The organism is Bradyrhizobium sp. F1.4.3 (genome assembly GCF_040548375.1).
Classification (GTDB): domain Bacteria; phylum Pseudomonadota; class Alphaproteobacteria; order Rhizobiales; family Xanthobacteraceae; genus Bradyrhizobium.
Window position 1 is genome coordinate 390,085 of record NZ_JBEPRN010000001.1, and the last position, 55,341, is coordinate 445,425.

Annotated in this window: 56 protein-coding genes and 1 pseudogene (2 of these 57 cut by a window edge); 21 read left to right on the forward strand and 36 right to left on the reverse strand. The window is 63.9% G+C overall.

Annotated features, from left to right (window positions below):
* The 3 genes from ABIB73_RS01990 to ABIB73_RS02000 all read left to right on the forward strand — a co-directional run.
* Positions 1 to 588, forward strand: partial view of an outer membrane protein gene (locus ABIB73_RS01990; protein ID WP_354220905.1) — the 3' portion only. The gene continues 96 nt to the left of window position 1, outside the view; 588 of the gene's 684 nt are visible here — the last part of the coding sequence; its start codon lies beyond the left edge, outside the window; it ends in the stop codon at positions 586 to 588.
* A 264-nt stretch (positions 589 to 852) separates the two neighbouring features.
* Positions 853 to 3,831, forward strand: a complete 2,979-nt coding sequence (gene uvrA / locus ABIB73_RS01995) for an excinuclease ABC subunit UvrA (RefSeq protein ID WP_354220907.1) — start codon at positions 853 to 855, stop codon at positions 3,829 to 3,831.
* Between the two features lie 49 nt (positions 3,832 to 3,880).
* Positions 3,881 to 4,204 carry a hypothetical protein gene (locus ABIB73_RS02000; RefSeq protein WP_354220909.1) on the forward strand — a complete coding sequence of 108 codons (324 nt, stop codon included), beginning with the start codon at positions 3,881 to 3,883 and terminating at the stop codon, positions 4,202 to 4,204.
* Here ABIB73_RS02000 and ABIB73_RS02005 read toward each other — a convergent pair.
* The gene (locus ABIB73_RS02005) at positions 4,176 to 4,331 is read right to left on the reverse strand and encodes a DUF5615 family PIN-like protein (RefSeq protein ID WP_354220910.1); all 156 of its coding nucleotides are present in this window, start codon (positions 4,329 to 4,331) and stop codon (positions 4,176 to 4,178) included. The genes ABIB73_RS02000 and ABIB73_RS02005 overlap by 29 nt on opposite strands.
* 3 nt (positions 4,332 to 4,334) lie before the next feature.
* Positions 4,335 to 4,556: a DUF433 domain-containing protein gene (locus ABIB73_RS02010; protein ID WP_354220912.1), complete on the reverse strand. Its 222-nt coding sequence runs from the start codon at positions 4,554 to 4,556 to the stop codon at positions 4,335 to 4,337.
* A gap of 65 nt (positions 4,557 to 4,621) precedes the next feature.
* Between ABIB73_RS02010 and ABIB73_RS02015 the strand changes: the two genes are divergently transcribed.
* Both ABIB73_RS02015 and ABIB73_RS02020 read left to right on the forward strand, forming a co-directional pair.
* Entirely contained in the window at positions 4,622 to 5,263 is a 642-nt protein-coding gene (locus tag ABIB73_RS02015) for an HAD family hydrolase (RefSeq protein WP_354220914.1), read from the forward strand.
* 31 nt (positions 5,264 to 5,294) lie between these two features.
* Positions 5,295 to 6,218, forward strand: a complete 924-nt coding sequence (locus tag ABIB73_RS02020) for a nucleoside hydrolase (protein ID WP_354220916.1) — start codon at positions 5,295 to 5,297, stop codon at positions 6,216 to 6,218.
* An 824-nt stretch (positions 6,219 to 7,042) separates the two neighbouring features.
* Here ABIB73_RS02020 and ABIB73_RS02025 read toward each other — a convergent pair.
* The 3 genes from ABIB73_RS02025 to ABIB73_RS02035 all read right to left on the reverse strand — a co-directional run bounded on the left by ABIB73_RS02025 (position 7,043) and on the right by ABIB73_RS02035 (position 10,414).
* Positions 7,043 to 7,840 (reverse strand): AAA family ATPase, encoded by a 798-nt coding sequence (locus ABIB73_RS02025; protein ID WP_354220918.1) that lies wholly within the window; start codon positions 7,838 to 7,840, stop codon positions 7,043 to 7,045.
* Between the two features lie 96 nt (positions 7,841 to 7,936).
* A complete protein-coding gene (locus tag ABIB73_RS02030) occupies positions 7,937 to 8,797 on the reverse strand; it encodes a PCC domain-containing protein (RefSeq protein WP_354220920.1) in 861 nt (286 codons plus the stop codon).
* 9 nt (positions 8,798 to 8,806) lie between these two features.
* Positions 8,807 to 10,414 carry an acyl-CoA synthetase gene (locus ABIB73_RS02035; protein ID WP_354220922.1) on the reverse strand — a complete coding sequence of 536 codons (1,608 nt, stop codon included), beginning with the start codon at positions 10,412 to 10,414 and terminating at the stop codon, positions 8,807 to 8,809.
* Positions 10,415 to 10,592: 178 nt separating this feature from the next.
* Here ABIB73_RS02035 and ABIB73_RS02040 point away from each other — a divergent pair, with 178 nt between their 5' ends.
* Positions 10,593 to 10,907, forward strand: coding sequence for a hypothetical protein (locus tag ABIB73_RS02040; RefSeq protein WP_354220924.1), 315 nt, complete (start codon positions 10,593 to 10,595; stop codon positions 10,905 to 10,907).
* Between the two features lie 106 nt (positions 10,908 to 11,013).
* On the forward strand, positions 11,014 to 11,289 hold the full coding sequence (locus tag ABIB73_RS02045; protein ID WP_354220926.1) for a GNAT family N-acetyltransferase: 276 nt from the start codon (positions 11,014 to 11,016) through the stop codon (positions 11,287 to 11,289).
* A gap of 49 nt (positions 11,290 to 11,338) precedes the next feature.
* Here ABIB73_RS02045 and ABIB73_RS02050 read toward each other — a convergent pair whose 3' ends face one another.
* Positions 11,339 to 11,737 carry an SPW repeat protein gene (locus tag ABIB73_RS02050; RefSeq protein ID WP_354220928.1) on the reverse strand — a complete coding sequence of 133 codons (399 nt, stop codon included), beginning with the start codon at positions 11,735 to 11,737 and terminating at the stop codon, positions 11,339 to 11,341.
* Between the two features lie 296 nt (positions 11,738 to 12,033).
* Between ABIB73_RS02050 and ABIB73_RS02055 the strand changes: the two genes are divergently transcribed.
* Entirely contained in the window at positions 12,034 to 12,309 is a 276-nt protein-coding gene (locus ABIB73_RS02055) for a GNAT family N-acetyltransferase (protein ID WP_354220930.1), read from the forward strand.
* A gap of 128 nt (positions 12,310 to 12,437) precedes the next feature.
* A complete protein-coding gene (locus ABIB73_RS02060; RefSeq protein WP_354220932.1) occupies positions 12,438 to 13,295 on the forward strand; it encodes a C1 family peptidase in 858 nt (285 codons plus the stop codon).
* 82 nt (positions 13,296 to 13,377) lie between these two features.
* On the opposite strand, the gene ABIB73_RS02065 is transcribed toward ABIB73_RS02060, so the two are convergent.
* Positions 13,378 to 13,779, reverse strand: a complete 402-nt coding sequence (locus ABIB73_RS02065; protein WP_354220934.1) for a DUF3597 domain-containing protein — start codon at positions 13,777 to 13,779, stop codon at positions 13,378 to 13,380.
* Between the two features lie 335 nt (positions 13,780 to 14,114).
* Here ABIB73_RS02065 and ABIB73_RS02070 point away from each other — a divergent pair, with 335 nt between their 5' ends.
* Together ABIB73_RS02070 and ABIB73_RS02075 are read left to right on the forward strand one after the other, a co-directional pair.
* Positions 14,115 to 15,023, forward strand: coding sequence for a DUF2189 domain-containing protein (locus ABIB73_RS02070; RefSeq protein ID WP_354220936.1), 909 nt, complete (start codon positions 14,115 to 14,117; stop codon positions 15,021 to 15,023).
* Between the two features lie 131 nt (positions 15,024 to 15,154).
* Positions 15,155 to 15,979 (forward strand): lytic murein transglycosylase, encoded by an 825-nt coding sequence (locus ABIB73_RS02075; protein WP_354220938.1) that lies wholly within the window; start codon positions 15,155 to 15,157, stop codon positions 15,977 to 15,979.
* Between the two features lie 63 nt (positions 15,980 to 16,042).
* Here ABIB73_RS02075 and ABIB73_RS02080 read toward each other — a convergent pair whose 3' ends face one another.
* Positions 16,043 to 16,450 (reverse strand): hypothetical protein, encoded by a 408-nt coding sequence (locus ABIB73_RS02080; RefSeq protein WP_354220940.1) that lies wholly within the window; start codon positions 16,448 to 16,450, stop codon positions 16,043 to 16,045.
* Positions 16,451 to 17,008: 558 nt separating this feature from the next.
* On the opposite strand from ABIB73_RS02080, the gene ABIB73_RS02085 reads away from it, so the two are divergent.
* The 5 genes from ABIB73_RS02085 to ABIB73_RS02105 all read left to right on the forward strand — a co-directional run bounded on the left by ABIB73_RS02085 (position 17,009) and on the right by ABIB73_RS02105 (position 21,744).
* Entirely contained in the window at positions 17,009 to 17,161 is a 153-nt protein-coding gene (locus tag ABIB73_RS02085) for a DUF1127 domain-containing protein (RefSeq protein ID WP_007590701.1), read from the forward strand.
* Between the two features lie 126 nt (positions 17,162 to 17,287).
* Positions 17,288 to 18,715 (forward strand): methylenetetrahydrofolate--tRNA-(uracil(54)-C(5))-methyltransferase (FADH(2)-oxidizing) TrmFO, encoded by a 1,428-nt coding sequence (gene trmFO, locus ABIB73_RS02090; RefSeq protein WP_354220942.1) that lies wholly within the window; start codon positions 17,288 to 17,290, stop codon positions 18,713 to 18,715.
* A gap of 7 nt (positions 18,716 to 18,722) precedes the next feature.
* Positions 18,723 to 19,817 (forward strand): serine/threonine protein kinase, encoded by a 1,095-nt coding sequence (locus ABIB73_RS02095; protein WP_354220944.1) that lies wholly within the window; start codon positions 18,723 to 18,725, stop codon positions 19,815 to 19,817.
* 93 nt (positions 19,818 to 19,910) lie between these two features.
* On the forward strand, positions 19,911 to 20,468 hold the full coding sequence (locus ABIB73_RS02100) for a CAP domain-containing protein (RefSeq protein WP_502918383.1): 558 nt from the start codon (positions 19,911 to 19,913) through the stop codon (positions 20,466 to 20,468).
* 97 nt (positions 20,469 to 20,565) lie between these two features.
* Positions 20,566 to 21,744, forward strand: a complete 1,179-nt coding sequence (locus ABIB73_RS02105; protein WP_354220948.1) for an aminotransferase class V-fold PLP-dependent enzyme — start codon at positions 20,566 to 20,568, stop codon at positions 21,742 to 21,744.
* 6 nt (positions 21,745 to 21,750) lie between these two features.
* Here ABIB73_RS02105 and ABIB73_RS02110 read toward each other — a convergent pair whose 3' ends face one another.
* Genes ABIB73_RS02110 through yajC form a run of 6 tightly spaced genes read right to left on the reverse strand, consistent with a single transcriptional unit; the run spans position 21,751 to position 27,390 of the window.
* Positions 21,751 to 22,995 carry a threonine ammonia-lyase gene (locus ABIB73_RS02110; protein WP_354220950.1) on the reverse strand — a complete coding sequence of 415 codons (1,245 nt, stop codon included), beginning with the start codon at positions 22,993 to 22,995 and terminating at the stop codon, positions 21,751 to 21,753.
* Between the two features lie 45 nt (positions 22,996 to 23,040).
* On the reverse strand, positions 23,041 to 23,904 hold the full coding sequence (locus ABIB73_RS02115; RefSeq protein WP_354220952.1) for a phytoene/squalene synthase family protein: 864 nt from the start codon (positions 23,902 to 23,904) through the stop codon (positions 23,041 to 23,043).
* Positions 23,901 to 24,284: an Mth938-like domain-containing protein gene (locus ABIB73_RS02120; RefSeq protein ID WP_354220954.1), complete on the reverse strand. Its 384-nt coding sequence runs from the start codon at positions 24,282 to 24,284 to the stop codon at positions 23,901 to 23,903. The genes ABIB73_RS02115 and ABIB73_RS02120 overlap by 4 nt, the downstream gene beginning before the upstream one ends.
* Positions 24,285 to 24,344: 60 nt before the next feature.
* Positions 24,345 to 25,364 carry a protein translocase subunit SecF gene (secF, locus tag ABIB73_RS02125; protein ID WP_354220955.1) on the reverse strand — a complete coding sequence of 340 codons (1,020 nt, stop codon included), beginning with the start codon at positions 25,362 to 25,364 and terminating at the stop codon, positions 24,345 to 24,347.
* A gap of 10 nt (positions 25,365 to 25,374) precedes the next feature.
* Complete coding sequence (secD, locus tag ABIB73_RS02130; RefSeq protein WP_354220957.1) at positions 25,375 to 26,973, reverse strand: protein translocase subunit SecD; 1,599 nt, start codon at positions 26,971 to 26,973, stop codon at positions 25,375 to 25,377.
* 48 nt (positions 26,974 to 27,021) lie between these two features.
* Entirely contained in the window at positions 27,022 to 27,390 is a 369-nt protein-coding gene (yajC, locus tag ABIB73_RS02135) for a preprotein translocase subunit YajC (protein ID WP_354220959.1), read from the reverse strand.
* Between the two features lie 179 nt (positions 27,391 to 27,569).
* Here yajC and ABIB73_RS02140 point away from each other — a divergent pair, with 179 nt between their 5' ends.
* Positions 27,570 to 28,553, forward strand: coding sequence for an ATP-binding protein (locus ABIB73_RS02140; protein ID WP_354220961.1), 984 nt, complete (start codon positions 27,570 to 27,572; stop codon positions 28,551 to 28,553).
* Positions 28,554 to 28,601: 48 nt separating this feature from the next.
* Here the strand turns inward: ABIB73_RS02140 and ABIB73_RS02145 are convergent, their stop codons facing one another.
* The 7 genes and pseudogenes from ABIB73_RS02145 to ABIB73_RS02175 all read right to left on the reverse strand — a co-directional run bounded on the left by ABIB73_RS02145 (position 28,602) and on the right by ABIB73_RS02175 (position 37,121).
* Positions 28,602 to 30,074, reverse strand: a complete 1,473-nt coding sequence (locus ABIB73_RS02145) for an arylsulfatase (RefSeq protein ID WP_354220963.1) — start codon at positions 30,072 to 30,074, stop codon at positions 28,602 to 28,604.
* A 106-nt stretch (positions 30,075 to 30,180) separates the two neighbouring features.
* Positions 30,181 to 30,380 (reverse strand): annotated as a pseudogene (locus ABIB73_RS02150) (phenol degradation protein meta); the annotation flags it as partial.
* A gap of 47 nt (positions 30,381 to 30,427) precedes the next feature.
* Positions 30,428 to 31,411 (reverse strand): HAD family hydrolase, encoded by a 984-nt coding sequence (locus ABIB73_RS02155; protein ID WP_354220965.1) that lies wholly within the window; start codon positions 31,409 to 31,411, stop codon positions 30,428 to 30,430.
* A gap of 209 nt (positions 31,412 to 31,620) precedes the next feature.
* Entirely contained in the window at positions 31,621 to 33,288 is a 1,668-nt protein-coding gene (locus ABIB73_RS02160) for an arylsulfatase (protein WP_502918398.1), read from the reverse strand.
* A 117-nt stretch (positions 33,289 to 33,405) separates the two neighbouring features.
* A complete protein-coding gene (locus ABIB73_RS02165; RefSeq protein WP_354220969.1) occupies positions 33,406 to 34,401 on the reverse strand; it encodes a formylglycine-generating enzyme family protein in 996 nt (331 codons plus the stop codon).
* 559 nt (positions 34,402 to 34,960) lie between these two features.
* Positions 34,961 to 36,361, reverse strand: coding sequence for a peptidoglycan DD-metalloendopeptidase family protein (locus ABIB73_RS02170; protein ID WP_354220971.1), 1,401 nt, complete (start codon positions 36,359 to 36,361; stop codon positions 34,961 to 34,963).
* Positions 36,362 to 36,470: 109 nt separating this feature from the next.
* Positions 36,471 to 37,121: a protein-L-isoaspartate(D-aspartate) O-methyltransferase gene (locus ABIB73_RS02175; protein WP_354220972.1), complete on the reverse strand. Its 651-nt coding sequence runs from the start codon at positions 37,119 to 37,121 to the stop codon at positions 36,471 to 36,473.
* Between the two features lie 229 nt (positions 37,122 to 37,350).
* On the opposite strand from ABIB73_RS02175, the gene ABIB73_RS02180 reads away from it, so the two are divergent.
* Positions 37,351 to 37,722: a response regulator gene (locus tag ABIB73_RS02180; protein ID WP_354220973.1), complete on the forward strand. Its 372-nt coding sequence runs from the start codon at positions 37,351 to 37,353 to the stop codon at positions 37,720 to 37,722.
* Between the two features lie 20 nt (positions 37,723 to 37,742).
* Here the strand turns inward: ABIB73_RS02180 and surE are convergent, their stop codons facing one another.
* Positions 37,743 to 38,510, reverse strand: coding sequence for a 5'/3'-nucleotidase SurE (gene surE, locus ABIB73_RS02185; protein WP_354220975.1), 768 nt, complete (start codon positions 38,508 to 38,510; stop codon positions 37,743 to 37,745).
* Between the two features lie 181 nt (positions 38,511 to 38,691).
* On the opposite strand from surE, the gene ABIB73_RS02190 reads away from it, so the two are divergent.
* Positions 38,692 to 39,450 (forward strand): hypothetical protein, encoded by a 759-nt coding sequence (locus ABIB73_RS02190; protein ID WP_354220977.1) that lies wholly within the window; start codon positions 38,692 to 38,694, stop codon positions 39,448 to 39,450.
* Here ABIB73_RS02190 and ABIB73_RS02195 read toward each other — a convergent pair.
* From ABIB73_RS02195 to ABIB73_RS02245, 11 genes are all read right to left on the reverse strand, one after another.
* The gene (locus ABIB73_RS02195) at positions 39,447 to 39,809 is read right to left on the reverse strand and encodes a hypothetical protein (protein WP_354220979.1); all 363 of its coding nucleotides are present in this window, start codon (positions 39,807 to 39,809) and stop codon (positions 39,447 to 39,449) included. The genes ABIB73_RS02190 and ABIB73_RS02195 overlap by 4 nt on opposite strands.
* A 96-nt stretch (positions 39,810 to 39,905) precedes the next feature.
* Positions 39,906 to 41,237: a serine--tRNA ligase gene (gene serS / locus ABIB73_RS02200; protein WP_354220981.1), complete on the reverse strand. Its 1,332-nt coding sequence runs from the start codon at positions 41,235 to 41,237 to the stop codon at positions 39,906 to 39,908.
* Positions 41,238 to 41,435: 198 nt separating this feature from the next.
* Positions 41,436 to 42,248, reverse strand: coding sequence for a twin-arginine translocase subunit TatC (tatC, locus tag ABIB73_RS02205; RefSeq protein WP_354220983.1), 813 nt, complete (start codon positions 42,246 to 42,248; stop codon positions 41,436 to 41,438).
* Positions 42,245 to 42,805, reverse strand: a complete 561-nt coding sequence (tatB, locus tag ABIB73_RS02210) for a Sec-independent protein translocase protein TatB (RefSeq protein WP_354220985.1) — start codon at positions 42,803 to 42,805, stop codon at positions 42,245 to 42,247. Before tatB ends, tatC begins: the two co-directional genes overlap by 4 nt.
* Positions 42,806 to 42,893: 88 nt before the next feature.
* Positions 42,894 to 43,127: a twin-arginine translocase TatA/TatE family subunit gene (locus ABIB73_RS02215; RefSeq protein ID WP_354220987.1), complete on the reverse strand. Its 234-nt coding sequence runs from the start codon at positions 43,125 to 43,127 to the stop codon at positions 42,894 to 42,896.
* Between the two features lie 167 nt (positions 43,128 to 43,294).
* Positions 43,295 to 44,035: an SMC-Scp complex subunit ScpB gene (gene scpB, locus ABIB73_RS02220; RefSeq protein ID WP_354220989.1), complete on the reverse strand. Its 741-nt coding sequence runs from the start codon at positions 44,033 to 44,035 to the stop codon at positions 43,295 to 43,297.
* A gap of 21 nt (positions 44,036 to 44,056) precedes the next feature.
* On the reverse strand, positions 44,057 to 44,896 hold the full coding sequence (locus ABIB73_RS02225; RefSeq protein ID WP_354220991.1) for a segregation and condensation protein A: 840 nt from the start codon (positions 44,894 to 44,896) through the stop codon (positions 44,057 to 44,059).
* Positions 44,893 to 45,921 (reverse strand): beta-N-acetylhexosaminidase, encoded by a 1,029-nt coding sequence (gene nagZ / locus ABIB73_RS02230; RefSeq protein WP_354220992.1) that lies wholly within the window; start codon positions 45,919 to 45,921, stop codon positions 44,893 to 44,895. The genes ABIB73_RS02225 and nagZ overlap by 4 nt, the downstream gene beginning before the upstream one ends.
* 46 nt (positions 45,922 to 45,967) lie before the next feature.
* Complete coding sequence (locus tag ABIB73_RS02235) at positions 45,968 to 47,545, reverse strand: SPOR domain-containing protein (protein WP_354220994.1); 1,578 nt, start codon at positions 47,543 to 47,545, stop codon at positions 45,968 to 45,970.
* A gap of 139 nt (positions 47,546 to 47,684) precedes the next feature.
* Entirely contained in the window at positions 47,685 to 49,475 is a 1,791-nt protein-coding gene (gene argS, locus ABIB73_RS02240) for an arginine--tRNA ligase (protein WP_354220996.1), read from the reverse strand.
* A gap of 9 nt (positions 49,476 to 49,484) precedes the next feature.
* Entirely contained in the window at positions 49,485 to 50,693 is a 1,209-nt protein-coding gene (locus tag ABIB73_RS02245) for a deoxyguanosinetriphosphate triphosphohydrolase (protein ID WP_354220998.1), read from the reverse strand.
* Between the two features lie 123 nt (positions 50,694 to 50,816).
* Between ABIB73_RS02245 and erpA the strand changes: the two genes are divergently transcribed.
* Positions 50,817 to 51,146: an iron-sulfur cluster insertion protein ErpA gene (gene erpA, locus ABIB73_RS02250; RefSeq protein ID WP_354221000.1), complete on the forward strand. Its 330-nt coding sequence runs from the start codon at positions 50,817 to 50,819 to the stop codon at positions 51,144 to 51,146.
* A gap of 4 nt (positions 51,147 to 51,150) precedes the next feature.
* On the opposite strand, the gene ABIB73_RS02255 is transcribed toward erpA, so the two are convergent.
* Positions 51,151 to 53,478 (reverse strand): ATP-binding protein, encoded by a 2,328-nt coding sequence (locus ABIB73_RS02255; protein ID WP_354221002.1) that lies wholly within the window; start codon positions 53,476 to 53,478, stop codon positions 51,151 to 51,153.
* Positions 53,479 to 53,611: 133 nt separating this feature from the next.
* Between ABIB73_RS02255 and xth the strand changes: the two genes are divergently transcribed.
* A complete protein-coding gene (gene xth / locus ABIB73_RS02260; protein WP_354221004.1) occupies positions 53,612 to 54,409 on the forward strand; it encodes an exodeoxyribonuclease III in 798 nt (265 codons plus the stop codon).
* Between the two features lie 16 nt (positions 54,410 to 54,425).
* Here the strand turns inward: xth and ABIB73_RS02265 are convergent, their stop codons facing one another.
* Positions 54,426 to 55,259, reverse strand: coding sequence for a tetratricopeptide repeat protein (locus ABIB73_RS02265; RefSeq protein WP_354221006.1), 834 nt, complete (start codon positions 55,257 to 55,259; stop codon positions 54,426 to 54,428).
* A protein-coding gene (gene ilvD, locus ABIB73_RS02270; RefSeq protein ID WP_354221008.1) for a dihydroxy-acid dehydratase crosses the window boundary here: on the reverse strand, positions 55,246 to 55,341 show its end. 1,629 nt of this gene lie beyond the right edge of the window; 96 of the gene's 1,725 nt are visible here — the last part of the coding sequence; the start codon falls outside the window, past its right edge — the gene reads right to left on this strand; the stop codon is at positions 55,246 to 55,248. The genes ABIB73_RS02265 and ilvD overlap by 14 nt, the downstream gene beginning before the upstream one ends.

Genomic DNA, 55,341 nt, shown 5'->3' on the forward strand with positions numbered 1-55,341 from the left:
GTGGCTGTGGCCTCGGTCTACAACTGGACCGGGTTCTACCTCGGTATCGTCGGTGGCGGCGCCTGGGAAGACGCAAACAGCCCCAGGATGCAGGGTGGCTTCGTCGGCGGCACCGCCGGTTACAACTGGCAGACCGGCAACGTCGTGTTCGGCCTCGAGGCCGACGGCGCCTGGGCTGACGTCAGCGCCTCGGCGACGGGTCCTGTCGCTGTCCCCGGCTTCGGTGTTGTGAGCACGACGCTGAGCTCGAAGACCGATGCGATGGGCACCGTGCGCGGCCGCATCGGCTGGGCCGTCAACAACGTCCTGTTCTACGGCACCGGCGGCTACGCCTGGATCGACAACAAGGTCAGCATCAGCGCGCTCGGTGTGACCGCGTCGGACAGCAAGTGGCACTCCGGCTGGACCGTCGGCGCGGGCGTCGAGGCGTTCATTGCTCCGCAGTGGTCGATCAAGGGCGAGTACCTCTATCGCAGCCTCGGCGGCGAAACGTACTTCGGTGCCCTGCCCACCGGCACGCTCAACTTCCACACCGTGCAGGTCGGCGTAAACTATCACTTCGGGGGCCCGATCGTCGCGAAGTACTGAGCTTCGTCTCCAACGCCACAGCGTTACGGAAGGCCGGCCTCGCGCCGGCCTTTTTGTTTGGCGGCACGTTCCGCCCGTTCCTGCTGCCAAATGCCGCCAGCACGCCAACAATCCGTTGACGATTCGCAAGTCGCACTGGAAATCCGTCCCCGTTCTTCCTACGTTCGCCGGCATACCCATCGGCGCCGATCCCGGTTCCGGGCAAAGCGCGCCTTCAACCTTGGCGCGATCGCGCGCCTTTGGGATTCCTTGAGGACCACCAGGATGGATGAAGTGATCAAGGCGAAGCGCCAACAGCAGAACGCGGGAGCATACCTGCGCGCAATTACGATCCGTGGCGCGCGCGAGCACAACCTCAAGAACATCGACGTCGAGATTCCCCGCGACAAGCTCGTGGTGTTCACGGGCCTGTCCGGCTCCGGCAAATCCTCGCTCGCCTTCGACACCATCTATGCCGAAGGCCAGCGCCGTTATGTTGAATCGCTGTCGGCCTATGCCCGCCAGTTCCTGGAGATGATGCAGAAGCCGGACGTCGACCAGATCGACGGCCTGTCGCCGGCGATCTCGATCGAGCAGAAGACGACCTCGAAGAACCCGCGCTCCACTGTCGGCACGGTGACCGAGATCTACGACTACATGCGCCTGTTATGGGCCCGCGTCGGCGTACCCTATTCGCCGGCGACCGGCCTACCGATCGAGAGCCAGACCGTATCGCAGATGGTCGACCGCGTGCTGGCGCTGCCCGAGGGCACCCGCCTCTATCTGCTCGCCCCGGTCGTGCGCGGCCGCAAGGGCGAGTACAGGAAAGAGCTCGCCGAATGGCTCAAGAAGGGCTTTCAGCGCGTCAAGATCGACGGCACCTTCCATGAGCTCGCCGAAGCGCCGACGCTCGACAAGAAATTCCCGCACGACATCGACGTCGTGGTCGACCGTATCGTGGTGCGCGCAGACATCGGCCAGCGTCTCGCCGAAAGCTTTGAGACCGCGCTGAAGCTCGCCGAGGGCCTCGCCGTCGTCGAGTTCGCCGATGCGCCGGCAGCAGCGCCGGCGGAAGAGAAAAAGAAGACCGCAAAGATCCACGACAAGAGCGGGCCCGAACGCATCCTGTTCTCGGAAAAGTTCGCCTGCCCGGTCTCTGGCTTCACCATCCCCGAGATCGAGCCGAGACTCTTTTCTTTCAACAACCCCTATGGCGCGTGTCCTGCCTGCGGCGGCCTCGGCGTCGAGCAGCATGTCGACGAGGACCTCGTCATCCCCGACAAGGAGATGACGTTGCGCAAGGGCGCGATCGCGCCCTGGGCCAAATCGTCATCGCCTTATTACGTGCAGACGCTGACCGCACTCGGCAAGCACTACAAGTTCACGCTCGAGACCAAGTGGAAGGACCTCGCCAAGAAGACGAAAGACGCGATCCTCTACGGCTCCGGCGAGGACGAGATCAAGTTCTCCTATGAGGACGGCGTCCGCTCCTACGACACCAAGAAGCCGTTCGAGGGTGTCATCACCAACATCAACCGGCGTTATCGCGAGACCGAAAGCGAGTGGGCGCGCGAGGAGCTGGCAAAATATTTCCACGATGTGCCCTGCGGTGCCTGCAACGGTTTTCGGCTCAAGCCCGAGGCGCTGTGCGTCAAGATCGGCGGCAAGCATATCGGCGAGATCTCGGAGCTGTCGGTGAAGGGCGCCGGTGCGTGGTTCGAAACCGTGCCGGAGGCACTGAACACCCAGCAGAACGAGATCGCCGGCCGGATCCTCAAGGAGATCCGCGAGCGCCTGACCTTCCTGCTCGATGTCGGCCTCAACTACCTCACCCTCTCCCGTTCGTCCGGCACGCTGTCCGGCGGCGAGAGCCAGCGCATCCGCCTGGCCTCGCAGATCGGCTCCGGCCTGACCGGCGTGCTCTACGTGCTCGACGAGCCCTCGATCGGCCTGCACCAGCGCGACAACGCCCGCCTGCTCGACACGCTCAAGAGACTTCGCGACCTCGGCAACACCGTGATCGTGGTCGAACATGATGAGGATGCGATTCTCCTGGCCGACTATGTCCTTGATATCGGCCCCGGCGCCGGCATGCATGGCGGCAACATCATCGCCGAAGGCACGCCCGCCGAGATCATGCGCAATCCGAAATCGCTCACCGGCAAATATCTCACCGGCGAGCTCGAGGTCGAGGTGCCGGAACGGCGCCCGCCGAACCATCGCCGCACCATCAAGGTGGTGAACGCGCGCGGCAATAACCTCAAGAACGTCACGGCGGAGATTCCGCTCGGCTTGTTCACCTGCGTCACCGGCGTCTCCGGCGGCGGCAAGTCGACGCTGCTGATCGACACGCTCTACCGCGCCATCGCCCGCAAGCTCAACAACGCCAGCGAAGGCGCCGCGCCCCACGACCGTATCGAGGGGCTCGAGCACATCGACAAGATCATCGACATCGACCAGTCGCCGATCGGCCGTACCCCGCGCTCCAACCCTGCGACCTATACCGGCGCCTTCACGCCGATCCGCGAGTGGTTCGCCGGCCTGCCCGAATCCAAGGCGCGCGGCTACGAGCCCGGCCGCTTCTCCTTCAACGTCAAGGGCGGCCGTTGCGAGGCCTGCCAGGGCGACGGCGTCATCAAGATCGAGATGCACTTTTTGCCCGACGTCTACGTCACCTGCGACGTCTGCAAGGGCAAGCGTTACAACCGCGAGACGCTCGAAGTCCTGTTCAAGGGTAAGTCGATTGCGGACGTGCTCGACATGACCGTCGAGGAAGCCGCCGAGTTCTTCAAGGCGGTGCCGCGCGTGCGCGAAACGTTTCAGACCCTGCACCGCGTCGGCCTCGACTACATCCATGTCGGCCAGCAGGCCACCACGCTGTCCGGCGGCGAAGCCCAGCGTGTCAAGCTCGCCAAGGAGCTGTCAAAACGCGCCACTGGCCGCACGCTCTACATCCTCGACGAGCCGACCACCGGCCTGCACTTCCACGACGTCAAGAAGCTGCTGGAAGTGCTGCATGAGCTGGTCGCACAGGGCAATACGGTCGTCGTGATCGAGCACAATCTCGAGGTCATCAAGACCGCCGACTGGGTCATCGACCTCGGCCCCGAAGGCGGCGACGGCGGCGGCGAGATCGTCGCCTGGGGCCCGCCGGAAGACATCGCCAAAGCGCCAAGGAGCTATACGGGGAAGTTCCTGGCGCCGGTGCTGGCGAAGGCGCGGAAGCCAAAGCGGAGGCGCGCGGCGAGCGAGGCGGCGGAGTAATCTCCGTCGGCTTGAGCGACCGAGATCAAGCCACGGTGGAGTGATCTCCATGCCGAGCAGAACCTACACGCTCTTTCGCAACGCCATCCTCGCTGAGCAGCAGGTGACTTGTGTCTACGAGGGTCGCTATCGCGAGCTCTGCCCGCATATCATCGGCACGAACAAACGCGACGAGGAGGCTGTGCTGGCCTGGCAGTTTGCCGGCGAGAGCAGCGGCCTGCTGCCTCAATGGCGATGCCTGAAACTGGCCAATGTCAGCGACGCCCGCGCGCGCAACGGCCGCTGGCACGAGGGTGGCTCCCACCGGACCACTCAGACCTGCGTCGGCAATATCGATCTCGACATCAATGTTCACGTGCGCAAGTTGCGATGAATCGCCGGATGACTTCGACATCACTCAAGCTGGCAGCGAACTCGGCGACGTAAAGGACATCGTGACCGGCGCTCCGCAACTCTCGAACCAGAGAGGCTGTGACGCACTCGTCCGCCAGCCAGCGCACGATTCAGCGATAAATGATGTCTTCATCGGCCAAATAGTCGGCCGCGAAGGCCTGCGCCGCCCGAACGTCGTCTGATGTGAGACGCGGATGCTCCGAAATGATGGCTTCAGTCGTCATCCCGGCGCCAAGTTCGCGCAGCACCAGTTCGACCGGGACACGCGTGCCACGGATAACAGGCTTGCCGTCCATGATCGCCGGGTTGATTTCGATCCGCTCGTGCCGCATGGCTGTCCTCGAACTCCGCCGAACAATAGCATATCAACGCCCGCCTGTCAGTGCCCCCGGCCTCCATGCCCTACACCCTCGCCATCTTCGACCTCGACGGTACGCTCGTCGACAGCTTTCCGTGGTTCCTGCGCACCATCAACGACGTCGCTGACCGCTTCGGCTTTCGTCGCGTCGCGGATGAGGATGTCGAGGGGCTGCGGCATGCCTCGACGCGCGAGATCCTCAGCCGACTCGAGGTGCCCTTGTGGAAGCTGCCGGCGATCGCGCGGCATGCGCGGCGGCTGAAGGGAGAAGCGGCGGCGGAGATTTCGCTGTTTGCGGGTGCCGAGGCGATGCTGCGGACGCTGGCCGAGAACGGCGTCCAGCTCGCGCTGGTGACATCGGACAGCGAGGCCAATGCGCGCGAAAAGCTCGGCGAGGTCGCCACTCTTTTTGGGCATTTCGACTGCGCTGCTTCTCTGTTCGGCAAGCCGGCCAAATTCCGCCGGGTCATCCGCCGCGCCGGCGTGGACCCAAGCCGCGTGATCGCGATCGGCGACGAGGTGCGCGACATCGAAGCCGCGCGCGCTGTCGGCATTGCCTGCGGCGCGGTCAGTTGGGGCTATGCCGCGCCGACGGCGTTGCGGGCGCTTGCGCCCGACCACATGTTCGCGCAGATGGATGAGATTGCGGACGTGGTCTGCCGGATACGGTTGAAGGCCTGATCGCGGCATCCGCACATCCAGGGAGACGGTGATGGCACTCACGGAAACGGCCCGCTTGAAGCTCCTAGAGCCGCCGATCGGCAAGGTACGCGTCGTACTCGACACCGATACCTACAACGAGATCGACGATCAGTTCGCGCTCGTGCAAATGCTGCTGTCGAAGGAGCGCTTCGATGTCGAGGCGATCTACGCCGCGCCGTTCTTCAACACACGCGCCGACAGCCCCGGTCACGGCATGGAGCTGAGCTATCAGGAGATCCTGCGTCTGCTGGAGCGCCTGAACATCGCGCCGGAGGGCCTCGTCCATCGCGGCGTCACCGACTATGTCGGCCCCGGCAAGACGGCGCAGGCGGCGCCCGCCGTCGACGACCTCGTGGCCCGGGCGCGCGCAGGCTCCCCTGACAATCCACTCTATGTCATTGCCATCGGCGCCATCAGCAACGTCGCCTCGGCGCTGCTCAAGGCCCCCGATATCGTCGACTGCGTCGTCGTGGTCTGGCTTGGCGGCCATGCGCTGGAGTGGCCGCATACGATCGAGTTCAACCTCAAGCAGGACGTCGGCGGCGCCCAGGTGCTGTTCGACAGCGGCGTGCCGCTCGTTCTCGTGCCCTGCAAGGGCGTCACCTCGCACCTTCACAGCACGGTGCCGGAGATCGAGCGCTATGTCGAACCCCACGGCAGCATCGGCGCGTTCCTCGCTCAGAGGTTCAAGGAATACGCATCCGATCATTTGGGATGGGCCAAGGAGATCTGGGACATGGCGCCGGTCGGATGGCTGCTCAATCCCGATTGGGCGCCGAGCGTCATCATTCCGGCGCCGATTCTGACCGAGCAGATGACGTGGAGCATCGATCGCCGGCGCCATGCGATCCGCTACGTGACCTATGTGGATCGCAACCCGATCCTGAAGGACTTTTTTCTGAAGCTGAAGGCGTTTGCCGGATCGAGATCGTAGGATGTAACGCCGGCTGCCGCAGCCACCACCCCGTGTGTTGCCTCACGGGCAAAACACGCCACACCGTGGTCAATGCTTCCTGATCAAGATAATTCGCTTTACTAGAATTCGGAAATACATCATGTTTCGGCCATCCCAGTCCGGCCGAGGGGCGGATCGCGATCGTCACGAACGCGGGATGGGACGTGGTGGACGCAGGCGGCGTCGGCGCGAAGGTGATTTGCAGGACGGCTCACGCCGTGAGTGAATACCACGCGCACACGACCGGCGCTGTCAGCGTACGGCAAAATCGTGTGGTCCTGGCGCCCGGAGTCTGTGCGCCAAGTGTTGCGGTGATGCGGCGGCCCGACCGGGTTCGCGACATCAGCCATCCGCAAGGCGACGGGGGCAATAGTGCATCGCTCCCCGGGGAGAGCACGACATAAGCCGTAAAACCACTGCGCAGGGAAGGCCGGGATGTCCAGGCTGCCCTGTATGCCGCTGTGCATCTGTTTCCAGCGCATTTGCGCATAGCGGACCGCGGGTGCCAGCCGGCGCCCGGCCTTCCCTGCGCCCTCGGCATCTTCGAGGGCAATGAATGCCGCAAAGCTCGGGCACGATGTGTCGCGAGAATGCGAAACCGCGCTTGCAATTTGGATTGGAATGCGAAGATGGATTCCGCCCTCATGCCCCCGGACGCGGCGCAACGCCCTTCGGCGGTGCGCTGCAGAGCCGGGGCCGATCTAACGGCAGCTTGCCAGGTCGCCACCTGGGTCCCGGCTCTGCACCGCAACGCTAACGCGTTGCAGCTTGTCCGGGACACGAGTGTGGTGTGCTGTTGCTCTCTACTCTGCCAGCGTCGCCTCCACGAACCCGCGCGGATCGTCACAGAATTCGCGCATCACCCGATAATGATCGGTTTGCTCCACCGTTGTCGGCTCCAGGCCGTATTTCCCGAGCCGAAGCAGTTGCGCATTTGGATAGGCCATCAGCAGAGGCGCATGGGTCGCCATGATGACCTGGCAATTGCCGGAGAGATCCATCCGATGCAGAAGCTTGAGGAAGTCCATCTGCCGCGCCGGCGACAGAGCGGATTCCGGCTCGTCGAAGATGTAGATGCCCTGCTTCTGGCAGCGCTCCTCGAAGAAAACCAGAAAGCCCTCGCCATGAGAGAAGGAGAGATAGTCGGGCGCTTCCTGAACGCTCGCACCGAACACGCCTTCCATGGCTTGCGCAGCGCTCCCGGCCGAGCGGTCAAGATAGCGCGCGACGGAAAAGAATGTCTCTGCCCGGAAGAACCAGCCATCGGTCACCTTCGGCACCCAGGCAGCCTTCAAGGCGGCAGACAGCTCTACGCCGGTGACTTCCATGCCGCCGCCGTCGATCTCCTGAAAGCCTTTGCGACCACCAGTGCTGGCAAAGCCGGCCATCCCCGCAACGCCCTCGAGGATGGTCGATTTCCCGGTCCCGTTCTCGCCGACGATGATGGTCACAGCGGTGTCGAAACTCTGATCGAACTCGTCCCTGAACACGGGAAGACAGAACGGATAGGCCTCCCAGTCGTCGACCCGCGCGCGATCGAGCCAGACGCGCTTCAGATATGGCGCGCGCAAGGTGGTCTGACGGCGTCTTGTCCGGCCCATGCCCCTGTCCTCATCAAAACTCGGCGCAAGGACATATCAGGAACTCATATTCCATGGAAGGGGTATCTGCCCGCAGCCACAAGCTCCGATTGCGTCCTACTCCAGCGCTTCCAGCACCAGCTCCATGGTCATCAGCACGGGATTGTCGCCGCGAACCAGCCGGCCCTCGGCGATGCCGCCCGTATAATCGATCAGCGCGACATCGATTGCGGCTTCCAGTCCGCCCCAACCGGTTGGCACGATCGCTCCCGCCGTCACGGCGAGTTCGGTCGCAAACGGCTCGGTCACGCCGCCATGGGTGAAGCGCGCGCCGATGGTCGAGCCGACGCCACCGTGGAGCTTCCCTCGCTTGATACCGTGCTCGCGACAGAACGCTTCGAGACAGCCTGCGACATCCTGGTTGGGTCGCAGCCGCAGCGCGAAGGCGCGGCTCGGTGTGCGCTCGCCGCTGAGCGCAGCTGCGACCGGCCCGAACAGCTTGAAGTTGGTCTCCGGATCCGGCTCGGCGATGAACGCGGCGCCATCGAGACCAAAGGCCTCAACCACAAACGGTTCGGCGACGATCGTCTCATCCGGCAGCATGTGCCCGCCGCTGGCGCGGCCGCCGGCTTCAGTCCACAGCCCGTGGCAATGAAAGAACGGCGCGCTGTCGCGCAGGCCCAGCGTCATACTGCCGAGCTTCGTGCGCGTCACACCCTTGGGCCGAAAGGTCTCGCTATAGAACGCGGCATTCTCGCCGGTCTTCGACAGCGCCGGCATCACATAGGCGAACGGCCCGAGGGCGCCGCTGCCAAAATTCAGCACGCCGCTGGCAAATCCCTCTGCGGCAAAGCCGCGGCGAGCCGCTTCCAGCAGCGGCAAGCCTGCTTGAAGCGTGAACGAGAAGGCGCGTCCCCTCGCCTCCACCCATTGAATACGCTCAGTGACCGGCGCGCCCGGCTGCTTGATGCTGCGCATGACCTTCGCTCAGCCCGCCTGCGTCTTGTCGAGATCAAGCAGCCCGCGCGCCTCGAGCTCGTCACGCACCATGCGTTTTGGAATTTTGCCGTAGCCGGACTTCGGCAGCGCTTCCCAGAAGAAGAAGCGTTTTGGCATCTTGTAGCGCGGCACCTTTGGGAGAAGGAACGCCGCCATCTCGGCCTCACTCACCGGTGCCTCGCCCTCGCGCGCGACGCAGACGGCGACGCCGACCTCGCCCCAGGTCGCATCCGGCACGCCGAGGACGGCGACCTCGCCGACGCAAGGATGGGTCAAGATCTTTTCCTCGATCTCGCGCGGATAGATGTTGGAGCCACCGGAGATGTACATGTCCGAGGCGCGGCCGGTGATGTAGAGAAACCCCTCCTCGTCCATGTGGCCGAGATCGCCGGTGCGGAACCAGCCGTTGCGGAACGCCTTCGCGTTGGCTTCCGGATTGTCGTAGTAGCCGGCGAGCACGGCAGGGCCGATCACGCAGATCTCGCCGCTCTGATTGGCTTTGAGCTCGCGGCCCTCGTCGTCCTGGATCGAGACCTGCATGCCGGTGCGCTCGAAGCCACAGGTGCCGATCTTCGCATGTGGTCCGTCCTCGGGGTCGTGCAGCGCCGCCGGCAACACCGTGATGTTGCCGGTGACCTCGCCCAGTCCAAAATATTGCACGATGACCTTGCCGAGCTTCTTCAGCGCGGTCTTCTGGTCCTCGCGATACATCGGCGCGCCGGCATAGATCACCTGGCGCAGCGAGGAATGATCGTATTTGTCGGCGGCGGGGTGCTCGACCATCATCTTCAAAATGGTCGGCACCGTGAAGAGATTGCTGACCCGATGCGCCTCGATCAGGCGGAACGCCTCGTCGATGTCGAATTTCTCGGTCGGCAGCAGCACGGTGCACACGCCGCGCGCGGTCTGCACCAGCTGATGCACGCCGGCGCCATGCGACAGCGGCGCGACCACCAGCGAGGCGTCGTCTTCGGTGACGCCCGGCGTCAGATCGGCAAGATGGTTGGTGACGACAAAGCCCATCTGGCCATGGGTCAGCACCGCGGCCTTGGAGCGGCCCGTGGTGCCGGACGTGAAGAAGAACCAGCAGGGATCGTCATGCTCGACAGCGACGTTGTCGACCACGGCGCCAGGCTGCGACGCCATGGCGTCTGCAACCGATGTCTCTCCGAACGCTCCCTTGCCGTCGATGCTCCAGGTGAACTCCAGCGCACCGCCGCTCACGGCTGCAGCGTGCTCGGGAAAGTCGACATGGCACAGAAACGCCTTCGCGCCGGAGGCCTGCGCGAGATAGGTGACCTCGTCGGGCATCAGGCGGAAATTGGTGGGCACCCAGACCGCGCCGAGCCGGAACGCGGCGAACATCGAGAAGAACATCTCGTCGCCGTTCTTGGAATGGACGAGAATACGATCGCCCTTCGCGACGCCACGCGCGGCAAGCGCAGCCGCAAGCGCCGAAACCTGCGCATCGATCTCGTGCCAGGTCCGGGACCTGTCACCCCAGACGAAACCCGGACGCGATCCATGCCGCCGTGCATTCTGGGTCAGCATGTGAGCGAGATTCATGACGCGGCGAGACATGCGCAGGGGCTGCATGGGGCTTCCTCTTCGACGGCGGACGGCATGCAAGCGATCCGCTCCTTACTGTCCATTTATCGCCATCGCTTGCGGCCCCGCAAGACCGCCGGCAGCCACCTCATCCAGCGCTCGTTCAAGGAATTTTAAACATGATGGGGGCAACCTCGGACAGTATCCGCGTACAGAGTGCTGCATCATGGTCAAAGCGCCCGCCGTCCTCCTGCTGTCGCTGGCGCTTGCCGGCTGTGCCATGGCCCCGCAAGCGCATCTGGCCTCGGATCCCGCCTTCCACCCCGCACGCTACGCCTGGGATGGCGCCGGTGAGGATCCCAATCAGCCGCGTTCGGCCTCCACGCCATTGCATTCAACGCGCATGGCTGCCAAGCCCGAGCAGGACGGCATCGACGCCGACCAGGACGCCAAGGTCAATCGCTCCCTCGTCATCTGCCAAGGTTGCCTGCGCTCGAAGCCTCAGCAGGAAGATTCACGGCTCGCCAAAGCGACCGATTGAGCCGAACCGCTTCCGTTGCCGCCTCGCTCCTCGCCGGCTCCGACGGTGAGGCCTGGTCGATCCGCAAGATGCTGACGGACTCGCTGAAGAACTGACCGGAGACACCATGAGCGACGTCATCAACAACAGGGACCATCACCGCTACGAACTCGACGTGGAGGGTCATCTCGCGACCGAGCACTACAAGCTCGACGGCAACGTCATCACCTTCGAGCACACGGACGTGCCGAAGGAGCTCGGCGGCAAGGGCGTCGGCTCAAGGCTGGCGCAAGGCGCGCTCGACCAGGTTCGCGCGGCCGGATTGAAGCTGATCCCGCAATGCCCGTTCGTGAAGGCGTGGATCGAGAAGCACCCGGACTATGCGGATCTGGTGAAGAGATGAGCAAGCTCAGGCCCGCCGATCGCGCGGCGGGCCTGCCGCAATCCACGGCCTATTGCCCATGCTTCAGCATATCCTGATCACTTAGATCCCAGTCCTGCCACAGCTGGAGCACACCGAGAACCACCGCCAACGCACCGAGGCTCGTATGGTAGATCCGGAGAAAACCTTCGCCGGAATAGCCGAGCACATAGGGCGAGACGATGAGCCACAGCCCGACCAGGATCGTCGCCACCTCCTGCCAGCGCTGCAAGGCGACATATTCGAGCTGGCTGAGGCCAAATACGACGAGGCCGATTGCGACCGCGTTCAGGACCATCATCTCGTGTCCGACGATCCCCGAGCGATCCTGGATGGGAAACCACGGCGACGCGACAATCAGCGCGCCGAGCAGCATCCCACACCAGTCTTCCCATGTTCGATGAGTATTCAAGAAACCAAAGTCCGACATCGTACCCTCCTACAAAAGAGGCATACGTCAGCGGCTGGCTATCATGACACTCCGAATGTCTAGCGACCCTGCCGGCCGCATTCGGGCGTATGTCCTCTCAAGGACGTGGGAACCGCGGTGGAACTTGCAAGAGCGATATCGAGGATTATTTGCGCGGCGAGCAACGCCATGAAAGCACAGCGGGACACGCATTTTCCGGATATCTCCCCTGCGGCAATCTTCCCTGGTCGTGCCTTGGCAAGGGCAGGTTCAGGCGCCTAGTTCAGGGAACAAGCAGCGCGTCGGAAGGATCTCTCATGGCGGCATCGGTACGCGACAACAAGGACAAAAGCCGTTTCGAGCTCGACGTTGGCGGCGAACTCGCCTTCGCCAATTACCGGCTGACGCCGTCGACAGTGATCATCACCCACACCGAGACGCCGCGCGCGCTGCGCGGTCGCGGCATTGCCTCCGAGCTGATCAAGGGCGCGCTGGAGTTGATCCGCCGCGACGGCAAAAAGGTGATCGCGGGCTGCGGTTTCGTGGTCGACTATCTCGACAAGCATCCGGAGGATGCCGACCTAGTTGGATAACCGCGTTCGCAGTTGCAATAAGCCCCGAAGATCCTCGGCCATCCTAGATTGACAAAATCAAGAGGACTCACCTCCCATTGCATGCTACCTTGCGTTGTTTTCATCACATTTCAATTTCGGAGAAAATGATGGCCAAGAAGCGCAAGCAGATGCCCAAGAAGGCAACCGACCACACGCCTGCTCATACGAGCAACCTGATCTCGACCAACGGCGTCTTCTTCGGATGGAAGCCGGAATTGCCGGACCATCGCGATTTGCCGTACGGCGCCATGCGCATGGCGCTGGAAAAGCCGATGACCCTTCCCCCGCAGGTCGATCTGCGCGCACAGTGTCCGCCGGTCTATGATCAGGGCAACCTTGGCTCGTGTACCGGCAATGCCATCGCTGGCGCATTTCAATTTGATCGTCGCAAGCAAAATCTGCCCGACTTCGTCCCCTCGCGCCTGTTCATCTACTACAACGAGCGGAGCATGGAGGGTACGGCCGCGCGGGATGCCGGGGCGTTCATTCGAGACGGCATCAAATCAATCGCGACGAAGGGCGTCTGCAAGGAACCGGATTGGCCTTACGCCGTCTCCAAATTCGCCGATCGACCGCCGAAGTCCTGCTACACCAGCGCGACGAAATACAAATCGATCAGCTACTTCCGTTTGAACAACGCCAACATCGATGAGCTGAAAAGCTGCCTCGCAGCGGGATTCCCGTTCGTGTTCGGCTTCGTCGTCTATCCCTCGTTCTTTCAGGGAGACACCAACGGGATGGTGCCGATGCCGGGGAATGAAAAGACGGTGGGTGGGCACGCGGTGTCGGCCGTCGGATACAACGACATCAATCAACGCTTTATCATTCGCAATTCATGGGGACCGGCGAAGGGCGACCAAGGCTATTACTACATGCCGTATCAATATCTGACGACCACATCCCTTTCAGACGATTTCTGGACGGTCCGATCGGTCACGGCAGTCAGCCTTCACCCGTCATCCTGATCATCGCAGGGCCTTGAGACCGAAATAAACACACAAGGTCCGCCGCTCTTGCGGCGGCGGACCTTCTCGCCATCGGTGAGCTTCAGTGCTTGATCTCCGGCGGCAGCTTGCCGCCATTGGCGGCGAGCTTGGACATCACCTGCTTGTGCAGCCAGACGTTCATGCTGGCCGAGTCGTTCATGTCGCCGGAGTAGCCGAGCTCCTTGGCTAGGTCCTTGCGCGCGGCGAGGCTGGAATCGATGTCGAGCGCCTTCATGAGATCGACGATCGAGGTGCGCCATTCCAGCTTCTCTTTCTGGGCAGCCACCAATTTGTCGACGATGGCCGCAACGTCCACGACCGGCGCGGCGGACGGTGCTGCGCCGGGCGCGGAGGACGGCGCTGACGTTGTCGGCGCGCCGCCCGAAGGTGCGCTGCCAGCGGGCGCGGCGGAGGCCGGATGGCTGCCGAAGATCGCGCCCATGATTTTCCCGAAAATGCTCATGTCTGCTCCCCGAAAAGGTTCCGTTGGAAGGGCCTTGAGTGTCACTTATAGACGAAGTCTCTGCATTGCGCCCGCGGTGTTCAGCGAACCAACAAGCAGCATGAGCTTATCTGCGGCGAAATGACGGCCGAATGACATCATCGAGGTTGCACCGCGGCATTGAATCTCACCCAAGCGTGAGGGACAGGACTCGGAATTGGGAGTACGCTTTTTGTTCAGCTCGCGATGCCATCCGGAATTCGCGTCTGGTCGGGATCGCGATCATCCAAGAAAAGCGGCCGCTTGCGCCGTTTGCCGGCGCCGGATTCGGCTGCATGGCAAGGGAGCTAGCGACCATGGCCACACTCTACCAGGGCAATGTCCCCACAATGGCCCCGCCCGCTGACGCGGCGGGACCAACCATCCGAACCATCCAGTTGTCGGACCTGCACGACGTGCTCAAGCGCGGCTGGGAAGATTTCAAGGCGGTTCCAAGCCACGCCATCGTCCTCTGCGTGATCTATCCGGTGCTCGGCCTCGTGCTCGCGCGCGTCGCAATGGGCTATTCGGTGATTCCATTGCTGTTTCCGCTGGCCGCGGGCTTTGCCCTGATCGGCCCGTTCGCAGCACTTGGCCTCTATGAGCTCTCGAGCCGGCGTGAACGCTATGAAGAAGCCAGTGCCTGGGATGCCATGGAGGTGCTGCGCTCGCCCTCCTTCGGCGCCATGCTCGGCCTCGGCACGCTGCTGCTCGCATTGTTCGTGACCTGGGTTGCGACGGCGCAGGCGATCTATGTCGCCGCGTTCGGCTATGAGGGCGTAAGCGGGATCTCGGATTTCGTGACGCGCGTGCTGACGACGTCGCAGGGCTGGTGGCTGATCGTGATCGGCTGCGGCACGGGCTTCCTGTTCGCGCTCGCTGCGCTCTGCATCAGCGCCGTGTCGTTCCCGTTGATGCTCGACCGTCATGCCGGTGCGTTCGAGGCCATGGTCACCTCGCTCCGCGTCGTCGCCAAGAACCCGGTGCCGATGGCGGCCTGGGGCCTGATCGTGGCGGTGCTGCTGGCGCTCGGCACCATCCCCGCGTTCCTCGGCCTCGCTGTCGTCATCCCCCTGCTCGGCCACGCCACCTGGCATCTCTATCGCAAGGTGATCGTGTCCGATCCCGGCGCTCGGCCGGTGCCGCCTCCGCCGCATCGTCAGCGCAAGCCGGCTGCCGACTTTCCCGCTAATCTGTTCCCGTGGCGGAATAGGACGGACGCTTAACGATCTTGTGACATCCGATCCTGCCTGGACCTCGGGCGGGATCGGGCAACGTCATACGCCTTGCTTTGGCCGCGGTTACAATCGAGATTGCGGCCGCCGGTCATGCCACTTCACGGAATCAATTTAGTCGAATGACCCCGACGATTTCTCGTCTCGCTCTCGCAGCCCTCACCCTCACCGCGTCAATCCTCTCCGCCGAGCCCACGCTCGCGGCCGTTGCCTGTGGTTCGGGCAACTTTGATGCGTGGCTCGCCGACTTCAAAACTGAAGCCGTGGCCAAAGGAATCTCACAACAGGCCATCGCCTCAGGGCTCGCCGGCGTCACGCTCGATCAGAGCGTGCTCAACCGCGACCACTCGCAAAAGGTTTTCACCCAGACTTTTGAAGAGTTCTCCGGCCGCATGGTGCCGGCCCGCATGCAGCGCGGCTCCAACATGATGAAGCAATACGGCTCGGTGCTGTCGCGCATCGAGCAGACCTATGGCGTGCAGGGCGAGGTCCTGGTCGCGATCTGGGGTCTTGAGACCGATTTCGGCGTCAACACCGGCAAATTCGCGACGATCCGCTCGCTCGCGACGCTCGCCTATGACTGCCGGCGCGCCGAGCAGTTTCGCGGCGAGCTGATGGATGCATTGCGCATCGTCCAGCGCGGCGACCTTGCACCGGGCGACATGCGCGGCGCCTGGGCCGGCGAGATCGGCCAGACCCAATTCATGCCCTCGTCCTGGATGAAATACGCCGTCGATTTCGACGGCAATGGCAAGCGCGACCTCTTGCACAACGCACCCGACGTGCTCGCCTCCACCGCCAATTACCTCGCCGGCTATGGCTGGCAGAAGGGTAAGGATTGGCAGCCGGGTAGTCCGAACTTCGCGGTGCTCCAGCAGTGGAACAAGAGCGAGGTCTACGCCAAGACCGTCGCCTATTTCGCCACACAGCTCGCGCGCGCGCCTTAAGGCAAGCCCTGAATCAAAACGCGTAGGGCCGATCGCTGGGCGACCGGCCCTCTCTTGGTGCGTTTACTTACCCATGGTGGCGTGCATCGCCTTGTTCAGGTGCATGCCGCACGCACCCATTTTGCCGTTGAGCAGCGCGTCCTGCGCAGCCGTGATTTCTTTCTCGGCCGCGAACTTGCTGTCGCCATCCGCCATGTTTTCGATCGCGGTCTCCGTGTGCTCCAGATTGGCCGAGCTGCAGCCGCCCATGGCGTGCTTGGCGGCCTGGGCCGGCGCGACGGCGAATGCGACGGCAGCAATTGCGATAACCCCGAGTAACTTCGTCATGATGTTACTTTCCTTCTCTTGTTCTTGGACAGACCCTGCGACATTGCCGGAATCTGCAAAATGACTCTGCTGCTGACGCGGCAACTTGCCGCAATAAATTCCCCGCGAGAATTGCGTGATGTTGCGCGCGGCGCAGAGCCGCATGCGAAATTTCTGATTTTCATTACAACTTTGTAATCAGGCCCTGCACGTTCAGCGTGTGTGCAGCGCACCATTGGCGCGTGGCGGTCGCTGAAGTGATGTCCGCCTTCGCTGCGACCTTCCAAAGAGGTGCTGAGGCTCGCCAATCGAACGAATCTAGGGCCTGTCCCATTTGGATCGAGCGTTTTTTCGCAACAAAATTATGAACATAAATTCATCCTTATAGATTTCGATTCATGCGACTCGCGCATGTCGGACTTGGGCCTACAAGCTAACGTGGCGCCTTGCAGGAGACCGGAACGCAGCCTATTTCCGGAATGATCGGAACCGTTTATCCAGCCATAAATCCGTGATTTCACGGGCATTTACCGTGTCTTACGACCGGTTTCGCCTAGCTGTTGGGCGGGACTGCCAACAGGTTAATCGTCCCTTACCTGCGCTATGCGCTGTTCGCTTAGCTGCATCGCAACATCGGAACTTCCGCACTGCAACACCCCCTTCTATATTCATTTCAACGATGACGCCCGGGCAAGGGCTGAATCGAACTACAGGAGACTACCAATGCTGCTCTCGCTCATCCGCATGATCCAGGCTTTCCGGGACTATCAGCGCAATGTCGCCGAGCTGTCCCAGCTCAGCGATCGCGAACTGGCCGATATTGGCCTCGATCGCTCGGACATCCCGCGCGTTGCCGCCGGTCAATATCAGGGCTGATATCGTTCAGCCCTCGCCGGACGAACCGATAGCGCCCGCCTCGTGCGGGCGTTGTCGTATTCGAAAGGCAGAAAACTCGATCTCGGCGTTTCCACTGGCCGTCGAAAAGCGCTACCTGTCCGCCCCATGACAGGACCCCAATCCAACATCGTGCACGTCATCGGCGCAGGCCTTGCCGGCTCGGAAGCCGCTTGGCAGGTGGCCAAATCCGGCGTGCCTGTGGTGCTGCACGAGATGCGGCCTGACCGCATGACAGAGGCGCACCGCACCGACGGGCTCGCCGAGCTCGTCTGCTCCAATTCGTTCCGATCGGACGACGCCGCCAACAACGCTGTCGGCCTGCTCCACGCGGAGATGCGCCGCCTCGGCTCGCTGATCATGCGCGCGGCCGATGCCAATCAGGTGCCCGCCGGCGGCGCCCTGGCGGTCGATCGTGACGGCTTTTCCGCCGCCGTCACCAAGGCGCTCAACGACCACCCCCTGATCGAGATCGCACGCGGCGAGGTCGCAGGCCTGCCGCCGGCCGACTGGAGCAACGTCATCGTTGCGACCGGTCCCCTCACCTCCGCACCTTTGGCCGACGCCATCCGTGAACTGACCGACGAGAACGCGCTTGCCTTCTTCGACGCGATCGCGCCGATCGTGCATCGCGAGTCCATCGACATGTCGGTGGCCTGGTTCCAGTCGCGCTACGACAAGGTCGGCCCCGGCGGCACCGGTGCCGACTACATCAACTGTCCGATGACCAAGGAGCAGTATGACGGCTTCGTTGCTGCGCTGATCGCCGGCGAGAAGACCGAGTTCAAGGAGTGGGAGACCAATACGCCCTATTTCGACGGCTGCCTGCCGATCGAGGTGATGGCGGAGCGCGGCCCCGAGACCTTGCGCCACGGTCCGATGAAGCCGGTCGGCCTCACCAATCCGCACGATCCCACGACGAAGGCCTACGCGATCGTGCAGCTGCGGCAGGACAACAAGCTCGGCACGCTCTACAACATCGTCGGCTTCCAGACGAAGCTGAAATACGGCGAGCAGCAGCGCATCTTCCGCACCATTCCCGGACTGGAGAAGGCCGAGTTCGCCCGCCTCGGCGGGCTGCATCGCAACACCTTCCTCAACTCGCCAAAGCTGCTCGACGGCCAGTTGCGCCTGCGCGCGCAGCCGCGGCTGCGCTTCGCCGGCCAGATGACGGGCTGCGAGGGCTATGTGGAATCCGCCAGCGTCGGCCTGATCACCGGCCTTTATGCGGCAGCCGACGCACGTGGCGAAACGCTTGCGAGCCCGCCGGGGACGACAGCGCTCGGATCGCTGCTCGGCCACATCACCGGCGGCCATATCGAGACCACCGAGCCCGGCACGCGATCGTTCCAGCCGATGAACATCAATTTCGGCCTGTTCCCGCCGCTTGCCAGCGCGCCTACAAAGAAGCCCGACGGCACGCGCCTGCGCGGCAACGAGAAGACGGTGGCCAAGAAGCAGGCGATGAGCGCTTTGGCGCTCGCCGATCTCGATCGCTGGATCGCCGATCACCTGCGCATTGCCGTTGCGGCGTGAGTTTTAGATGAATCTCCCGAAAGACGACGCCGCGGTGCTCTTGGCGCGCTGGACCGAGGGCGTGTTGCTCAAGCGCGACGTGTTCTCGACCGTCGAGCGCGGACGCTTCCGTGGCGACAGCGGCGAAGTTGACGCCGTGCTGCGCCGGCTCGACGAGGTGCCGTGGTGGTCGTTCCTGCTCGCGCGCCACCTGTTCGCGCGCGAAAAGCATGCGCTGGCGCTGGCAAAGGGCCTGAACGTCGGCCCCGAACTGCTGTGGGCCGGCCGCCGCGCCTTGGTCCGCGGCTTCGTCGACGGCGTCGCGCTGCATCTGGCCAAGCCGCACGGCGACCTCGCCTATTTCCGCTCGGCCAAGGCGGCGTTGCGCCGGCTGCGCCGCGCCGGCATCTGCCACAACGACCTTGCCAAGGAGCAGAACTGGCTGGTCGGCCGCGACGGCCGCGCCTATGTGACCGACTTCCAGCTCGCGGCCTGCTTTAGCCGCCGCGGCCGGCTCTATCGCATCTTGGCCTATGAAGACCTCCGGCATTTGCTCAAGCACAAGCGTTCCTATGCGCCGGAGGCGTTGACGCCACGGGAGCGAAAGATCCTCGCAAAGAAATCGTTCGCAGCGAGCCTGTGGCTCGCCACCGGGAAGAAGGTCTATCGGGCGATCACGCGCGGCCTGTTCAACTTCACCGACCGCGAGGGCGGCGGCCGCCGTCTGGTCAATGATGCGCCGGTGCTGGCCGAGCTGATCCGCAAGAATCCGGCCGTACGCGACACCGCCATCGTCGCCTTTGCCGACCGCCGTTCGGGCGTCGGGCTCTATGCCTTCGTCGAAGCGGATCAGGCCGCGCTCGAAGGTCAGCTCCGCAACGAGCTCTCGGCCGCCAAGGGCCCAAAGCCGCCGGAACACATCCAGGTCGTGCACGCGCTGCCGCGCGATACCGGCGGCAAGCCGCGCACCGAGATCCTGCAACTGGTCGCGATGAACCAACTCGACCTGATCGAGCCGATGATGAAGAACGACCAGGATCGCGCCTTCCTGAAGGACATTTTGGAGCAGCGCAAAAACCTGCGCGACCGCTTCAACTTCGAGGCGGACCTGCCGACGGGCTAGCGTCGCAGGCCGCGCCTTGAAGCGTCCACATTGCCGATGGAGAAGCGGCCGGGTAGCGCGCCGGCTTGGTGAGCGATGAACCTCTGGGGGACGATGACACGTCGTACGGTTGGCGGAATCGTGGCCGGCCTTCTGCTGCTGGCGGCGCCCGCAATGGCCGGCGAGTCGCCGGCCGAAATGATCTCCAGCTTCCGCCTCAAGCACGGTGAGGTCCGCGTGGTGCGCGATGCCACCCTCGACCGCATTGCCATGGACCAGGCCCGTGCGATGGCGGCGAAGGATGACCTCAGCCACGAGACTCTCGGCCCGTTCAACCGGCGTATCACGCCGGCCGGCGCGGGCCGCGCTGCCGAGAACATCGCCTACGGTTACGACAACTTCGAGAAAACACTCGGCCAGTGGATCGATTCCTCCGGGCACCGCAAGAACCTGCTGCTGCACAACGCCTCCCGCGTCGGCATTGCGAGCGCCAAAAATGCCAGCGGCAAGCGGACCTACTGGGCGATGGAGATCGCAGGCGACTACGAGCCGAAGCCGGGCAAAGGCAAGAAGGACAAGGAGCCGCTGGTTGCCGTGAAACGCGAGACCGCTCCTGCAAGCAAGCCCAAATCCAGCAACTGCCACATCAAGCTGCTCGGCCTCTGCATCTGAGACGGCGCCAGGCATCGTTCCCCGCTGCTCGCCATCTTGCTCACGTTCCTGGACGCGTCTAATTCATGCAGGAGGGCCGCGAGAGGTGGAGGCGCACTTGATCGACATCGACCGAATACGTGCCGACACACCGGCCGCCTCCCGGCTCGCGTATCTCCACAATGCGGGAGCCGCTCTCATGCCTGCGCCCGTCGTCGAGACGATGAAGCGACATATCGATCTTGAGAGCGAGATCGGGGGTTACGCCGCGGCCGACCGGGAGTCCGATCGGCTTGAATCTGTCTATGGCTCGGTGGCTCGGCTGTTGAATGCCACGCCGGATGAAATCGCCCTCATGGAGAACGCGACGGTTGCCTGGCAGATGGCGTTCTACGCGCTTCGGTTTCGCGCCGGCGACCGGATCCTGACCGCCGAAGCGGAATACGCGGCCAACTATGTCGCGTTTCTCCAGGTCGCCAAGCGGACAGGCGCGACGATTGACATCGTGCCGAGCGATGCCAGCGGTGAACTCGACATCCACGCGCTCAAGCGCATGATCGATGAGCGCGTCAAACTGATCGCGATCACCTGGGTCCCGACCAATGGCGGTCTCGTCAATCCAGCGGCGGCCGTCGGCAAGATCGCGCGAGCGCGGAGCATTCCCTATCTGCTGGACGCCTGCCAGGCGGTCGGCCAGATGGAGGTCGATGTCGAAGCGATCGGATGTGACATGTTGTCGGCAACCGGCCGCAAATTCCTGCGTGGCCCAAGGGGTACAGGCTTTCTCTACGTCCGCCGGGACATATTACGACGACTCGAACCGCCGATGATCGATCACTTCGCAGCACCCTGGGTCTCGCGGGATGAATACCGGCTCCGCGACGATGCGCGCCGCTTCGAGACCTGGGAGAACAACTACGTAGCCCGGCTTGGACTCGGCGCTGCCATCGATTACGCCCTCGATATTGGAATAGACCCGATCGAACAGCGCTGCCGCATGCTTGCGGACCGTCTTCGCAGCGGCATCGCATCCATTCGTGGCGTCACAATTCGCGACCTCGGACGCGCGCCTGGTGCCATCGTCAGCTTCACGATGAAGGGATACGAAGCAGAAGCCATCGTCAGCAGCGCCGCCGCGGCTGGCATCACGATCGGCGCATCGGATCCATCGAGCACCCGCATCGACGCCGAAGTGCGCTCGCTGCCAGTGGTCGTGCGCGCATCCCCGCACTACTACAACACCGAGGCCGAGATCGATCGGTTGATCGGCCACCTCGCAGGTTCGGCGCCGCCATAGCGCCGCTCAAGTGCAGCGCGCGCTCAGTCCGGATGCGCTGAGCCTCGCCATGACCTCGTCGAGATGAGCGCTGTCGCGGGTTTCGATGACGAGTTGCAGCAGCGTCGCCTTGGCTGGCAGGTCGGAGAAGGTCCGCTGGTGCGAGACTTCGATGATGTTGGCACCGGCCTCGGCCAGCAGCGCTGCGACAGCGGCCAATTGGCCCGGCCGATCCGGAATATCGAGCGAAAGCTGGGTCAGCCGTCCCTCGCGCGCGAGCTCACGCGTCAGCACCGAGGCAATCAGCCTGGTGTCGATGTTGCCGCCACTCAGCACCAATCCGACCTTCTTGCCGGCGAAGCGCGAGGGATCGGACATGATCGCGGCGAGGCCGGCGGCGCCGGCGCCCTCGACGACCGTCTTCTCGATCGAGATCAGGGTTGCGACCGCCCGCTCAAGCTCGGCTTCGTTCACGAGCGCGATATCGTCGACGAGTCGGCGGACGATTTCGGTGGTGATCTTGCCGGGCGATTTCACGGCAATGCCCTCGGCCAACGTATCGCCGCGCGCGGGCAGCGTGCCGCCATGGATGGCGTTGTACATGGAGGGATAGAGCCAGGCCTCGACGCCCAGGATCCGCAGCGATGGCTTCAACGACTTTGCGGCGATGGCAATGCCGCTGATCAGGCCGCCGCCGCCGATCGGGACGACCAGCGTATCGAACTCCGGCACGGCTTTGAGCATTTCCAGCCCAACCGTGCCCTGTCCCGCGATGACCAGCGGATCGTCGTAAGGGTGGACGAAGATCATGCCGCGCGCCTCGCCGTGGCTTCGCGCGAACGCGGCCGCCTCCTCCAGCGTCGCGCCGGTGACGACCACCTCGGCACCGTGATGCCTGGTGTTCTCGACCTTCACCATCGGCGTACCCACGGGCATGACGATAGTGGCGGGAACGCCGAGCCGCTTGGCGTGATAGGCAACGCCCTGGGCGTGGTTACCCGCCGACATCGCGACCACGCCGCGCGCACGTTCCTCCGGCGTCAGCGCCGTGAGCCGGTTCAGCGCGCCGCGCTCCTTGAACGAGGAGGTGAACTGGAGGTTCTCGAACTTAAGCCAGATCTCGCAGCCGCAGATGTTGCTCAGCGTCCGGCTGTAGCTACAGGGCGTCTCGACGACGGCGTCCCGGATCGTATCAGCAGCCGCATGAATGTCGGCCGGCGCGACCGGAAAGCCACTCAGATCGGAGGATACGGTTCGGGACAAGTCAGCCATAGGACAGCATAGAGCATTTGGCCGGCCCGGGCGATAAGCCAACCGCTATTTGGTAAATTCCCGAGACCGTGAAGCCCGCCACAGCGTCCACAGCGTGCGCAGGCGCGACACTGCCTGCGGCGCGAAGGGATTGCGCTCCGGCCGCGACAGGCGCTTGAGATCGGCCCGCGCCTGGCTCAAAGGCAGAAACGCAGGCCGCGCAGACGACGGTACCCCCGCAAGCAGCGACACGGCCGTTGCCAGGTGCTGCTGCGCCTCGTTCATCAGTTGGTCCAGCGCCGTGCGCAGATTGGGCGTCTCCTTGCCGGCGAACACATCCTCCATGCGGCAACCGTGGCTGGCCAGAAGCTGCTGCGGCAGGAACAACTGCCGGTGCGCGGCGTCGCGCGGCAGGTTGGCGATGATTTGCACGATGCCTTGCGCCAGCCCGGCATGCCGCACGAGATGCTCGACGGCCTCCGAAGGCGGCGCCATGATCCGGGCTGCCAGTGTGAACAACGCCGAACAGGTCGCAGCCAGATAGCCTTCGAGCGCCGTCATGGTCGGCATCGGATCGTTGTAGAGATCGAACTGGTGCTCGTCGACGAGTTGCGACAATGGCTCGACTGGCAGGTCGAAATCCCGAATCGCGCGCAACAGCTCCGCAGCCACCGGATTGCCCTCGGCGCTGCCATGGGCATGACCCGAGAGCATGTCCGTCCACCATTGCAGGCGGATTTCGCCGGGCAAGGGCTGGCTGACCTGATCGCGGACGCGGACGATCTCGACATTGAAGGCGTAAAGCGCAAGCAGCGCGCGGCGCTCGGCCGCGGGCACGAACAAGGTGGCGACATAGCGCGGAAAATCATGGCTGCGTACGAGGTCGGCGCAGAAGGCAGCGCTATCGGCAGAAGGTGCGGCGTTGGTCATGGCACGGCGATCAGCGCGGCCGCAACGCGGCGGCGTTCGCCGATCATGATGTTGTAGGTGCGCACGGCGGGGCCGGTCTGCATCGTGTCCAGCACCACCCTCACTGCTTTCAGGGCCTGCCGCAGCTCCGGCGGCGGCAGCCACACCCCGGTTCCGGTGCCGATCAGAAGCGTGTCGATGCTGTTGGCAGCCGCGAAGACCCGCTCGAGCGAATAACGGTCGATCCTGGCAGGATCGGTCACGTCCCAGGCCCAGATCGCATCGGGCAGGCAGAGCAGCGAGCCGCGATGCGACATGCCGGCAAAGGCAAAGCCGCCCTTGCCATAGGCCTCGATCGGCGCCGAGCGCGGGAAATGCGGTGCGTTGGGATCGCCGGCCATGAGCTTCGTCCGAATGGGCTTACTGCCCTCGCAAACTCCTGCGAGGGCCTGCGGTTCGGATCATGCCTTGTTTTTCTTCGCCGGCGTAGCCTTCTCGACCGCATCTTCACGATGCTCGCCGACGCCGAGATAGATCAGGATCGGCGCCGCGATGAAGATCGAGGTATAGGTGCCGACCAGCACCACGCCGAACATCATCACCGCCGTGAAGCTGTGGATGGCGTGACCGCCGAACAGGAGCAGCGCCAGCAGCGCCAATGTCACGGTGAAGTGGGTGATGATCGAACGCGACAGCGTCGAGTTGATTGACTCGTTGAGAAGCTGCGGCATCGGCATCTTCTTGTAGCGCCGTAGCATTTCACGAATACGGTCGTAGATGACGACGGTGTCGTTGAGCGAGTAGCCGAGAATGGTCAGAAGTGCTGCGATGCTGGTCAGGTCGAAATCGACCTGGCTGATCGACATGAAGCCGATGGTCAGCACGATATCATGCACGTTGGCGATCATGGCGCCGAGTGCGAACTGCCACTCGAACCGGAACCAGAGGTAGATCAGGATCGAGACGATCGCGAGCATCAGGCCGAGCATGCCGTAGGCCAGCAATTCGCCGGAGACGCGTGGGCCGACCACCTCGACGCGGCGGTATTCGACGGCATCGCCGAGCGCGCCACGAACCTTCTGCACCGCCTCCTGCTGGGCGGCGTCGCCGCCCGGCTGCTCCGCGACGCGGATCAGGACGTCCCTCGGGCCGCCGATGTACTGCAACTGGACTTCGCCAAGATGCAGTGCATCGAGCGTCGTGCGCATCGCGCCGATGTCGGCGGTGCCGGACTTGGCCTGCACCTCGAGCAGCGTGCCGCCACGGAAGTCGATGCCGAAATTCAGGCCGTGGGTAAAGAACAGCGTGATCGCGACGATCGACAGCGCCGCCGAGATCGGGAAGCTGATGCGGCGGAAGCGCGTGAAGTCGAAATGCGTATCGTCAGGGACGATGCGCAGCGACGGCAGCAGGCCGAACACCGAGACCACGGTGAGGACGACAATGAGGATGCCAAGCCCGATGAGAACGAAGTGAGTCACGGTCAGGCTCCTAGATCGGCACGCTCTGCGGCCGCTTCCACCGCACCCACCCGGCCACGATCAGCCGGGTCAGTGTGAAGGCGGTGAACACCGTGGTGATGATGCCGATGCCGAGTGTCACGGCGAAGCCGCGCACCGGGCCGGTGCCGATGTAGAACAGCACCGCAGCGGCAATGAAGGTCGTGATGTTGGAATCGAGGATGGTCGCGAGCGCCCGCTTGAAGCCGGCGTCGATCGCCGAGATCGCATTGCGGCCGCCCCGCAATTCCTCGCGGATGCGCTCGTAGATCAGCACGTTGGAGTCGACCGCGATGCCGACGGTGAGCACGATGCCGGCGATGCCGGGCAGCGTCAGCGTGGCGTTGAGCAGCGACAACAGGCCGAAGATCATGGCGACGTTGATCGCCACCGCGATATTGGCGAACACGCCAAACAGCCGGTAGGTCAGCAGCATGAACACGATGACCAGGATCGAGCCGACATAGGCCGCGAGTTCGCCCTTCTCGATCGAGTCCTGGCCGAGGCCCGGACCGACGGTGCGCTCTTCGACAACCGTAAGCGGCGCCGGCAGCGCGCCGGCGCGCAGCAGCACGGCCAGATCGTTGGCGGACTGGACCGTGAAATTGCCGGAGATCTGCCCCTGCCCGCCCGTAATGGGCTCGCGGATCACCGGTGCCGAGATCACCTCGTTGTCGAGCACGATAGCGAACGGCAGACCCACGTTTTCCTGTGTCGCCTGCGCGAACTTGCGTGCGCCGGTCGAGTTGAAGCGGAAGCTGACGATCGGCTCGTTGGTGCGCTGGTCAAATCCGGTCTGCGCGTCGGTGAGCTCGCCGCCCGAGACCAGCACCTGCTTCTTGACGACGTAAGGCACCTTCGGCGAGCTCGTGCTCATCAGCAGCTCGGATTCCGGCGGCAGTCCGCCCCGCTGCGCCTGGTCCGGCGGCACAGACGTGTCGACCATCCGGAATTCCATCTTCGCGGTCTTGCCGAGCAGCTCTTTCAGATGCGTCGGATCCTGAAGGCCCGGGACCTGCACCAGGATGCGGTCGGTGCCTTGGCGCTGGATCACCGGCTCGACGGTGCCGAGCTCGTTGACGCGGCGCTCGACGATCTGGATCGACTGCTCGATGGTGCGGCGCATGCGCTCGATCATGGCCGGCTGCGACAACGCCAGGCGGATCAAACCGCCACCGGCGTCGGTCACGTCGAGGTCGCGCTGGCTGCCCGACCCGAGCAGGCCGCCGATCGGCTGCGCGAGGTCACGCAGCTTGGTGAGCGCCGGCTGGAGATCGGTGTCCTTGACCCGGACCTCGACGGTGTCGCCGCGCGTCACAAGGCCGGTATAGCCGATCTTGGCCTCGCGCAGCGCGCGGCGGACATCGTCGCGGACCTGGTCGAGCTTTTCCTTCTTCACATAGTTGGAATCAACCTCGAGCAACAGATAGGAGCCGCCCTGGAGGTCGAGGCCGAGCACGAGCCGGCGCTGCGCCCAGGCAGGCCAGGTCTTGACCTGCGCCTCAGGGAAGAAGTTCGGGACCGCGCAGAGGCACACGATCAGCGCCGTCAGGATAATCCCGAGCGCTCTCCACCGCGTGAAATACAACATCGACTGGACCTGTCAGATCAGGAGACTTTAAGAGACTCGCGCGAGCGCTCACTTGGCCGCGGTGTCGTCCTTGGCGCTTTCCTTGGCGCTTTCTTTGGCCGGCTCGCCCTTGGCGCGTACACCGGAAATCATCGAACGCATCTGGCGCACCCGCACGCCATCGGAGATCTCGAACTCGATCTGGTCGTCATCGACCACCTTGGTGACCTTGCCCACGAGGCCGCCCGAGGTGACGACGGTGTCGCCGCGGCGGATGTTCTTCACGAGCTCGGCATGATCCTTCACCTTCTTCTGCTGCGGGCGCAGAATCAGGAAGTACATGATCACGAAGATCAGGGCGAACGGCAGCAGCGACATCAACATGCTGTTGGTGTCGCCGGCGCCCGCAGCCTGGGCATACGCAGGGGTAATCAGCATTCGGACGATCCTCGTGGAAACGGGGGAAGCCGGTCAGGCCCTTGGGGCGACCGGCTCGGTCAAATTCGCGCGGACTATAGCGGCCGCCGCCCCAATTGCAACGCTGCCAGACCGTCGATTTGGCCACCTTGCGGCGGGCGCGCAGGCCCGATAAGGCTGCATTCTCAGGAACTTCGGACATGCCCAGAAAACCAAGCAAAAGCCCGGCCGGCAAAGGCCCCCGCACCCCTGCCAGAAAGCCCGCCCGCGTCGCGGCAAAACGCCCCAAGGCAACCCCCACGGCAGCCCCCGTCGACCTCTCCCAGGAGCGCGTCATCCGTGCGCTGGAGACCATCGCGGCGCACCTTTCGGCTCAGGGCAAGCCGGCCGCAACGCCCGAGTCGTTTGCGCGGGCGGATGCCTTCGTCTGGCACCCGGACGGCCGCCTCTCCGCGGTGCCAAGGGTCAGCCGCGTCGAGCTGTTCCTTTTGAAGGGCGTCGACCGGATGCGCGACATCCTGATGGAGAACACCGAGCGCTTCGCAGGCGGCCTGCCCGCCAACAACGCGCTGCTCTGGGGCGCGCGCGGCATGGGCAAGTCGTCGCTCGTGAAGGCGGCTCACGCCAGCATCAATGCAGACCGCAAGCCGGCCGACAGGCTGAAGCTGATCGAGATCCATCGCGAAGATATCGAAAGCCTGCCCGCGCTGATGGACCAATTGCGCGCCTCCTCGTTCCGCTTCATCGTGTTCTGCGACGATCTCTCCTTCGACGGCAACGATGCCTCATACAAATCGCTCAAGGCCGTGCTCGAGGGCGGCATCGAAGGACGGCCCGAGAACGTCATTCTCTACGCCACCTCCAACCGCCGCCATCTGCTCGCACGCGAGATGATCGAGAACGAGCGCTCGACCGCGATCAATCCCGGCGAAGCGGTTGAGGAAAAGGTCTCGCTATCGGACCGATTCGGCCTCTGGCTCGGCTTCCACCGCTGTAGCCAGGACGAATATCTCGCCATGGTGCGCGGCTATTGCAGCCATTTCGGCGTCAAGGTCGACGACGAGGCGCTGGAGCGCGAGGCGCTGGAATGGTCGACGACCCGCGGTTCGCGCTCGGGCCGCGTCGCCTGGCAGTTCGTGCAGGAGCTTGCGGGACGGCTCGGCGTGAAGCTGACGGCGAAATAGCGGCCGGATCGCAATCCGCTTGCGCCTGTCTTTTCCCGAAGGCGGGACTCAGCGCGCTTGTGGCGGCGCGTAGGGATCTGGGGTGCCAAGCTTGATCGGCGGGTACTTCTTGAAGCTCGCTTCCAGTTCTCCGATGATTTTCACTGCGGGATCGGCGACCCAGGAGTTTTGCGCGGCAACATCGCGCTCCTCCTTCCGGTCGGTCAGTAGATTTATGATTCTCGGCAAGGGCAATTTCTGCGGCGTGGCGTACATGCTTTCCTGCCAGATCAAATGGACTTTCCAGTTTCGCCATTTGACGGCTGACAGGCGGTCGGCCACGTAGGCTGGGAACCCTTCGCGATTGGACGCCTCCTGCTTGCCCAAAAAGAAATCCAGCTGATCCACGCCGTCGATCGCGCGATCCTTGGGGATCTCTGCGCCCCCGACCCGCGCAAGGGTCGTGAAGAGGTCGACGATGTGAACGATCTCGTTGCTGATGCGGCCCGCCGGCACCTTGCCGGGCCAGCGAATGATGAACGGGGCCCGCAGTGAGCCCTCCATCGCCGTGAAGTATGTTCCACGCCAAGGTCCGCTGTCACCCTCCCAGGGGTTGGTCGCCTCCGGGCCATTGTCGCTGGCGAATATCACGAGCGTGTCGTTTTCGATGCCTGCTTGCTTGATGGCATCGAGGATTTGCCCGGTGCGGTAGTCCATTTCGGCCAGGCAATCGGCCCAATCGCCGTTGCCGGTTCTGCCCGCGAATTCAAGATTTGGAAGCGTCGGCATGTGAACCTGCGCGAACGGAATGTAGGCATAGAATGGCCTGCCTGAGCTCGCGTTGCGCTTGATGAACTCCACGGCGCGGCCGGTGATTTCCGCGTCCATGGTGCGGCGGCGATCCACATCCAGCACAGCGACCTGTCGCGGCTTATCGCCCTTGCGTGCTTCATAGATATGTTGGGGGTGAACGACTTTCGCATCCCAGCCTTGGCTGTTTCCGACCGACGGCCACATGCTCTTTGTCTCGTCCAGCGACGGCCACATCGCCTCGTCATACGTGCGCGGGATGCCATACCACTCGTCGAACCCCTGATTGGTAGGCATCCGGTCTTCGGCGCTGCCAAGATGCCACTTGCCCCACATCCCGGTCGCGTAGCCCTGCCCCGACAACAGCTCCGCCGTCGTGATCTCCCATTGTGTCAATCCGTCGGGGATACCGCCGATCGGAACTTCGTACGTGCCGGAGCGGATCGCAAAGCGCCCCGTGAGCAGGGCCGACCGGGACGGCGTACACTGCGCCTCAACATTGAAGTTGAGCAGTCGCATACCCTCGCTGGCGAGCGCGTCAATACGTGGGGTGGGCGCGCCACGAAGGATACCGCCGCCATAGACGCCCAACTCGCCATAGCCCAGATTGTCCGCGAGCATGACGACAATGTTGGGCTTCTTGGGTTGCTGCGCTGCGGTGGGCGCGCTAGCAATCACGACCGCGGCGACCGATGCTAAAGGACCGAGCCAGATGCTCTTGCTCGTCGGCATTTTTGCCCTCCGATCAGTAGGCCGTTCCCCCGTTCGAGGTCGGGACCCAAATCCCTACGTGCCGCTGGAGCCGATTGCCTGTTTGCGCATTTGTCCCGGTTCACCCTTACTTCATCACCCTCTGCCGGGTCGGCGCAACGGTACTATCAGGCGCGGCGGGCGAGATCGCAAAGGTCAGCCAGGTATTCCAGCCCGACGGCCGGTTCGCCGCATCGAATTCGCCATATCCCTTTATGTTCAGATATCCCTGCATGCCGCCGACCGAAAAAAATAGCCGAACTGCGGACCGATGCCGAGAACCCGCGACGTAGTCCGCGTGCTTTGACGCCGCATGCCCCATTCGCGTCGCAACCCTAGTCAAACGGAAAAACTCTCTTCCAGTCCTTCTTCATGTCGACGACCGTCCACTTGTTGACCGCCGCGGCGTCGAGCGCGACGTCGAGCTTCCCGAAATGCGAGTCGCGGTCGTAGGCATATTCACGTTCCGCATCCGTATGGTGAACGATCAGGCCAAACCGCGCGCCACCGGCGCCTAGTGTCGCCCATTGCAGCATTTCGAGATCACCATCGGAGTTGCCGAAGGCGGCGATCGGACGCCGGCCGATGTGCTCATTGATACCGATCGGCTTGCCCGCCTTGTCGTCGATGAAGTTGATGTCGGGGAGCCGGAAGAGCGTCGGCGCACCGTCCTTCATCTCAAATCGGGTCTTGATCGACGATCCTATGACCTGGTCCGGCGGCACTCCGTAGATCCGCCCGGTCCATGGCCGCATGAATTCAATGCCGCCGCCTGACACGATGAAGGTCTTGAAGCCATTGGCCCGGAGATAGGCGAGCAATTCCAGCATCGGCTGGTAGACCAGCTCCGTGTAGGGCCGCTTGAAGCGTTGATCACGCGCGGTCGCGAGCCAGTCGGTCACGATTTTTTCGAACTCAGCTGTCGTCATCCCGGCATGTGTTACCGCGATGATCTCGACCAATCCCTTTTCGCCGGAAGCCGCCAGCGCTTTCAAGTCGTTGTCGAGCACCGCTGCGAACGGCTGCTTGGTCTTCCATTCCGGATGCAGGGGCGCCATGACCTTCACGCGGTCGAGTGCGAAGGCCAGCTGTACGTACACCGGCTGCTCGATCCAGAGCGTGCCGTCATTGTCGAAAGTTGCGATGCGATGCTCGGGCGGAACGAAATCGGGGCCGTTCTGCGTCGCGACGCGCGCGACGAAATCGAGGATCGACGTTTTTGTGACGCCCTCGTTCCAGGACGGCAACGGGTCGCCTTGCGTTTGCGCCACCGCGGGTGTGGAGCGCAGAGCGGCAGAGAGGAGCGGAAGCATCGCCATTGACGAAAGCAGAACGCGTCGGTCAAGGCGAGGACATCGCATGATCTGTTTCATTGTCGATCCGTTTCGATCGTGAAGTCCTTATCGGTCAAGCTCGTGCAACGTGAGCCTCAGTAACAAGGCGGGTAAAGCCGGCCCGCAATATCTTGCTGAAAAGTGGGCCGGCCTTTGGGCCGGCCACTGATGTTGGATGTCGGCAGCGCTCTCAGTTACTCGCTCTGATGACCGGACTTCTTCATCTCTGCGAGGATGCCGTCGAGGTTATAGGTCTCCGGCGCCTGCATCGGAGGGAAGTCCTTGTATGAGAAGAGCTCCTTTTCCCAGAGCAGTTGGCCGAGGGGCAGGATATTCCAGTCGTACAGGTAGGCTGTGCTCGGCGAGCCGATCGAACCGGCATAGCCCAGCAACGATTTGGCATCGGAGCCGACCGTCTGCTCGAATGGGTCACGCTTGATGTTGGCGACCTGCGTCCAATGGAAGCTCTGCGCTCCGAACAACCCGCCGGTCCCGGTGTCCGGCACCATCGTGTAGTACATCTTCCAGTTCTTGTAGCGTACCGCCGATGGCTGCGCGCCGGTGTAGTAGAAGAAGACTTCGCGCGCGGATTTATCCGTGCCTTCGAGATAGGCGCGCTGATCCACGCCGTCGAGCGTCGTCTTGACGATGCCGGGATAGCTTCCAGCCTCGATCTGCTTCTTCAAGGCGTCGCCCTTCGGGCCGCCGGCGATGTCGACCAGCGTCGGCAGCCAGTCGAGTGCCGACATCATCTCGCTCTTGACAGTGCCCGGCTTGATGTGGCCCGGCCAACGAACGACCTGCGGGGCACGCATGCCGCCTTCCCAGGTGGTCAGCTTGCCGCCCTTGAAAATGGTGGTGCCGCCGTCAGGGAAAGTGATGTTCTCGGCGCCGTTGTCTGTCGTGAAGACGACGATGGTATTGTCGAGCTGGCCCATGTCTTCGAGTTTCTTGAGGACATAGCCGATATTGTCGTCCATCTGCTTCATGCCGGCCTCGTTGAGGCCCCAGTCCTTGCCGCCCGGCTCGCCGATCATCGCCTCGTATTTCGGCGGCAGCACGGTCGTGATGTGCATGCGCGCCGGGTTGTACCAGACGAAGAACGGCTTGTTGGTCTTCTTGGGATCGTTGCGATCAAGATAGTCGATGACCTTGGCCGAGATTTCTTCATCCACGGTTCGAGACCGGTCGAGCGTCAAGGGACCTTCGTCCTTGCAGGTCTGGTTTGCCTGCGAGCCGTCCGATGATTTGCACGCAAGCACCGGCCGCGGCGGCGTCAGGCACGTCGCCGTTCGAGGATCCACGGCACCGGGGACGTCGGTGAGGCCCGGGACCGGGGTTGCTTTGCACGGCGGCGCAATGCCTTGGACGGTCGGGCTCTTGTTGATGTCAGGGAAGCTCACCCCCTGCATCGCGTCGAGGTGATACAGGTAACCCCAGAATTCCTGGAAACCATGCGCAGTTGGTAGTGCCTCGGGATTATCACCGAGGTGATTCTTGCCGAACTCGCCGGTGTTGTAACCGAGGTCGAGCAAGAACTTGGCAACGGCGGGGGTACCGGGCCGCAGCCAGGATGGGCTGCCCGGCAACTGCGGAGGTATCATGCCCGTGCGAAGCGGATGCATTCCGGTGAAGAAGGCGTTGCGCCCGGCGGTGCAGCTCTGCTCGGCATAATATGTCATGAAGAGCGCACCATCGTTTCCGATGCGATCGATGTTCGGAGTCTCTCCGACCATCAAACCGCGATGGTAGATGCTCGGCTGCATGATGCCGATGTCGTCACCCATAATGAAGAGGATATTGGGCTTTTGCGCCGGCTGGGCAGCCGCCGGCGTGCTGACCAAGCCGGATGCCGGTATCATGATCGTCGCACCTAGCAGCGCTGCGCAGGACCGCTTGAGCCAGCCTTGCGTCTTGCGCGGCGTTGCGACCGAAAGCTTGTCGTCGAATATGCGATTCAACATAGCGTCGCTCTCCCATTATGATGCGTCGGAGGCTTCTCGACGGATGCATCGAAATCCAAGATGACTTGTAGAAGTGTCGACCGGCTCCGCATGGCGCGCAGCCGGCCGGTAGCGCCGGCAGTAATTCGGCGCGCACAAATGCGAGCCGCCCTTGATGACCTTGCGTGGAATCTTGACGTCGGTCGTTCTTGGGTCGTAGCTATCGGTCTCGCGGCCGCCGCGCGGATTCTCTGGAATGCAGCAGGCTCTCGCAGCGTCGGCCTCATGCCGAGACGAGTACCAGTCCGACGTCCACTCCCAGACATTGCCGATCAGATCGTGCAGCCCGTAACCGTTCGGCGGGAACGCGGTGACCGGCGATGTCCGTTCGAATCCGTCGTCCCCGGTGTTTTGGCGCGGAAATTCGCCCTGCCAGGTGTTGGCCATATGACGGCCGTCAGGCGCAAATTCATCTCCCCATGCGAACTCGGCGCCGTTCAGTCCTCCGCGCGCCGCAAATTCCCATTCCGCTTCGGTCGGTAAATCCTTGCCAGCCCATCTTGCGTAAGCGAGCGCATCGCTGAAGGCCACATGCACGACGGGATGATCGTCCAGCCCTTGGATTTTGCTCCCCGGTCCGTAGGGATGCCGCCAGTCCGCGCCTTTGGCGAACGTCCACCACTGGCTGAAGTCCCGGAGACTGACCGGATGGTCGGGCGGCAAGAACACCAGGGAGCCCGCGTAGACCATGTGCGGGAGCATTCCGGGATAGTCCTTTGGATCGGGCGTGATCTCGGCAACGGTGACGTGGCCGGTAGCCCTGACGAACGCCTTGAATTGCCGGTTCGTCACTGGATGGCAATCCATCCAGAACGCATCCACGGTGACGCGGTGAACGGGCGCTTCTTCCGGATAGTGCCGATCCGAACCCATGCGAAACGTGCCGCCCGGCACATACAGCATCCCCTCACCTGCTGGATGCTGGAGCGCTTGTCCGTAATCAGGCGACGATTTCGTATTAGCCAGCTTCATGCCGATCTCCGGACACGTGTGCGATGGGCGTGCGCTGACACGGAGCCCGAACGCCCCACTTCCCGGTTGATCCAGATCAAAGGATTCTGTCCGCGTCCCTCACGACAGGGCTGGGCCGTCGGCAAGCTCTCCCATGTCCGCTGCGTCGTCGAAACCAAGGTGGATTCAGTGCATTAGGACGTCGCACCGGGGAGCCATTGGCTACTTTGCATGGGGTTGTTTTTGATATTTTGATTGTCCGGTCGCAAAAGCCTCAGACCGAACCTGATCTCATCCGGCTTTGGCGGCCCAGCGATCAGCGCGATTTGGCCTCCGACACCGGACCCTCAAATCATAGGCCACGAACTCAGCAATTTTGAATGGGCTGGGATTCAGGGAGCTTGCTGGAAAAGAAAGAGCAGGCTCGAAGGTCCGAATGTGGCGTCGTGTTAAACTACGCCACGGTATACGGCAGCTTCTCAGCTTGACGTCTGCTGTCTCTGGAATACTCGATCGTCCGCCTCCGCGGACGATGACAGCAAGTGTGTAGAGAGAACGCGCTCTGCCGAAGCGGCGTGTCTCACGCCCCGTTCAGGAATTGAAGCGGGTCAACCGGGCTCGATCCCTTGCGGATCTCGAAGTGAAGCTGCGGCGACGCCACCTCCCCGGATTGACCCGACTTGGCAATGATCTGGCCGCGCTTGATAGGATCTCCGCGCTTCACCAAAAGCTCGCTCGCATGGGCATATGCGGTGACGTAGCCGTTGGAGTGCCGAACCAGGACCAAATTGCCATAGCCCTTCAGCTCGTTGCCGGAATAGGCAACGACGCCGTCTTCTGCCGCCTTGACCGGCGTACCTTCGGGCACCGCAACATTGATGCCGTCATTGGACTTGCCGTTGGTCTTGGCGCCGTAGCTCGTGATCACCTTGCCGCGCACCGGCCAGCGGAAGGTCGGCAGCGCGCCGGTGGCCTCCGCAGCCTTCGCCGGGGCCTCGGCCGCCTTGTCTTCGATATTGGCGGTGGCCTGAGCCAGGCGGGCGCTCTGCGCCGGCGCGGCGACAGCGGCCATCTTGGTGGCAGGTGCGGTAGCGGCTGCAACGGGTTGCAGCGCAGCCGCAACGGGAGCGGCCGCGACAGGCGCCGGAGCCATCGGCGCAGCGACTGCAGCGGTCTTGGCACCCGGCACGGTCAGCTTGGTGCCGAGCTTGAGTTTTGCCGACGGCGCGAGGCCGTTGGCGCGAGCAAGCTCGGCCGCGGAGATATGGTTCTTGCGGGCGATGCTGGCGAGCGTGTCGCCGTGATTGACGAAATGGATGCTCGGCGGCGCGGCAACGGCCGCAAGCGGCTTCGCCGCGGGCGCCATGACGGGAGCTGCCGCGACCGGAGCCATCACCGGCGCGGGTGCAGCAGCCGTTGCACCCGGATGCGGAATGATCAGCTGCTGGCCGGGCGAGAGCGTGCGCGGCCCCTTGTAGCCGTTGGCGGCCATGATCGCCTGCGGGCTGACGTGATAGCGCTTGGCGAGTACGTCGAGCGTGTCGCTGGTGCCGACGATGATCTTGGTCCCGCCGGCCGGCTGGGCGGCGGCGACCGAGCGCGGCGGCACAGTGCCGGTCGCTTCAAGGCGCGGCTGGGCCGGCGGCGTGTACGAGCCGAGACCACGTCCTCCACTGGCGACACCCCCGCCCGCCGCAACGGGATAGGATTGCGGCGCAGCAACCGCCGGCGGCGGCAGGGGCTGCGACTGATAATAGCCGGGCTGGGTCTGCGGCCGCGCATATTGCGGCAGCTCACGCTGCGGCGGCGGGGCCTGCTGCACCGAGCCGGTCTGCTCAGACGCGAAGGGATTGGAGAAATTCGACTGGGACAGCCGCGACGACATGTCGGCGCTGCACCCTGCGAAGCTGAAGGAGATCAGCGCCAGCACCGCGACCTGCGGTACGCGGCGCGAGTAAAGCAACTCGGCGACAACAGACATGGTTACTCACTCGTACGCAACAGAACTGGTCTTTTAAGTAAACACGCGCCGAGTAAATAACGGCTTAACCCTCCCAATAAGATGTTGGCAGCACAGCCGATCCGGAATTCTACAGCTCCCGCGCCACGCCGGGCAGCGCCGGCACGAAGCGGACCTCGACGAGTTCCTTGCGCTCGATCCCGGTCTCGCTGCGGCTGAGGCGGGTCAGCGTTTGCACGCCCTGATGCGGGCCGACCGGCGCGATCAGGATACCCCCGACCTCAAGCCGCTCGATCAGGTTCTCGGGAATCTGCTCCATCGCAGCAGTGACGATGATGCGGTCGAACGGACCGATATTGGGGGGCAAGTTGAGGCCGTCACCCAGCATAACCTCGACATTGTGATAGCCGAGCTTCTCGATCCTGGCGCGGGCAACATCCGCCAGCTTGCGATAGCGCTCGACCGTCAGTACCTGTCGCGCCAGCCGCGACAGCACAGCGGCCTGATAGCCGGAGCCGGCGCCGATTTCGAGCACACGGTGCTGCTTCCGGAGCTGCAGCTGCTCGGTCATGTAGGCCACGACGAAGGGCTGGCTGATGGTCTGCCCGCACGCGATCGGCAGCGCCGTGTCACGGTAGGCGCCGTCGCGATCGGTCACTTCGACGAACTGGTCCCGCGGCACCTCTTCCATGGTTCGCAGCACGGCCTGATCGCTGATGCCCCGGCGCCTCAGCGTGAGCTGAAACATCATCTTTTCCGGCGGGTGCTGATTGGAGGCCATTGCTGTCTGCGTTCGTCTCGAAGGGGCTCGATCGATGATCCATCTCGCAACGGCCCCGGGCGAGAATCTTGTTCCGGCTCAGGAACCTATGATAGCGTTCTGGCGCAGCACTTGACCACAATCGGCTTACGACAATCTAAGCTATTTGCAGGTTTCCGTTGGCCGAAACGCGCATTGCGTCGCTTGGCGTTATCTGCGAACGTTTCAGGGAATGGGCAAGGACTCGGGTATGACTGCGACAGGGCTTTCGGGCCGCTCTGTATTCCTCGTCGAAGACGAGGTTATGATCAGGATGATGGTCGCGGACATGCTCGAAGAGCTCGGCTACAAGGTCGCAGCTGAAGCCGGCGACATCAACGAGGCGATGCGGCTGGCCCAGGCGACCGAGTTCGACATCGCCATCCTCGACGTCAACGTCAACGGCAAGGTCATCTCGCCGGTCGCCGATGTCATCAAGGCGAAGGGCTGCCCGTTCATCTTCGCGACCGGCTACGGCTCCTCGGGCCTGCCCGAGCAATACCGCGACCGGCCCGCACTTCAGAAGCCGTTCCAGCTCGATGCGCTCGGCAGAACGATCGAGGCCGCGCTGCGCCGCGGCTAGCCCCATCTCCAAGCCGCTACTTATTTCAGCGTCACGCTCAGCGCTTCGGAAAACGCTTCGTTGGTGCGATCGAGCCTGAGCGGCGTGACCGAGACGTAGCGCTCGCGCAGCGCTGCGAGATCGGTGCCTTCGGCAGGCGTGTCCATCATCGCCGCGCGTTCGAAGCCGATCCAGAAATAGGGATTGCCGCGGCCGTCCCTGCGCTCGTCGATCCTGAGGAAGCCGAGATTGCGCTTGCCCTGGCGGGTCACGCGGATGCCCAGAACATCCTCCGGCGCGCAGGACGGGAAGTTGACGTTGATAACGGTCTCCTTCGGGATTCCCGCGGCGATCACCTTGCGCAGGATGTCGGGCCCGAACTTGCGCGCGGTGTCCCACGGCGGCCGCTCGCGGGTCTCAACGCTGAATTCCTGCGACAGCGCGAAGGACGGTATCCCCAGGATGGTGCCTTCCAGCGCACCTGCGATGGTGCCTGAATAGACCACGTCCTCAGCGACGTTGCGGCCCTTGTTGACGCCGGACAGCACGAGGTCGGGCGGCTTCGTGCCCAGGATATGGCGCGCGCCCATGATGACGCAGTCGGTCGGCGTGCCGCGCACCGCGAAGTGCCGTGGCCCGACTTCGCGCAGGCGCAGGGGATCGTTCAGTGACAGCGAATGCGACACTCCGGACTGGTCGAGCTCGGGCGCCACCACCCAAACATCGTCGGACAGCGCGCGTGCGATCTCCTCCACGACCTTGAGGCCGGGAGCGTGGATGCCGTCGTCATTGGTGCAGAGAATGCGCATGCCGGAGGTCGATTCCTGAAATGGGGTCAGGCCGTCTTATCCGGCTACGGCCGATCAGGCAAACCGGCCAATTCCGGGAATTCGGCCGGGCGATGCAGATCTCCTGTGTGATCTAGCTCATTGCGGCAGTGCAACGCCGCATCCTATTTTTCCCACGCATTGTCAGGCAACTGGGCACGGAATGACCCGCTTTGCAGTCGCTTTCCTTCTCGGCCTCAGCCTGGGCCTCTGCGTGCCAGGGACGGGACAGGCTCAGGATTCGGAGCCCGTGGACCGCTGCTTTCCCTGGCAGGAGTTTCGCAACGGCGTCTGCGTCGCCAAACCGGTACCGCTGACGCCGCCCCAACCGTTTCCGGCCGCGCCGGCCTCAACTCCGCCTCCAGACCCGGCGGACAGCAGCGCAGCGACCACTCCGCCGGTCTGCCCGGCCAACGCCCATGTCGATGGCGGCGCCTGCGTCGCCGACACACCACGGCCCCCACATGCGTTGATCACCATCACCTGCAACGGCGGCGCAGCGGGCAATGGGCAATGCACCTGCCCGGCCGGCTTCGAATTAATGCCGGCGGAGATGGATCCGGGCGGCACCTGCGTGCGGAGCAATGCGGAGAATTGCGTCGGCGGCGCGATGACTGTCACGGGCCAGTGTCTGTGCAACAGCCAGGTCACGATGTCCGGGCAGGTCTACGACCTCGAATTCGCCAAAGGCCAATGCGTGCCAAAACGCTGTCCGCGCGACGGCTTCTGCGCCACGGCGGCAGCGAAGCCGGATGCCGATGTCTCGCCAAAATTGTCATCAGAGGATCGGCCGCGCGACTGCGGGCGCGGCATGGTCGCGACGCGCCACGGCTGCATGCCGGCACGCCATCGCTCGCACGCGACCGACCCGGGCACATACTTCCGGATCGCGCCGAACTATCCAAGCCCGATGCACTACTAGCGGCGGATGCGCCATTGCGGCAGGAAGCGTGCGAGCTGGCCTTCGGCGCGTAGCTTCATCGCCGGTACGACTGGGCTCGCGACGGGCGTCTCAATCGCACCGAGCGCCTCCAATTGCGCTACGATCGGGTCCGGCACCGGCGTTTGCGGAAAACGCTCGCGTGCCACTGTCAGCGCCTTGTCAAAATCCGCAGCATTCACGCCGGGCTTGGCCCGCCGGCTCTGCACGAGATCGTCGTCCCACAGCCGCGCGAGATCGATGTCCAATACGCCGCGCAGACGCTGGTCGACAGCCTGGATGCCGGCGCCCGTCACCGTCCATTGTTTGCCGACCCAGAAGATGTCGCGGTGCAAGGCCATGGACGATCGGCTCGCATTGACGGGCAGCCGTCAGGATAACCGGCCGCCCGATCTTCGCAACCAAACGTTTCTGCCGCAACACCCGGCAATGGAGCGTTACTCGCGCGCGACCACCTTCAGCCCGCCCATATAGGGCTGGAGCGCGTCGGGGACGGCGATCGAGCCGTCCTTCTGCTGATAGGTCTCCATCACCGCAATCAGCGCGCGACCGACCGCTGTGCCGGAGCCGTTCAGCGTGTGCACGAAACGCGGCTTGCCGTCGGGGCCACGCGAGCGCGCATCCATGCGCCGCGCCTGGAAGTCGCCGCAGACTGAGCAGCTCGAGATCTCGCGGAACATGCCGCCATCGCCCTGCCCGGGCATCCAGACCTCGATGTCATAGGTTTTTTGCGACGAAAAACCCATATCCCCTGCGCAGAGCGTCATGACGCGATAGTGTAGGTCGAGCTTCTGCAACACCTGCTCGGCGCAAGAAAGCATCCGCTCCAGCTCGTCTTTGCTGGTCTCCGGCGTCGTGATCGACACCAGCTCGACCTTGGTGAACTGGTGCTGGCGGATCATGCCGCGGGTGTCGCGTCCGGCAGCGCCGGCTTCGGCGCGGAAGCACGGCGTCAGCGCGGTCACCCGCATCGGCAACTGTTTTTCGTCGAGGATGGATTCGCGCGCGAGGTTGGTGAGCGACACTTCCGCGGTCGGGATGAGGCCGAGGCGCTCGGTCTTCAACCGCTCATGATCCGGCGCGGCCAACAATTCGCCCTTGATCGCCCAGAACTGGTCGTCCTCGAATTTCGGCAACTGCCCCGTGCCGAACATCACCTCGTTGCGCACCAGCAGCGGCGGGTTGATCTCGGTGTAGCCGTGCTCAGTGGTGTGCAGGTCGAGCATGAACTGCCCGATCGCGCGTTCGAGCCGCGCCAGCCCCTTCTTCAGCACGACAAAGCGCGCGCCGGAGAGCTTTGCCGCCGCCTCGAAATCCATGTAGCCGAGCGCCGTGCCGAGATCGTCATGCAGCTTCGGCGTGAACGCGTAATTGCGCTTCTTGCCGAACACATGGTGCTGCACGTTGCCGTGCTCGTCGACGCCATCGGGCACTTCGTCGAACGGCAGGTTCGGAATCGCGGAGAGCTCTTTCGTCAGCTCCTCATCGGCCGCCTTCGCCGCGGCCTCAAGCTGCGGCATCGTGGTCTTCAGTTCGGCGACCTCGGCCATCAGCTTGGCCGCGCGCGCATCGTCCTTCGCCTTCTTGGCGTCACCGATTTCCTTGGAAGCAGCATTGCGCCGCGCCTGGGCCTGCTCGGATGCCAGGATCGCCGCCCGCCGCGTCTCGTCAATCGCGAGCAGCGAGGCCGACAGCGGCTTCAGACCTCGCCGCGCGAGGCCGGCGTCAAAAGCTTGCGGATTGTCGCGGATCGATTTGATGTCGTGCATGGCGGCGGTCCTGGGGGTATTGGGCGAACGGCCAGATGATTCATGCCAGTCGTTCGCGGCGGGGCCTCCACTAGCACAACTGTCGTCACCCGCGAAGGCGGGTGATCCAGTATTCCAGAGACGACTGCAATTCCCCGAGAGACCGCGGCGTCCTGGATTCCCCGCCTTCGCGGGGAATGACAGCGAGGGTGCGGCGCCCTACTCCGCCGGGTTGGCGTCCGACGACGCGTCGGTGCCGGAGGGAGCCTGGGAGGCCGCCGCCTTCTTCTCCACCATCGAGACCGCAATGATCGAGCCCTCGTAGAGCGCGAGTAGCGGAATCGCGAGCGAGCACTGGCTGAGCACGTCCGGCGGCGTCAGCACGGCGGCGATGATGAAGGCGACGACAATGAAATAGCGGCGCTTCTCGCGTAGCATTTTCGAGGTGATGATGCCGATCCGCCCCAGCAGCGTCAGGATCACCGGAAGCTGGAAGGCGATGCCGAAGGCGAAAATCAGCGACATCATCAGCGACAGATATTCGCCGACCTTGGGCAGCAGCTGAATCTGCGCGGTCTCGTCACTGCCGGCCTGCTGCATGCCGAGCGAGAAGCGAACCAGCATCGGCAGCACGACGAAATAGACCAGTGCTGCGCCCAGCACGAAGAAGAACGGGGTCGCTACCAGATAGGGCAGGAAGGCCTGCTTCTCGTGCTTGTAAAGGCCAGGCGCGACGAATTTGTAGATTTGCGTGGCGACGATCGGGAACGAGATGAAGCCGGCGCCGAACAGCGCGAGCTTGAGCTGGGTGATGAAATATTCCAGCAGCGCCGTGTAGATGAATTTCGAATTATCGGCGCCTGCGACCCACACGAACGGCCAGACCAGCACGTTGTAGATCTGCTTAGCGAAGAAGAAGCAGAAGATGAAGGCCAGGCCGAAGCCGAGCAGAGCCTTGATCAGCCGCGACCGCAGCTCGATCAAATGGTCCATCAAGGGGGCTTTGCTGGCCTCGATCTCGGCGTCGCTCATGACGCTTTGGCGTCCTTGATCGCCTCGGATGGCGCGGTGTCCTGGGTAACGGTCTCTTGTGTAACGCTCTCCTGGGTGACCTCAGCCGGCTCGACCTCGCGGGTGATCGCGAGCGGCTCGTTCACTGCTGCATGCACCTCAGCTTCCACGAAGGTCTCGGGCGTCGGAGTTTCCGGTGTCGTTGGCGCTTCACTTGAAGTCGCCAGCGCTTCGCTTGAAGGCGCCGGCGCTTCGACAGCCGCAGAGGTCTCCGCCGGCTTGTCGAGCGCATCGACGCGCAGCGCGTCGCTGACGTCCTTCTGGAGCGATGTCATCAAATTGTTGCCGGCGAAGCCGGAGGCGGCTTCCTTGACCTCGTCAAAGCTCTTCTTGAGGTCGGCCATTTCGGCCTCGCGCATCGCCTCCTGGAATTGGCCCTGGAATTCGGCGGCCATCTTGCGGGCCTTGCCCATCCATTGACCGACCATGCGCAGCACGCCCGGCAGCTCTTTCGGGCCGATGGCGACCAGGGCCACGACCCCGATCAGAACCAGTTCACTCCACCCGATATCGAACATGACGTCTTCCGTTCACGCGAAATCACGACCGGCCCAATCCCTCACGCGCAGGATCGGGTCCGCTTCCCGCGTCTCGCGTGCTCCTGGCTCAGACGGCCTTGCTGCCGACGTCGGATCGTGCCGCGGTCGGCGCCGCAGTGTGCTCGATGGACTTGGACGGCTCGGGCTTTTCGGCGACCTTGTCGTCGTCCTGCATGCCCTTCTTGAAGGCCTTGATGCCCTGCGCCACGTCGCCCATCAGATCCGAAATCTTGCCGCGGCCGAACAGCAGCAGGACCACTGCGATCACCAAGATCCAGTGCCAAATGCTAAGCGAACCCATCCTGCAACCCTCCAAACGCGCATGGCCGGGGACCCGGCCGATCTTCACCGAAACGTAGGCTTCGCAGGTGTCAAAAACAAGGACCAAGGCAGCGCCAATTCGCTGTTGGCGCTACGTAATCTTGCTAGTGTTAACCGGTCGCAGGGGGCCCGCAAAAGGACGAAACGTCAGTCCTCGCCGCCGCCCTCATTGCCGCCTTCCGGCTCCTCGGGCTCGACCGCCGGAGCAAGCGCGAGATCAAGGTCCTCGCCCGGTTCCAGCGGATCCTCGTCCTCGCGCAGCGCCGGATCGTCCGACGGCGTGGGCACGCTGAATCCGGTCGGCAAGCGCGAATCCAAGAGGCCCGTGCCCTTCAACTCCTCAAGACCCGGCAAATCGCCGAGCTGTTCCAGGGTGAACTGCGACAGGAAGTCCTCTGTGGTTCCAAAGGTCAGCGGACGGCCGGGTGTCTTGCGACGGCCGCGCGGCTTGATCCAGCCAGTCTCAAGCAGCACGTCGAGGGTGCCCTTCGAGGTGACGACGCCGCGGATCTCTTCGATCTCGGCGCGCGTCACCGGCTGGTGATAGGCGATGATCGCCAGCACCTCGATCGCCGCACGCGACAGGCGTCGGGTCTCGGTGCTCTCACGCGTCATCAGCCAGGCGAGATCGCCGGCGGTACGGAAGGTCCATTTGTTGGCGACACGCACGAGGTTGACGCCACGCGTGGCATATTCGGCCTGTAGTTGCGCAAGCGCGGCCTTGACATCGACGCCGTCCGGCATGCGCTTGGCCAGCGTCGCTGTATCCAGCGGTTCACTCGAGGCAAACAGCAGCGCTTCCAGCAGCCGCAATTCTTCGGGACGCGCCTGGGATTCGTTCTCCATCGGCTCGGCCTCGTCTACCCGCGCTTCAGCCAGGCTTGCCATGGCAGATTCTCCTTCTTGCACTTAACCGACCGGCGCATCAGGCGCAGGAGTTGCGTCTGGCACCGGTTGATGGCGCCCCTTCCGGAAATAAATGGGCGCAAACGCCTCTTTCTGGTTCAGCTCGAGCTGACCTTCCCGCACCAGTTCGAGCGCGGCGGCGAAGCTCGAGGCGAGCACCGTCGCGCGCTGCGTCGGATCGGCGACGTGCCGGAGCAGATAGTCGTCGAGAACGCCCCAATCATCTTGCTCGGTGATGCTGCCGACCAGCCGCTCCAGCGTGGCGCGCGCCTCGGCGAGCGACCACACCGTGCGCTTGGCCAGATGCACGCTTGCCAGCACACGCGATTGGCGCTGCGCGGCGTAGGCGGTGAGCAAGTCGTACAGCGTCGCCGTATATTTCGGATGCCTGATCTCGGCGATGGATTCGGGCTCGCCGCGCGGAAAGATGTCGCGCAGCAATTGCTGCCTGTTCATCAGCCGGTTGGCGGCCTCGCGAATGGCTTCCAGCCGGCGCAGACGGTTGGCAAGCGCGGTTGCCATCTCCTCGGCGCTCGGACCTTCCGCACTCGGCGGCTCCGGCAGCAGCAGGCGCGACTTCAGGAAAGCGAGCCAGGCCGCCATCACGAGATAATCGGCGGCAAGCTCAAGCCGGATCTTTCGCGCGGCTTCGATGAAGTGGAGATACTGGTCGGCCAGAGCCAGGATCGAGATCTTGGCGAGGTCGACCTTCTGCTGCCGCGCCAGCGCGAGCAGCAGATCGAGCGGGCCTTCATAGCCCTCGACGTCCACCACCAAAGCCGGCTCGCCCTCGGCAAGCTCTGCGGGCCGCCCGGTTTCAAACGATAGGATTTCTGCGGTCATGCGGATGCCGTGTTTGCCCGTGCAATCAATGCGTCCAGTTCGGCGCGTGCGGCCGCGCGGTCGAACGGCCGCGGCGTCTTGCGCGCAGCAAGTGCGGCGTTCGCCCGCGCCAGCGCCCTGCCCGACAATTCCGGCGTCTGGGCGGCAACGTCACGCATCTCCTCGATATTGCCGTTGCAATGCAGCGCCATATCGCAACCGGCCGCGAAGATGGCCCGGGTGCGCTCGGCAAGATTGCCCGCCAGCGCGTTCATCGACACGTCATCACTCATTAACAGACCCTGGAACCCGATCGCGTGGCGAATCACCTGATCAATCATTGTCGCAGAAGTCGTCGCCGGTTGGGCGGGGTCGACGGCGCTAAACACAACATGTGCGGTCATCGCCATCGGCAGGTCCGCAAGTGGCTTGAACGCGGCGAAGTCGGTGCGGTCCAGTTCGTCCCGCGGCGTATCGACGGTCGGCAGCCTGAAATGGGTGTCGGCGGTCGCCCGTCCGTGGCCGGGAATGTGTTTCAGCACCGGCAGCACGCCGCCCTGCTCCAGCCCTTCCGTGACTGCGCGGGCGATCGCCGCGACCTTGCCCGGCTCGGTGCCGTAAGCCCGATTCCCGATGACGGCATCGGCGCCCGCAACCGGCACGTCAGCCAGCGGCAAGCAATCGACCGTGATGCCGAGATCGGCGAGATCGGCTGCGATTAACCGCGCGCTGAGCCGCGCGGCGGTCAGCCCGAGGTCCGAATCAGTGTCGTACAACGTGCCGAAAACGGCGCCCGGCGGATAGGCCGGCCAGTGCGGCGGTCCCAGTCGCTGCACCCGTCCGCCCTCCTGATCGATCAGGACCGGGGCGTCGGAGACGTCTGCAACCGCCCGAAATTCCGCAACCAATGCAGCGACTTGAGCCGGGGTCTCGATATTACGCTTGAAGAGGATGAAGCCCCATGGGCGCTCGGCACGGATAAACTCCCGCTCGGCGGCGGTCAGTTCCGTTCCGGATACGCCGGTAATGAAGGCCCGCGTGCTCATAAGGGCCGATTAACCCTGCCCCGTGAGGGGGTCAAGGAAACCGCCGCTAATTCCTCTGGACGAAGCAGGACGGCAGGCCAGCGGACTTCAGATTGTTGCAGGCCTGCACCGCCTCGTCCGCCGAGCCGTATGGTCCGGCGAAGGCGCGGAAGACGATTCCCTTGCCCTTGTCGGTGAGATCGACCCGCTTGATGACCGGGGAACGGGAGCCGAGCACGCTGCCGTATTTGCTCTGAAGCACCCGATACGAGGCATGCGCGCTCTCCTCGCTCTGTTGCGACGAGACCTGCACCACAAAGCCGCCACCGGCACTACTGCTCGTGGGCGCAATTTGCGTCGGATTGGTCGCAGCCATGCGCTGCGGCGGCTCGGATGGAGCCGCCTGCGGCGAGAGCGAGAGCGGCTGGTTGGCGCTGGCATTGGCCGAGGTCGGCGGGGTATGCGGCGCTGCAGGCGCTGCGACCGGCTTCGGCGGCGCAGCCGGCTTGGCAGCCGTTGACGGCGCAGCAGCTTGCGGCGCGGCGCTGTCGGTCTGATCGCCCCTGACGGCTACAGTCCTGATCGCGCGCGGCGTGTTGTTCGGCATCGTTCCGTTGCTCGGGATCGGACCGGCACTCGGCGGTGGAAGAACGGTGGACGGCGACACGCTCGCGACCGGCGGCGGGTTCGCGTTCGGGTTCAACGGCGGGAACACCACGCGGGGACCGGCCGCCTTGGCGTTGACGTCGACGGGCGCCTCCTCGCGCGGCACGATCTTCTCGGAGCCGTCACCGCTCGCCATGCGGTCAGGCACCTTGACAGAGGAATCCGTCGGCGCCGGCACGATCTTGGTCGGCGTGTTGTCGGCCTTGATGACCGGCGGCTCGCCGCTGCGGGGCGAGCCGATATAAGTCTTGTAGGCGAAGGCCGCGCCGGTTCCGACCACAGCGAGCGCCAGGATCGCCGCAACCGTCATCATGCCGCCGCGCGATTTCCTGGGCTCGTCGAGATCGGCCTCGGGATAGTCGCTCTGGAACGCGTAGGGATCGTCCGGATAGGCCGGCTCGCGCTGAAAATCCTGCTCACCCGCCTCGAGCCGGCCGTAGAGCGCATCATCGTAGCGCGCCGGATCGGGCTGCTCGTGCTGCTCGTGGTAGGCCTGCTCCTGGTGGTAGGCTTGATCCTGATACGCCTGGTCCCGATAAGTTTGACCTTGAGCGTGATCCTGATAGGCCTGCGGCTGATGAAAATCAGGCTCGCGCACGGCTGGCTGGGCTGAATAGCGATGCAATGGATGAACCGGGTTCACGGACACGGGATAGTCAGGCTCGGGAGCGGATGCAGGCTGTGCCTGCACATTGGCGCGCCGCATCCATGACGGCGGCCCAGGCTCCGGCGGTGGCGCCGGCTCGGCATAGTCCTGCTGATAGTCGTCCTGCGGATAATCGTCGTCTTGGTAGCTCTGCGTGGGCGCAGGCGCTGCTGGCGGCCGTGCAGTCGGACGATCCTGCGCCGCGAAGGGATCAGTCTGTCCGATCAGGCGGGCGAGTTCGGCCAAGGGATCGCTCTCCGCCCCCCCATGCTGATCGCCACCGCGACCATAGTCATCGGAAGGAAACGGTCTGTCCTGATATCGATCGGCCATCGTGATGATGTGTCCCTTCGGGAAAGCCGCGCGCCCTCGACCAAGGCGCGGCTTTCGACCCACAAGGCTTTCAACCAAGTCTAAGCGATCCGGCTTCTGCCGGTACCCCCAAAAATCCCCTTAAGTAGTTCGCCCCAAACTACCGCATCTCGTCCGGGGCATGGACGCCGAGGATGGCGAGGCCCGATGCCAGAACCGAGACGACGCCCTGGACCATGGCCAGCCGCGCCTTCGTTAGATCTGCATCATTATTGATAATGAAGCGTAAATAGGGCAAATCGCGCCCCTTCGTCCAAAGTGCATGAAATTCGCTGGCTAAATCATAGAGATAGAAGGCAATTCGGTGCGGCTCGTGGGCGCTGGCGGCGGCTTCCAGCATGCGCGGAAAAATTGCGAGCCGCTTAAGAAGATCGAGCTCGACCGGGTCCGATAGCCGTTCCACCGCCGACTCACTGAGCCATGCGATGCGCGCGCCGGCATCCTCCGGCAGTTCCGGGAACACCTCGGCCCGCGCGTTGCGGAAGATCGAGTGGCCGCGCGCGTGGCCGTACTGCACGTAGAACACCGGGTTGTCGCGCGATTGTTCCATGACCTTGGCAAGGTCGAAATCGAGCACCGCATCGTTCTTGCGGTAGAGCATCATGAAGCGGACGGCGTCCTGGCCGACTTCATCCACCACCTCACGCAAGGTGACGAAGTCCCCGCTCCGCTTGGACATTTTCACCGGCTCGCCATTGCGCAGGAGCTTGACGAGCTGGACGATCTTGACGTCGAGCGCTCCCTTGGCGGAGGTCGTCGCCTTCACCGCCGCCTGCATGCGCTTGATGTAGCCGCCATGGTCGGCGCCCCAGACGTCGATCATCTCGGCGAAGCCGCGGTCGAACTTGTTCTTGTGGTAGGCGATATCGGACGCGAAATAGGTGTAGGAATCATCCGACTTGATCAGCGGACGATCGACATCGTCGCCATACGCGGTTGCCTTGAACAGCAGCTGCTCGCGGTCTTCCCAATCCTCGACCGGCGCGCCTTTCGGCGGCGGCAGGCGGCCCTCGTAGATGTCGCCCTTGGCGCGCAGGAAATCGATGGTCTCGGCAACCTTGTTGTTGCCGCTCTCGATCAGCGAGCGCTCCGAGAAGAATACGTCGTGACGGATGTTGAGGGCGGCAAGATCGTCCCTGATCTCGTCCATCATCATCGCGATCGCCTTGGCGCGAACTGTCGGCAGCCACTCGGCCTCGCTTATCGCGAGGAGCTTGTCGCCATGTTCCTTCGCCAGCGCAGCGCCGACCGGCTTGAGATAGTCGCCGGGATAAAATCCTTCGGGGATTGCGCCGATGTTCTCGCCGAGCGCCTCGCGATACCTGAGGAAGGCGGAGCGCGCGAGCACGTCGACCTGGGCGCCCGCGTCGTTAATGTAGTACTCGCGCGTCACGTCGTGGCCGCCGAACTGGAGCAGGCTCGCCAAGGCGTCGCCGAACACGGCGCCGCGGCAGTGGCCGACATGCATCGGCCCGGTCGGATTGGCGGAGACGTATTCGACATTGACCTTTGAGCCGCCGCGGACGCGGCCGTAATCGGCGCCGTCGCGCAGCACCGTCCGCAGCGCTTCCGCCCAGGCGGCGGGCTTCAGCGTCAGGTTGATGAAGCCCGGACCGGCGACATCGACCTTGGCGATCAGCGCGTCGGCACGGAGCCGCTCGGCGATCTGCTCAGCCAAGTCGCGCGGTTTCGCCTTTGCCTCTTTCGAGAGCACCATGGCGGCGTTGGTCGCCATGTCGCCATGGGAAGGATCGCGCGGCGGCTCGACCACCACGCGCGAGAAATCGATGCCCTCGGGCCAGCCGGCTTCCGTCGCCAGCGCGCGGCAGACGGCGTGCACGCGCGCGAGCACGTCGGCGAACAGATGCAGTGATGAGGATGTGTCGGGCATGGCCGCCGCCTAACGCAAATCCGGGGTCGAGTCAAAGAGCCGCTGGTGCTCGGTCAGGGCGAAACGGTCGGTCATTCCGGCAATGAAATTGCCGATCCGCCGGGCCCGGTCGCCGTCGTCGTCGCCCTCCGCCCCCACCAGCCATTCCGGCGGCAGCTCGCCCGGCGATTTCAGGTATTTCGCAAACAGATCGAACAGTATCTGCTCCGCCTCCGCCATCACCCGCACCACCCGCTTGTGGCGGTACATGTGCTGGTAGAGAAAGCGCTTGATGGCAGCCTCCTCCTCGGCGACCTCGGCGGGGAACGAGACCAACGCCCGGCCCTGCTGGCGCACGTCCTGGGCCGATTGCGGCCTGACCGCGGCAAGGTTCATCTGCGCCTCCGCAAAGACCGCCCCGATCAAATGCGAGATCAGCTCGCGCACCAGCTCGGCGCCGCGCCTGACGTCTTCGAGATCAGGATAATGCGCCGAAGTCTCGGCGATGATCTCCGCCGTGAGCGGCATGACCTTGAGATCGTCGAGATGGAACAGGCCGGCGCGCAGGCCGTCGTCGATGTCATGGGCGTCGTAGGCGATGTCGTCGGCGAGCGCTGCGACCTGCGCTTCCAGCGAGGCGAAGCTCCAGAGCTCGAGATCATAGGTCTTGATGTAGTCGGCGATGCCGACGGGAATGCCGTGCTCGCGATAACGCCCAACCGGCGCACCGCTGCGATCGGTCAGCGGGCCATTATGCTTGACGATGCCCTCGAGCGACTCCCAGGTCAGATTGAGCCCGTCGAATTCCGGATAGCGATGCTCGAGCGCAGCGACGACGCGGAGCGTCTGGGCATTGTGGTCGAAACCGCCAAAATCCTTCAGGCAGACGTCCAGAGCCCGCTCGCCGGCGTGCCCGAAGGGGGGATGACCGAGATCATGGGCAAGCGCCAGCGTTTCCGTGAGGTCCTCGTCGAGCCCAAGCTGCCGGGCCAGCGCGCGGGCGATCTGCGCCACCTCCAGCGAATGGGTCAGCCGGGTGCGGTAATGGTCGCCCTCGTGGAACACGAAGACCTGGGTCTTGTACTTCAAGCGGCGGAACGCGGTGGAATGGATCACCCGGTCGCAATCCCGCCGGAACGGGCTGCGGGTCCGGCTCGGGGGCTCGACGACCAGCCGGCCGCGGCTGTGATCGGGGTCGCAGGCATAGAGCGCGCGGGGGGCAGCCATTCCGACGGACACGGCGAATTTAGTCCCTATCCATTTGATTCTGCGTATGGTGGCACTTAACTATGCCGGACGCGCGATACCAAATGAATTGGGCAAGTGAATTTGGTATGACCGCGGGACTATCGGAGACGAACGATGACGACTGCCGTGACCATCAGTGACCGTGCCGCACGCCGGATCGGGGAAATCCTCAAGGGCGAGGGTTCGGGTGCGATGCTGCGGATCTCGGTTGAGGGCGGCGGCTGCTCCGGCTTCCAATATAAGTTCGATATCGACCGCGACCGCACGAACGACGATCTCGTGATCGAGCAGGACAATGCGGTGGTACTGGTCGATTCCGCCTCGCAGCCGTTCCTGGCGGGGTCGCAGGTCGACTTTGTCGACGATCTGATCGGCGCCTCGTTCCGCGTTAACAATCCGAACGCGACGGCATCCTGCGGCTGCGGCACCAGCTTCTCGATCTGACGGGCTACGCGCCGGTCATCTGCCTTTCCTCGTCCGTCCAGTCCGCCTCGACCGGCATCAGCTCCGGCTGGAGAGGCGCCTCGTCGCACACCTCATGGTTCAGCGCGCGCAGCAATGCCGCGACCAGCGCCGGCTTGCGCAGCGGCTTGGCCAGAAAATCCGACATGCCTGCCTCGCGGCAGATCCTGACGTCCTCGGGGAAGGCGTTGGCAGTCAGCGCAATGATCGGCAAGGCTTCGAAGCGGCCGCCCTGTGCGCGGATCGCCCGGGTCGCGGCGAGGCCGTCCATGTCGGGCATGCGTACGTCCATCAGCACCGCGTCGTAGTCGCTCTCGGCAACCGCCTCGACGGCCTCGACGCCGTCGGTCACGACGCGCAACTCGACATCGAAGGCGCCGAGCATCTTGCTCACGACCATGCGGTTGACGGCATCGTCCTCTGCGACCAGCACCTTCAGCGGCCGATCGAGGCCGGCGATGCGGGCCTTGAGATCGTCGGCTTCGTCGCGGTCTGCATTCTGGTCTGATGCCTGCGCCTGGCTCCAGGGCAGCACCAGCGTGAAGCGGAAGGTCGAGCCCTCGCCCGGCGTCGAAGTGACGCCGATGGTGCCACCCATCTGCTCGATGATGCGGCGTGAGATCGCGAGCCCAAGCCCGGTGCCGCCGAAACGGCGGCTGATCGAGGCGTCGGCCTGGGCGAAATCGCTGAAGAGCTGGCCGACTTTTTCAGGCTCAATGCCGATGCCGCTGTCGGTCACGGTCCATTCGACGGTCGCCAGCAGGTCGCGGCGCGCCTGACAGATGGCCGATATCGTCACTTCGCCTTCGTCGGTGAACTTCACCGCGTTGGAGGCGAGATTGAGCAGCACCTGCCGGATGCGCGCGGCGTCGCCGCGCAGCGTCGGCGGCAGGTTTGGATCGAGCTCGACTTTCACCGCGAGGCCCTTGCTCTTGGCGCCGGCGCGCACGACGGTCGCAACCGTCTCGACCAGCGCCTGCGGCGCGAAGTCGATCGCCTCGAATGCGAAGCGGCCGGCCTCGAGCTTGGAGAGATCGAGAATGTCGTTGAGGATGCGCTGGAGGTTGTCACCGGACTCGTGGATCGTGGTGACCGCCTCGTGCTGCTCCGGATCGAGGTTGGTCTCAAGCAGCATGCTCGCGAGCCCGAGCACGCCGTTCATGGGCGTGCGGATCTCGTGGCTCATCACCGCCAGGAAGTCCGATTTGACGCGACTCTCGGCCTCGGCCTTTTCCGCGCGCCAGCGCTCGGTCACGTCGCGGCCGAAGCCGCGATAGCCGAGGAACTGGCCATCGCGGTCGTAGGCCGGCTTCGCCGTCAGCGACCACAGCCGCGCCTCGCCGCCGGCAACGACCTTGAGGTTCATCTCGTGCAGCGGTTCGGCATGTTCCATCAGGCCGACGACGTTGTAGGCGGCCGCCTTGTCCTCGGGACAGAGCATGTCGAGCACGTCGGCGAAGTGCGATCCCTTCAGGAGCGGAAGCGGCAATTGCGCGACGTCGACGAAGCGTTCGGGTACGTCGGTGAGACGTCCTTCGGCATCAGTCTGCCACAGCCAGTCGCTGGCGTTCTCCTGAAAGTCCTTCAGCAGCAGCGAGATGATCTCGGTCTGCCGTTCGAGCTCAAGCTGGGCCTTGAGATTGCCGAGGAACAAATTGCCCTGGGAGACGATGTTGCGCGCCATGAAGAACGCGAACAGCAGCAGGAACACCGCGGTCACGAGATACGGACCGCTGCCACACAACAGCATCGCGCCGGCGCAGGCGATCGTCATGGTCGCGAGATAGACGAGGCCGGCGCGCGGGAAGGTCGAGAGCGTGAAGGCGCCGCCCGACATCATGCCGACCATCAGGCAGGCCAGGATCAGCTGGCTGGTCGGCTCGATCCGGCTGAACAGCGCCAGCGGCAACGTGCCCCAGATCGCCGCGAGGAAAAATGCCTGCCGCGTTATCTGCCGCGTGACTCGGACCGAGGCTTCCTGCGGCGGGTTCTGATGCGCTCGCCGCCAGGCGCGCACGGCGAGCGAGGCGGTGGTCGCGAGCGTCAGACCCCAGACCGCGAGGAAGCCGTCCCAGCCCCTGCCCCAGAACAGGATCAGCACGATCGCGACGTTGAGCATGGTCACGGCCATCGTGACCGGGATCAGCTGCGTCACCGCGTCGATCTGCTTGCCGCGGATGCGGCGCAGCTCGCGCTCGTTGAGATCGGCGGTCAGGCCGTCCTCGATCTCGAAGCCGCCGAGCCAGTACAGGAACGCGCCAATCAGACCGTCGCGCGGCTCAGTTCGGTTTATGGATTTGTCCGGCCATCCCATCCGTGGAACCTTTTCCGCATCAATGACCTGCTGCCTGCTTAAGCCGGGTTAATTTTGTGGGAGATTTTGCGGCGTCCTTGACGGGCACGTTTGCAGTTTGTTCTAACGATGGCCCCTCGTCTGGAGCCCGCAAATGCCGATCAGAGTAGCCACCTGGAACGTGAACTCGGTCCGGCAGCGGATCGACCTCCTCCTGACCTGGCTCCGGGAGTGCCAGCCGGACATCGTCTGCCTCCAGGAGATCAAATGCGTCGACGAGGCTTTCCCGCGGCTGGAGATCGAGGCGCTCGGCTACAACGTGGTCACGCATGGCCAGAAGACGTTCAACGGCGTCGCCCTGCTCTCCAGGTTGCCGTTCGATGAGACCAAGTCGGGGCTCGCCGGAGACGACGAGGATGCGCATGCCCGCTTCCTCGAGGGCGTGGTGACGCTGAAGCGCGGGGTGCTGCGCATCGCCTGCCTTTATTTGCCCAATGGCAACCCGGTCGGGACCGACAAATATCCCTATAAGCTCAAATGGATGTCCCGGCTTCTTGAGTATTCGAAAGAGCGGCTTAAGACCGAGGAGCCGCTGATCCTCGCAGGCGACTTCAACGTCATTCCAGCCGCCCGCGACGTCCACAATCCGGCCGCCTGGATCGAGGACGCCCTGTTCAAGCCCGAGACGCGGGAGAGCTTCCAGTCCCTGCTCGGCCTCGGCCTGACCGACGCCCTGCGGGCCGTGACGGACGAGCCCGGGCTCTACACCTTCTGGGACTACCAGGCCGGAGCCTGGCAGAAGAACCAGGGCCTGCGGATCGACCATCTGCTGCTCTCGCCGCAGGCCAGCGACCGGCTCGCCAATGTCGGCATCGACAGCTATGTGCGCGCCTGGGAGAAGCCGTCAGACCACGTGCCGGTGTGGGCGGATCTGGATCTGGAGGCGGCGTGACGCCGCCTCTGCAGGATCACTCCCGGCGACCCTGCACCCACTGTTCCAGCATTTGCAGGCACATGGCGCGGTCGTCGTCGGAGGCCTTGGCGAAGGCGCGGTTGTAGTTTTCCTTGATCCAGATCTCGTCGGCGCCGGCGCTGTCACGCGCCAGGGTCAGCCACATCAGGCCGCGCGCGGCCTGCCGCGGCAGGCGATCGCCATTGAACAGCATCTGTCCCAGCAGCGCCTGCGCCTCATGCTGGCCCTTCTGGGCCGCAAGCCCGAGCCAGCGCGCGCCATAGCGGAAATCCTCGCGCGAGGCGTCCGGCGTCTTCAGGTAGAGCCGGGCGAGATCGTACTGGGCATCCGCGTTGCCGAAATAGGACGCGGCATAGGAGAACATCTCCCGCGCCCGGTCCGGGTCCGGCTTGATCTTCGAGTTCGGGATGCCGCTCAGATAGTAGCGGCCGAGCGCGACGAAGGCATTGGCCACGACCTGGGCCTGCGGCGCCGACGGGCTGTCCTCGGCATGCGCGTTGGCGATCCGGCTGAAATATTCGAAGGCACGCACATCGTCCTGGGCCACGCCGTCGCCATTGGCGTACATGCGGCCGAGCTTCCACTGCGCGATCGGATGGCCACCCTCGGCCGCATATTGCAGGGCGCTGAGCGAGGCTTCCTGGGGCGTCACGGCAGCAGCCGGCGGCGCGGATTTGCGCACCGCGCCCGCGGCGCCCGGCAAGGTGGTCACCACCGGGATGGTTGCATCCTTCTGGTTGACCGGCGCGCCGTCAAAGGCGAGCGCCGGCGCGGCCAGCGCACTGGCCCCCAACACAAACGCAACAATTGCACGCCTAGATGTCCGCATAACACTGTTTCTCGTGCGCACCGCCCGGATGGGTGACTGCCCCACCGACCGCTGGTCCAACCTGCTGAGCATATTTCCAGAG

Bases quoted from the DNA above. Each gene is read 5' to 3' on its own strand.
- ABIB73_RS02265 (WP_354221006.1), bottom strand. From the start codon at position 55,259: ATGCGGACATCTAGGCGTGCAATTGTTGCGTTTGTGTTGGGGGCCAGT.
- ABIB73_RS02110 (WP_354220950.1), bottom strand. From the start codon at position 22,995: ATGGCTGACTTGTCCCGAACCGTATCCTCCGATCTGAGTGGCTTTCCG.
- ABIB73_RS02100 (WP_502918383.1), top strand. From the start codon at position 19,911: ATGACACGTCGTACGGTTGGCGGAATCGTGGCCGGCCTTCTGCTGCTG.
- ABIB73_RS02085 (WP_007590701.1), top strand. From the start codon at position 17,009: ATGCTGCTCTCGCTCATCCGCATGATCCAGGCTTTCCGGGACTATCAG.
- ABIB73_RS02215 (WP_354220987.1), bottom strand. From the start codon at position 43,127: ATGGGTTCGCTTAGCATTTGGCACTGGATCTTGGTGATCGCAGTGGTC.
- tatB (WP_354220985.1), bottom strand. From the start codon at position 42,805: ATGTTCGATATCGGGTGGAGTGAACTGGTTCTGATCGGGGTCGTGGCC.
- ABIB73_RS02045 (WP_354220926.1), top strand. From the start codon at position 11,014: ATGAGCGACGTCATCAACAACAGGGACCATCACCGCTACGAACTCGAC.
- erpA (WP_354221000.1), top strand. From the start codon at position 50,817: ATGACGACTGCCGTGACCATCAGTGACCGTGCCGCACGCCGGATCGGG.
- ABIB73_RS02095 (WP_354220944.1), top strand. From the start codon at position 18,723: ATGAATCTCCCGAAAGACGACGCCGCGGTGCTCTTGGCGCGCTGGACC.
- ABIB73_RS02015 (WP_354220914.1), top strand. From the start codon at position 4,622: ATGCCCTACACCCTCGCCATCTTCGACCTCGACGGTACGCTCGTCGAC.
- ABIB73_RS02075 (WP_354220938.1), top strand. From the start codon at position 15,155: ATGACCCCGACGATTTCTCGTCTCGCTCTCGCAGCCCTCACCCTCACC.
- ABIB73_RS02195 (WP_354220979.1), bottom strand. From the start codon at position 39,809: ATGGCCTTGCACCGCGACATCTTCTGGGTCGGCAAACAATGGACGGTG.
- ABIB73_RS02050 (WP_354220928.1), bottom strand. From the start codon at position 11,737: ATGTCGGACTTTGGTTTCTTGAATACTCATCGAACATGGGAAGACTGG.
- ABIB73_RS02175 (WP_354220972.1), bottom strand. From the start codon at position 37,121: ATGGCCTCCAATCAGCACCCGCCGGAAAAGATGATGTTTCAGCTCACG.
- uvrA (WP_354220907.1), top strand. From the start codon at position 853: ATGGATGAAGTGATCAAGGCGAAGCGCCAACAGCAGAACGCGGGAGCA.
- ABIB73_RS02115 (WP_354220952.1), bottom strand. From the start codon at position 23,904: ATGACCAACGCCGCACCTTCTGCCGATAGCGCTGCCTTCTGCGCCGAC.
- ABIB73_RS02140 (WP_354220961.1), top strand. From the start codon at position 27,570: ATGCCCAGAAAACCAAGCAAAAGCCCGGCCGGCAAAGGCCCCCGCACC.
- ABIB73_RS02010 (WP_354220912.1), bottom strand. From the start codon at position 4,556: ATGCGGCACGAGCGGATCGAAATCAACCCGGCGATCATGGACGGCAAG.
- ABIB73_RS02160 (WP_502918398.1), bottom strand. From the start codon at position 33,288: ATGATACCGGCATCCGGCTTGGTCAGCACGCCGGCGGCTGCCCAGCCG.
- ABIB73_RS02060 (WP_354220932.1), top strand. From the start codon at position 12,438: ATGGCCAAGAAGCGCAAGCAGATGCCCAAGAAGGCAACCGACCACACG.
- ABIB73_RS02225 (WP_354220991.1), bottom strand. From the start codon at position 44,896: ATGACCGCAGAAATCCTATCGTTTGAAACCGGGCGGCCCGCAGAGCTT.
- ABIB73_RS02145 (WP_354220963.1), bottom strand. From the start codon at position 30,074: ATGCCGACGAGCAAGAGCATCTGGCTCGGTCCTTTAGCATCGGTCGCC.
- yajC (WP_354220959.1), bottom strand. From the start codon at position 27,390: ATGCTGATTACCCCTGCGTATGCCCAGGCTGCGGGCGCCGGCGACACC.
- argS (WP_354220996.1), bottom strand. From the start codon at position 49,475: ATGCCCGACACATCCTCATCACTGCATCTGTTCGCCGACGTGCTCGCG.
- ABIB73_RS02180 (WP_354220973.1), top strand. From the start codon at position 37,351: ATGACTGCGACAGGGCTTTCGGGCCGCTCTGTATTCCTCGTCGAAGAC.
- surE (WP_354220975.1), bottom strand. From the start codon at position 38,510: ATGCGCATTCTCTGCACCAATGACGACGGCATCCACGCTCCCGGCCTC.
- ABIB73_RS02080 (WP_354220940.1), bottom strand. From the start codon at position 16,450: ATGCGGCTCTGCGCCGCGCGCAACATCACGCAATTCTCGCGGGGAATT.
- trmFO (WP_354220942.1), top strand. From the start codon at position 17,288: ATGACAGGACCCCAATCCAACATCGTGCACGTCATCGGCGCAGGCCTT.
- serS (WP_354220981.1), bottom strand. From the start codon at position 41,237: ATGCACGACATCAAATCGATCCGCGACAATCCGCAAGCTTTTGACGCC.
- ABIB73_RS02055 (WP_354220930.1), top strand. From the start codon at position 12,034: ATGGCGGCATCGGTACGCGACAACAAGGACAAAAGCCGTTTCGAGCTC.
- tatC (WP_354220983.1), bottom strand. From the start codon at position 42,248: ATGAGCGACGCCGAGATCGAGGCCAGCAAAGCCCCCTTGATGGACCAT.
- ABIB73_RS02035 (WP_354220922.1), bottom strand. From the start codon at position 10,414: ATGCAGCCCCTGCGCATGTCTCGCCGCGTCATGAATCTCGCTCACATG.
- ABIB73_RS02190 (WP_354220977.1), top strand. From the start codon at position 38,692: ATGACCCGCTTTGCAGTCGCTTTCCTTCTCGGCCTCAGCCTGGGCCTC.
- ABIB73_RS02030 (WP_354220920.1), bottom strand. From the start codon at position 8,797: ATGCGCAGCATCAAGCAGCCGGGCGCGCCGGTCACTGAGCGTATTCAA.
- ABIB73_RS02065 (WP_354220934.1), bottom strand. From the start codon at position 13,779: ATGAGCATTTTCGGGAAAATCATGGGCGCGATCTTCGGCAGCCATCCG.
- ABIB73_RS02155 (WP_354220965.1), bottom strand. From the start codon at position 31,411: ATGGCGATGCTTCCGCTCCTCTCTGCCGCTCTGCGCTCCACACCCGCG.
- secD (WP_354220957.1), bottom strand. From the start codon at position 26,973: ATGTTGTATTTCACGCGGTGGAGAGCGCTCGGGATTATCCTGACGGCG.
- ABIB73_RS02255 (WP_354221002.1), bottom strand. From the start codon at position 53,478: ATGGGATGGCCGGACAAATCCATAAACCGAACTGAGCCGCGCGACGGT.
- ABIB73_RS02120 (WP_354220954.1), bottom strand. From the start codon at position 24,284: ATGGCCGGCGATCCCAACGCACCGCATTTCCCGCGCTCGGCGCCGATC.
- ABIB73_RS02040 (WP_354220924.1), top strand. From the start codon at position 10,593: ATGGTCAAAGCGCCCGCCGTCCTCCTGCTGTCGCTGGCGCTTGCCGGC.
- ABIB73_RS02170 (WP_354220971.1), bottom strand. From the start codon at position 36,361: ATGTCTGTTGTCGCCGAGTTGCTTTACTCGCGCCGCGTACCGCAGGTC.
- ABIB73_RS02070 (WP_354220936.1), top strand. From the start codon at position 14,115: ATGGCCACACTCTACCAGGGCAATGTCCCCACAATGGCCCCGCCCGCT.
- ABIB73_RS02165 (WP_354220969.1), bottom strand. From the start codon at position 34,401: ATGAAGCTGGCTAATACGAAATCGTCGCCTGATTACGGACAAGCGCTC.
- ABIB73_RS02000 (WP_354220909.1), top strand. From the start codon at position 3,881: ATGCCGAGCAGAACCTACACGCTCTTTCGCAACGCCATCCTCGCTGAG.
- xth (WP_354221004.1), top strand. From the start codon at position 53,612: ATGCCGATCAGAGTAGCCACCTGGAACGTGAACTCGGTCCGGCAGCGG.
- scpB (WP_354220989.1), bottom strand. From the start codon at position 44,035: ATGGCAAGCCTGGCTGAAGCGCGGGTAGACGAGGCCGAGCCGATGGAG.
- ABIB73_RS02025 (WP_354220918.1), bottom strand. From the start codon at position 7,840: ATGGGCCGGACAAGACGCCGTCAGACCACCTTGCGCGCGCCATATCTG.
- ABIB73_RS02235 (WP_354220994.1), bottom strand. From the start codon at position 47,545: ATGGCCGATCGATATCAGGACAGACCGTTTCCTTCCGATGACTATGGT.
- ABIB73_RS02020 (WP_354220916.1), top strand. From the start codon at position 5,295: ATGGCACTCACGGAAACGGCCCGCTTGAAGCTCCTAGAGCCGCCGATC.
- nagZ (WP_354220992.1), bottom strand. From the start codon at position 45,921: ATGAGCACGCGGGCCTTCATTACCGGCGTATCCGGAACGGAACTGACC.